The following is a 57671-nucleotide window of genomic DNA, read 5'->3' as shown; positions in this document are numbered from 1 at the left end:
TGGCAGACCTGGACACCTTGGACACCCTGCCCAAAAATGAGATCATCTCGGGTATGGCCGAAGTCATCAAATGCGGCTTCATCGCCGACCCCGCCATCCTGGACCTCGTTGAAAAGGACCCGGAGGCCGTGGCGGACCCCCGGTCGGCCGTTCTCCGCGAACTGATCGAGCGGGCCATTGCCGTCAAGGCCAACGTGGTTTCCGAAGACCTCAAGGAATCGGGCCTGCGCGAAATCCTGAACTACGGCCACACGCTGGGCCACGCCATCGAACTGGTGGAACGCTACTCCTGGCGCCACGGAGCGGCCGTGTCCGTGGGCATGATGTTCGCGGCCGAGCTGGCCCGCAGCGTGGGCCGCCTTAGCGATACCGACGCCGACCGGCACCGCAGCATCCTGGAGAGCCTGGGCCTTCCGGTCACCTACCGGAAGGACCGGTGGCAGGGCCTGCTGGACGGAATGCGCAGGGACAAAAAGTCCCGCGGCGACCTCCTGCGCTTCGTTGTCCTTGACGGCGTGGCCAAGCCGGGCATCCTGGATGTCCCGGACACATCGCTGCTGTTCGCCGCCTACCAGGAAATTGCTTCCTGATGCACGGCGATAGGGAAGGCACCGCCGACTGGCCGGAAGCCGGGTTCCCCGGGATCCGCATCAACCCGGAATCCCTGCTGCCGGAGATCGTGAACGAGGACACCTGCCGGGAGGCGCTTGCGGTGTCCACCGATCCCGCGGACCACATTTTTGTGCTGCTGGTGGAGGGCCACGCCGCCGAGGCTGCTGAACTGCTGGCCGAAGCCCGCTTCAAGGACCCCGAGTCCTTCAGGCTCCGGGCCTTCGAGGCCGAAGTGCTCCGGGTATCCAACCGCCTGGACCGGGCCGTGGAACTCTTCCGGCAGCTGCTCGCCGAAGTCCAGGGAACACCCCGCGAGGCGCTGGTCCTGCAGTTCCTGGGCAAGACCCAATACAGCGCCGGACAGACCTCCGCAGCCGTTGAATCTTTCGCACGCGCACTGGATCTGGGCGTGGCCGAGTCCGCGGACGCTGCCCTGATCTACTCTTCCACGGTGGCCCTGCAGCGCGCACGGGACGTACTCGATTTGGCCTGCTGACACCGTACAGCGCACCCACTCCGGGTACCCGACAGGGGGCACCCCCGAATTACCGGTAGAATGGTCTTTGGATTTTTTCGAACCCCGATTTTTGACAAATACGTGCTGGCACGCCGCCTGGCCTGCCTGCCCGGCATACAGCGTCTGAGAAGGCGACCAGACAGAGAAACCAGAGGATACCAGTGGCAACCACTAACGACATCAAGAACGGAACGGTCCTGAAGCTTGAGGGCCAGCTCTGGAACATTATTGAATTCCAGCACGTCAAGCCGGGCAAGGGTGGCGCCTTCGTACGCACCAAGATGCGCAACGTGATGTCCGGCAAGGTCGTGGACAAGACGTTCAACGCCGGACTCAAGATCGAAACCGCCACCGTGGACCGCCGCGACTACCAGTACCTGTACCAGGACGGCGCGGACTTCGTGTTCATGGACACCTCCGACTACGACCAGATCACCGTTTCCGGTGCAACGGTGGGCGACGCCACCAACTTCATGCTCGAGAACCAGATGGTCAACATCGCCATCCACGAGGGCAACCCGCTGTACATCGAACTGCCGCCCAGCGTCGTCCTCGAAATCACCTACACCGAGCCGGGCCTGCAGGGCGACCGCTCCTCCGCCGGCACCAAGCCCGCAACCCTGGAAACCGGCTACGAAATCCAGGTCCCGCTGTTCATCGAGAACAACACCAAGGTCAAGGTGGACACCCGCGACGGCAGCTACCTCGGCCGGGTCACCGAGTAGTGAGCGCCCGCGGTAAAGCCCGTAACAGGGCCCTGGATGTTCTCTTCGAAGCTGAGCAGCGCTCGGTTTCGGCCTTCGACGTGCTCCGGGCGCGCCGGGAGAAGACCGACCAGATCATCAACCCGTACACCCTGGAAATTGTCGAAGGTGTGCTGTCCCAGCAGGTCGCCATCGACGAGTTCCTCGAAACGTACTCTCAGGGCTGGAGCCTTGAGCGGATGCCGTCAGTTGACCGCATCATCCTCCGCATCGGCACCTGGGAACTCCTGTACAACGACGACGTCCCGGACGGCGTAGCGGTAAGTGAAGCCGTGGCCCTTGCCAAGACACTGTCCACCGACGAATCGCCGCAGTTCATCAACGGCCTCCTGGGCCGCCTGCAGCAGCTGAAGCCCTCGCTGCTCGCCTGACCGCGGCAGCGCAGGAAGGACCGGCCCTGTAAAGGGGCCGGTCCTTCTGTGGTTAAGGGAGTTCCTGCGGCGCCAAGGCTTCTGCCGGGCTTGGGAGATTAGTGCGCGACGGCGGCCCGCAGGGCCAGGATGCGCTGCAGCTGCTGCCGCTCCTCAGCCTGGTGCAACTGCACGTCCCTGCCGCTGAGGATGCGCTGCCGCGTGTTGGCCAGCTGCGTCGCGGCCCTGACGAATTCCTTCATCTGCCGCTTCCTGCCATAGCTGCCGGCCCAGTTCAGCGCGGTCCGCCTGCCGCCCAGCGTCGCGAGCAGTTCCACCTCGGCGGGAGTGAACCAGCCGGCGGCGGAGTATTCGAGCAGCCGCTGGCGGGTCAACCGCTTCTCCGCGACCCGCAGAATAATGATGCCGCCCACGGCGAGGACGAAGATGGGAACCTGGACAACGATGTAGTCCAGCAGGAACCCCTGGCCCATGCTGTTCCAGCGGTTGTGCAGGAACATGGCCGGCAGCAGCCCCAGGATGAAGGCCGCCACCGCCGCGCCGGTACCTCCCCGTCTGGCCGCGAAGCCCATGATCAGCCCGGTGGTGCCGGTGAAGATCGCGTGGGCGAAGGGTGACATCACCCCTCGGAGGAAGAAAACCTGGGCGAAGTCGCCGGCCGGATCCGCGGACTCCGCGATGGCCCGGCCGAAGTAGAGGATGTTCTCGGTGAAGGCGAAGCCGCCGGCGATGGTGAACGCGAACACCACCCCGTCAACCGGACCGTCAAAGTGCCGCCTCGCCAACAGCAGCAGGAGCAGCAACCCCAGGGATTTGGCGAATTCCTCCACGATCGGCGCCTGGACCGTGGCCATAAAGGTCTGCAGGTCCGCCTCATCGGAAAACCGGAAACCCAGGACAAAAAACGGCTGGATCAGAAGGGTGGCGGCGATCGATACCGCGGCGCCCCACGTGAAGGCGAAGAAGAGGAGCCGCTTGGGCTCCGGTTCCCATTTGTCAATCAGGTAGACCGCCAGCAGGACCACGGACAGGGGGACCAATGAAGCCAGGAAACCTATCAGGAAACCCGCTGTTCCCGTGTTCGACAACAGGAACGGCACCACCAGGAACAGGCTGAGGAAGGCCAGGGTGCTGCCGCCGATGGTCAGCGCCACCAGGCTCCCGCTGCGGGCCCGGCCGGCGCGCACCGTGGGCCCCTGCGGCGGCACGAGGCCATCCACCGGCCGGCCCTGGTGCCCCGGAGCGGAACGGTAGTTCGCCGCGTCCACATGCCCCATCCAGCTGGGGTTCGCTTCCCGCGGGAGCGGGGCGCCCGCTCCCCGGAACGGATCTTCGGGCGGCCCGGACGCAGGGTAGCGGGGATGCATCGACATACCGGCTAGCCTAGGCGGCTTCCGGCGGCGGACAAAAGGACACGGCGGCAACGGAATGCGGCTGCCGCGGCCCGGGGCAGTGTGACCATCACCGCGTCCATCCGGGAACGGTCCCGGCATGGCCGTGTGGTAATTTTGAAACGCACATGATCCTTTTTTAATTCCGTCCTGTGAGGCGGGGAAAGGGGAGACGAGCGTTGACTTCTGTCACCAGCGCACCGGTTCCAGCCAGGGTTGTCCTCAGCCAGGCGGACATTGACCGGGCCCTCACTCGTATCGCCCATGAGATCCTCGAGGCCAACAAAGGCTCCCAGGACCTCGTCCTGCTCGGCATTCCGCGCCGCGGTTATCCGCTGGCCGCCCGGCTTGCCGAAAAGATCGCCGCCGCTGATCCCGGCGTGGACGCCGCGGCCATCGTCGGCCAACTTGACGTCACCATGTTCCGCGACGACCTCTCGCACCAAGGCACCCGCCCGCCGTACCCCACCAAGCTGCCCCGCACGGGCATCGACAACAAAGTGGTGGTCCTCATCGACGACGTCCTGTACTCGGGCCGCACCATCCGCGCCGCCCTGGATGCCCTCGTGGACCTGGGCCGGCCCCGCATCGTCAGGCTCGCCGTGCTGATCGACCGCGGCCACCGCGAGCTTCCCATCCGGGCCGACCATGTAGGCAAGAACCTGCCCACCTCCTCGGCGGAGAAAGTCCGCGTCCGGCTCGAGGAAACCGACACCGCCCCCGGCGGCACCCCCGTCAACGAAGTAGTGATCGAGGGCCGCTCGTGAAACACCTCCTCTCCACAGAAGACCTCAGCCTGGCCAACGCCATCCGCATCCTCGACACCGCCGAGGAAATGGCCGCCGTCGGAGACCGCGAGGTGAAGAAACTGCCTGCACTGCGCGGCCGCACCGTGGTGAACCTCTTCTTCGAGGACTCCACCCGCACGCGCATCTCCTTCGAAGCCGCTGCAAAGCGGCTGTCCGCGGACGTCATCAACTTCGCCGCGAAGGGCTCCTCGGTCTCCAAGGGGGAGTCCCTCAAGGACACAGCCCAGACACTGTCCGCCATGGGCGCGGACGCCGTCGTGATCCGGCACTGGGCCTCGGGGGCACCACACCGGCTCGCCGCGACCGACTGGATCGACGCCAGTGTCATCAATGCCGGCGACGGCACCCACGAACACCCCACCCAGGCGCTGCTGGACGCCTTCACCATGCGCCGGCACTGGGCCCGCCTGGCCGGCACCGGCTCCGAAGGCGCAGACCTCAAAGGGATGCGGGTGGCCATCGCCGGTGACGTCCTGCACTCCCGCGTGGCCCGCTCCAACGTCTGGCTGCTGCGCACCCTCGGGGCGGAAGTCACCCTGGTGGCGCCGCCCACCCTGCTGCCGATCGGCGTCGAAAAGTGGCCCTGCAGCGTCAGCTACAACATGGACCAGACGCTTGAGCAGGGCGTGGACGCCGTAATGATGCTCCGCGTACAGGGTGAACGCATGAACGCGTCCTTCTTCCCCAGCACCCGCGAATACTCGCGCCGGTGGGGCTTCGATGACAACCGGCTGCGTGCCCTGGATGCGCTGGGCATGAAGGACACCATCATCATGCATCCGGGGCCCATGAACCGGGGCCTGGAGATCTCTGCTGCCGCCGCCGATTCCCCCCGCTCCACCGTCCTGGCCCAGGTCCGCAACGGCGTGTCCGTGCGGATGGCCGCCCTGTACCTGCTGCTTTCCGGGGACACCCGCGAACCAGCCGCCCCCGCCCTGGCGTACGCCGGCACCCCATCCACCAAGGAGAGCAACTGATGGCAGGCAACACCGGAACCTATCTGATCCGCGGCGCCTCAATCCTGGGCGGCGGCCCGGCGGACCTCCTGATCCGCGACGGCGTCATCGCCGAAACCGGCAAGGACCTGACCGCCGACGGGGCCACCCTCATCGACGCCGCCGGCCTCGTGGCGCTGCCCGGCATGGTGGACGTCCACACCCACCTCCGCGAACCGGGCCGCGAGGACGCCGAAACCGTAGAGACCGGCACCCGGGCCGCCGCCCTGGGCGGGTACACCGCCGTCCACGCCATGGCCAACAGCACCCCCGTAGCCGATACCGCCGGAGTGGTGGAGCAGGTCTACAGCCTGGGACAGGCAGCCGGCTGGGTGGACGTGCGCCCGGTGGGCGCGGTCACCGTGGGCCTGGCCGGCGGGCAGCTCGCGGAACTCGGCGCCATGGCCGATTCCCGTGCCCGGGTCCGGATGTTCTCCGACGACGGCATCTGCGTCCACGATCCCGTCCTCATGCGCCGTGCACTGGAGTACGTCAAGGCGTTCGACGGCGTGGTGGCCCAGCACGCGCAGGAACCGCGCCTCACCGCCGGCGCCCAGATGAACGAGGGCGAGGTGTCCGCTGTCCTGGGGCTCACCGGCTGGCCGGCCGTGGCCGAGGAAAGCATCATCGCCCGCGACGTCCTCCTGGCCCAGCATGTTGGCTCCCGCCTGCACGTCTGCCACGTCTCCACCGCGGGCTCGGTGGAAATCATCCGCTGGGCCAAGCAGCGCGGCATCAACGTCACGGCGGAGGTCACCCCGCACCACCTGCTGCTGACCGATGACCTGGTCCGGAGCTACGACCCCGTGTACAAGGTCAACCCGCCGCTGCGCACCGACGCCGACGTCCAGGCCCTCCGCGCCGGCCTCGCCGACGGAACCATCGACGTCGTCGGGACCGACCACGCACCGCACCCCAGCGAGCACAAGGAATGCGAGTGGGCGCAGGCCGCCATGGGCATGACCGGGCTGGAAACGGCGTTGTCCGTGGTGCAGCACACCATGATCGAAACCGGCCTCATCACCTGGGCCGACTTCGCCCGGGTGACTTCATCAGCTGCGGCCAGGATCGGCCGCCTCGAGGACCAAGGCCGGCCGCTCGAAGCAGGGGAGCCAGCGAACGTCATCCTGGTGGACCCCGCCGCGCGCTGGACCGTCGAGCCGGCAAAGATGGCCACCATGGGGCGGAACTCGCCGTTCAAGGGAATGGAACTGCCAGGCAAGGTGGTGGCCACGTTCTTCAAGGGACACCCCACCGTCCTGGACGGCTCGCTCAACACGCCCTACCCGCACTCGGCCTCCGTGGGCGCCGCCTGATGGACACCCGGCTGCTCTCGCTGGTCCTCACTCTGGCGCTCATCGCCGTCGCCTTTGTCCTTATCGGCCTGGGCTGGCGGAACCGCCTTCGGCGCCAGGCCGACGTCGAACAGTTGCCTTTGGTGCCCGACGCGCCGGGGGAGCCGCTCGCCGGCGCCCAGGGACAGTACGTCGCGTCCACCACCGGCGGTGACTGGCTGGACCGGATCGCCGTGCACGGGCTGGGCATCCGGACCAATGCCACCCTGGAGGTCTACCCGCACGGTGTCCTCTTTGACCGGGCCGGAGCGCCGGCGCTGTACATTCCGGCGGCAACCCTTACCGGGGTTCGGCTGGACAGCGGTATGGCCGGCAAGTTCGTGGAAAAGGACGGCCTCCTGGTCCTCGCATGGACGCACGGCAGCCACGAGCTGGATACCGGCTTCCGGCCCCGACGCGCAGAGGACAGGAACGTGCTTTTCGCAGCACTTCAGGAATTGATTTCTTCGGCCCCCGCGGCTGATGCCACTAGTGGAAAGTAAGCAAGTGACAACAAACACCGCAGTATCCGCCCCAGTTTCCGCTCCTGCAGCAGCTCCCGCTGCGCTGGTCCTCGAAGACGGCCGCATCTTCCGCGGCAGCAGCTACGGCGCCACCGGGACCGCCCTGGGCGAGGCCGTCTTCGCCACCGGCATGACCGGCTACCAGGAAACCATCACGGACCCCTCCTACGCCCGCCAGCTGGTGGTGCAGACCGCGCCGCACATCGGCAACACCGGCGTCAACAATGACGACGCCGAGTCCCGCCGCATCTGGGTGGCCGGCTACATCGTGCGCGACGCCGCCCGCCGCCCGTCCAACTGGCGGTCCGAGCGTTCGCTGGACGAGGAACTCGTGGCACAGGGCATCGTGGGAATTCAGGGCGTGGACACCCGAGCCATCACCCGTCACCTGCGCGAACACAAAACCATGCGCGCCGGTATTTTCTCAGGTGTTGCCGCCCAGGCCACGGACAAGGAACTGGTCGACGCCGTGCTGGCCAGCGCACCCATGGAAGGCGCCCGGCTGGCTGAGGAAGTCAGCGTTGACGAGGCTTACGTCGTCGAGCCGAAGGACCACGGCTGGGACGGCGACCCCCGGTTCAGCATCGCCGCGATCGACCTTGGCATCAAGGCCATGACCCCCGTCCGGTTCGCCGAGCGCGGTGTCCGCGTCCACGTGCTGCCCGCCACCGCCACCCTCGCGGACGTCAAGGCCGTCAACCCGGACGGCTTCTTTATGTCCAACGGCCCCGGCGACCCCGCCACCGCCGACGTCCAGGTCAAGCTCCTCCGTTCCGTCCTGGACGAGAAGCTGCCCTACTTCGGCATCTGCTTCGGCAACCAGATCCTGGGCCGGGCCCTCGGCTTTGGCACCTACAAGCTGCGCTACGGCCACCGCGGGATCAACCAGCCCGTGATGGACCGCCGCACCGGCAAGGTGGAAATCACCTCGCAGAACCACGGCTTCGCCGTGGATGCACCGCTCGACGGCGCCACCCAGGCTCCGGAGGCACGGTACGGCCGCGTCGAGGTCAGCCACGTCAGCCTCAACGACGACGTCGTGGAAGGCCTCGCCTGCCTGGACATTCCCGCCTTCTCCGTCCAGTACCACCCGGAAGCCGCGGCCGGACCGCACGACGCGGCCTACCTGTTTGACCGCTTCATCGACCTGATGGAAGGGACCCGGGACGGGAAGACCGCCAACGAGTCCAAGGATCCCGTGGACTCGGCACACCCCGCCGGCGCTGACCACAAGAACGACAACAAGACTGAGGACAAGAAGTAATGCCGAAACGTACCGATCTCAAGAGCGTCCTCGTCATTGGTTCCGGCCCGATCGTCATCGGCCAGGCCGCCGAATTCGACTACTCCGGCACGCAGGCCCTGCGCGTCCTCAAGGAGGAAGGCCTGCGCGTCATCCTCGTGAACTCGAACCCGGCCACCATCATGACCGATCCGGAGTTCGCCGACGCCACGTACGTCGAACCCATCACCCCTGAGGTGGTGGAGAAGATCATCGCCAAGGAACGCCCGGACGCCGTGCTGCCCACCCTGGGCGGCCAGACTGCCCTGAACACGGCCATCGCCCTGGACAAGAACGGTGTGCTGGAGAAGTACAACGTAGAGCTCATCGGCGCCAACATCGCCGCCATCGAACTCGGCGAGGACCGTGAGAAGTTCAAGGGCGTTGTAGAACGCTGCGGCGCCGAGTCCGCCCGCAGCCACATCATCCACACCATGGACGAGGCCCTCAAAGCCGCCGACGACCTCGGCTACCCCATGGTGGTCCGCCCGTCCTTCACCATGGGCGGCCTCGGCTCGGGCCTCGCCTACAACGAGGACGACCTCCGCCGCATCGTGGGCCAGGGCCTGCAGTACAGCCCCACCAGCGAGGTGCTGCTCGAAGAGAGCATCCTCGGCTGGAAGGAATACGAGCTCGAGATGATGCGCGACAAAAACGACAACGTCGTGGTGGTTTGCTCCATCGAGAACTTCGACCCCGTAGGCGTCCACACCGGCGACTCCATCACGGTGGCACCGGCCCTCACCCTCACGGACCGCGAATACCAGCGGCTGCGCGACATCTCCATCGCCGTCATCCGTGAAGTGGGCGTGGACACCGGCGGCTGCAACATCCAGTTCGCCATCGACCCCGCCACAGGCCGCGTCGTGGTCATCGAAATGAACCCGCGCGTGTCCCGTTCCTCGGCGCTGGCGTCCAAGGCCACAGGCTTCGCCATCGCCAAGATCGCCACCAAGCTCTCCCTGGGCTACACCCTGGACGAGATCCCCAACGACATCACGCAGAAGACCCCGGCGTCCTTCGAACCCACCCTCGACTACGTAGTGGTCAAGGTGCCGCGCTTCGCGTTCGAGAAGTTCCCGGCAGCGGACAACACCCTCACCACCACCATGAAGTCGGTGGGAGAGGCCATGGCCATGGGCCGCAACTTCACCGAAGCCCTGCAGAAGGCGCTGCGGTCGCTGGAGCAGAAGGGCTCGCAGCTGGACTTCAGCAGCGTCCCTGAGTGGGAAGTCGCCGAGCTCATCGAAAAGGCCAAGCGCCCCACCACCGAGCGCCTGCACCAGGTCCAGCGCGCCCTCCTGGGCGGCGCCACCGTGGAGCAGCTTTTCGAGGCCACCAAGATTGACCCGTGGTTCCTGGACCAGCTCGAGCTCCTCAACGAGATCTCCCGCGAAATCCGCCAGGCCGGTGCGCTCACTGCCGACATGCTGAAGCGGGCCAAGCGGCACGGCTTCTCGGACGAGCAGATCGGCGCCCTCACGCACAACTCCGAGGCCGTGGTCCGTGGCGTCCGCCAGGCGCTGGGCATCCGCCCCGTCTACAAGACCGTGGACACCTGCGCCGCGGAATTCGCCGCTTACACCCCGTACCACTACTCGGCCTACGACGAGGAGGACGAGGTTGCGCTGCACTCCAAGCCCTCCGTCCTGATCCTCGGCTCCGGTCCCAACCGCATCGGCCAGGGCATCGAATTCGACTACTCCTGCGTCCACGCCTCAATGGCGCTGCGCAAGGCCGGCTACGAGACGGTGATGGTCAACTGCAACCCGGAGACCGTCTCCACCGACTACGACGTCTCCACCCGCCTGTACTTCGAGCCACTGACGCTGGAGGACGTGCTGGAGGTCATCGCGGCTGAAGAACGCACCGGCGGTGTCATGGGCGTGTTCGTCCAGCTCGGCGGACAGACACCGCTGAAGCTTGCGCAGCAGCTCGCCGACGCCGGCGTCCCCATCCTGGGCACTTCACCGGAAGCCATCGACCTCGCCGAGCACCGCGGCATGTTCTCCCGCGTCCTGGACAAAGCCGGCCTCGTTTCCCCGAAGAACGGCACCGCCGTCTCCTTCGAGGACGCCAAGAAGATCGCCGACGAGATCGGCTACCCGGTCCTCGTCCGTCCTTCCTACGTGCTCGGCGGCCGCGGCATGGAGATCGTCTACGACGAGCCCAACCTGTCCCGCTACATCGCCAACGCCACGGAAATCACCCCGGACCACCCGGTGCTGATCGACCGCTTCCTCGAGGACGCCGTCGAAATCGACGTCGACGCCCTTTTCGACGGCACCGACATGTACCTCGGCGGCATCATGGAGCACATCGAGGAAGCCGGCATCCACTCCGGCGACTCTGCGTGCGTCCTGCCGCCCATCACCCTGGGCACCAACGTCCTGGAGCGGGTGCGCACCGCAACCCGTGCCATCGCCGAAGGCGTGGGCGTCCGCGGCCTGATCAACATCCAGTTCGCGCTGGCCTCCGACGTGCTGTACGTCCTGGAAGCCAACCCGCGTGCGTCCCGGACCGTGCCGTTCGTCTCCAAGGCCACCGGCGTCCAGATGGCCAAGGCCGCGGCCCTGATCGGCACTGGGGTGACCATCAACCAGCTCCGCACCGCGTACAAGATGCTGCCGGAAACCGGTGACGGTTCCACCCTTCCCCTGGACGCCCCCGTGGCCGTCAAGGAAGCCGTGCTGCCGTTCAGCCGTTTCCGCACCCCCGAAGGCAAGGTGGTTGACTCCCTGCTCGGACCGGAGATGCGTTCCACCGGTGAGGTCATGGGCATCGACAAGCACTTTGACACCGCCTTCGCCAAGAGCCAGGCCGGCGCGAACAACGCCCTGCCCACCGAAGGCAAGATCTTTGTCTCCGTGGCCAACCGCGACAAGCGCTCCGTCATTATGGGCGTCAAGCGGCTCTCGGACCTGGGCTTCGAAATCGTCTCCACCGGCGGCACCGCCGATGTCCTGCGCCGCAACGGCATCCAGGCCACACCGGTGCGCAAGGTGGCCGAGGGCAGCAGCGCTGAAGGCGAAGGCACCATCGCCGACCTCGTCATCGCCGGCGAGATCGACATGGTCTTCAACACACCGTCCGGCGGGGAAGCACGCAGCGACGGCTACGAACTGCGTGCCGCCGCGACGTCCATCGGGATTCCCTGCATCACTACGGTGGCGGAGTTCAACGCCGCCGTGCAGGCGATCGAGGCCATGCGGACTTACGAATGGTCCGTCACCAGCCTGCAGGAGCACGCCGCGGCCCTGGCCGAGTCCCAGAAGGCGGCCCTGCAGCATGCCTGAGCAGGTATCGGCCGCCGCCGGCCGGGAGTCTTTCGGCTCCCGGCTCGGCGCCGCCATGGCCGCCCGCGGCCCGCTGTGCGTAGGCATTGACCCGCACCCGTCCCTGCTGTCCGTCTGGGGCCTGAAGGACGACGTCGACAGCCTCCGCACGTTTTCCCTGACCGTCCTGGACGCGGTGGCTTCCCTCGCTGCCGCGGTCAAGCCGCAGGTGGCGCTGTATGAGCGCCACGGGTCCGCCGGCATGGCTGTCCTGGAGGAAGTCCTGGCCGTTGCCCGGGATGAGTCAGTCCTGACCATCGCCGACGCCAAGCGCGGGGACATCGGATCCACCATGGCGGCCTACGCCGATGCCTGGCTCCGGGACGGTTCGCCGCTGGCCGCGGACTCGGTAACCCTGAGCCCCTACCTCGGCTTCGAATCTCTGCGTCCTGCCCTGGACCTTGCGGCCGAAACCGGGCGCGGTGTTTTTGTCCTCGCCCTGACCTCCAACCCCGAAGGCCCGTCGGTCCAGCACGTCGGGGGAGCCGATTCAGTGGCGCGCCGGATCGCCCTGGCCGCGGGCGGGGAAAACCGGCGCTATCCCGGTGACCTGGGTTCCGTTGGCCTTGTTGTCGGCGCTACCGTCGGGACCGCCCTTTCGGACCTCGACGTGGACCTCGCCGCCATGCGCGGCCCTATCCTGGCACCGGGCCTGGGAGCACAGGGGGCCACCCCGGCCCACCTCCGCGCCACCTTCGGCAACGCCTATGCGCAGGTCCTGGGAACTTCCAGCCGGGACATCCTCGCGGCCGGCCCCCAACGGCAGGGCCTGCAGGACGCCGCCCGGCGGACCCTCGACGGGTTGCGCGGAGAATAGGAAACGGCCTGCGGACCGCCGGCCGTTCCCGCGCATCCATTGATTCAAGCTGCACCAAAGGGTAGTTTCAGGACATGTCCAAGGGCGGCCGCCCCTGGACGTGTCCACCCAGATCCGGGGGTGTCAACTAATGGTGCTGCGACCCTTATCCGCGTCCGAACGGACTGATGCCCTGAACAAGGCAGCGGCAGCCAGGGCAACCCGGGCCGCGGCCAAGGAAAGCCTGAAGAACGGCAAGAGCTCCGCGGCCCAAATCATCAACTCGGCCATGGCTGATGAAGCCATGGCGCGGATGAAGGTTTCGGAGCTGTTGGAGTCCCTGCCGGGTATCGGCAAGGTGCGGGCCGCCGCGATCATGAAGCAGCTGGGCATTGCGGCTTCCCGCAGGCTCCGTGGCCTCGGCGTCCACCAGCGCCGGGCGCTGGTAGATTTTATAGACGAGAATTAGGCGGGCCCCCGGGCCGCCTTCCAATGAACTCCGGCCCAAAAGGAATACGTGAGCAATAAACCTGGACTGACAGTCCTCGCTGGTCCGACGGCTGTTGGCAAAGGCACGGTGTCCACTTTCATCCGGGACAACTACCCGGAGGTCTGGCTGTCCGTATCAGCCACTACCCGGGCAGCCCGGCCGGGTGAAATCGATGGCGTGCATTACTTCTTCAAGTCCAAGGAGGAGTTCGAGCGGCTCGTTGCCGATGGCGAACTCCTCGAATGGGCAGTTGTCCACGGGCAGAATACATACGGGACCCTGAAGAGCACCGTGAACCAGGCCATCGCCGAAGGACGCTCGGTGCTTCTTGAGATTGACCTGCAGGGTGCCCGCCAGGTCAAGGCCGCGGTGCCGGACGCCCAGTTCGTCTTCCTCGCGCCCCCGAGCTGGGACGAAATGGTCCGCCGGCTGGTGGGCCGGGGCACCGAAACCCCGGAGGAACAGCAGCGACGCCTGGAAACCGCTAAACTGGAGCTTGCTGCTGAACCGGAGTTCGACCATACCGTCATCAATGACGACGTTCGCCGGGCGGCGGACGAGCTTGTTTCACTCATGGGGCTGACCCCGCATCCGCACGGAGCGCGGGAAGCGTCAGCCCGCTAGGAATTTGGAGAATTCGTGTCCACGAACCTTGAAGGCATCATCAACCCGCCCATCGACTCGCTGCTTGAGGCAGCCGATTCCAAGTACGGCCTGGTGATCTTCGGTGCCAAGCGTGCTCGTCAGATCAACGCCTACTACGCCCAGCTGCACGAGGGCCTCTTCGAGTACGTCGGCCCGCTGGTTGACACCAAGCTGAACGAAAAGTCGCTCTCGATCGCCCTGCGCGAGATCAACGAAGGCAAGCTGGTATCCACGCCGATCGAAGCCGCGGAGTAACACTGCCGCCTGACGTGCTGTTGACGGAGGTCACGTGCGCATAGTCCTCGGAGTCGGGGGAGGGATCGCCGCCTATAAGGTGGCATCGCTCCTCCGGCTTTTTACTGAAGCCGGCCATCACGTCACGGTGATCCCCACGGAGGCCGCCACCCGTTTTGTTGGCACCGCCACGTGGGAGGCGCTGTCCGGAAACCCGGTCAGCAACAGCGTTTTCGACGACGTCCACCAGGTCAACCACGTCCGCCTGGGCCACGAAGCGGACCTGGTGGTCATTGCTCCGGCGACGGCCGACCTCCTGGCGAAGGCAGCCACCGGCCAGGCCGGCGACCTCCTCACGAACACCCTGCTGATGGCCCACGGCCCGGTGCTGTTCGCCCCTGCCATGCACACCGAGATGTGGCAGCATGCGGCCACCCGCGCCAACGTGGAAACCCTGCGCGGCCGCGGTGTGGCGGTCCTTGAACCGGCAACCGGCCGGTTGACGGGGGCTGACTCCGGCCCGGGCAGGCTGCCTGAGCCCGAAGTGATCTTCGACGCCGCCATGGCGCTGGTCCAGGGGCAATCCGACTACCAGCTGCCGCTGGCCGGCAAGACAGTTACTATCAGCGCCGGCGGAACCCGGGAACCCCTGGATCCTGTCCGGTTCCTTGGCAACCGGTCCTCCGGCAAGCAGGGTGTGGCGCTGGCCGTCGCCGCCAGGAATGCCGGGGCAACAGTTCGGCTGCTCGCTGCCCACATGGAGGTTCCTGCGCCGGCAGGTGTGGAAGTGGTGCCGGTGGAGACCGCCCTGCAGCTCCGCGAGGCTGCCCTGGCAACCGCCGCAGATTCCGACGTCGTGATCATGTCAGCCGCAGTGGCTGACTTCCGCCCGGCAGAGGTCTCGAACACCAAAATCAAGAAGCGCGACGACACCGCCGATCCCGTGATTACGCTGGTCCGCAACCCTGACATCCTGCACGAACTCGTGGAGCGCCGGAACAGCTCCGGAGCCGGGGGAGCGCAGCAGCTGATCGTTGGGTTCGCCGCTGAAACAGGGGACAGCGACGGGGACGTGCTGGCCTACGCGGAGGCAAAGCTCCAGCGCAAGGGCTGTGACCTGCTGGTGGTCAACCATGTAGGGGCTGACAAAGTCTTCGGCCAGGACACCAACTCCGTGGTCATCCTGGCGCGCTCCGGCTCCGAACCACAGGAGGCGTCAGGGACCAAGACCGAGGTTTCAGCCGCCATCATCAGCCGGATCGGCTTCGAACTGAACCACGTTTCGCCCCGCGCCTGAGTGTTTCTGGCCACGTCCGCTTAGCACGGGGACATCTCCTGCGGGGAGTACGGATTCCAACAAGTAAGGTAGTTGAGTGACTTTACCGCTGCACCTTCCCCAGTCCCATGGGGCCACGCCCTCCGCGCTCCGGCTCTTCACCTCCGAGTCGGTCACCGAAGGCCATCCGGACAAGATCTGCGACCAGATCAGCGACGCCATCCTGGACGCGCTGCTGGCCGCCGACCCGGAATCCCGGGTAGCCGTGGAGACCATGGCCACCACCGGCCTGGTCCACGTCGCCGGTGAGGTCACCACCGACGCCTACGTCGAGATCCCGCAGATCGTCCGCGAGACCATCCTGGGCATCGGCTACGACTCCTCCGCCAACGGATTCGACGGCGCCCGCTGCGGTGTCTCAGTGTCCATCGGCCAGCAGTCCAATGACATCGCCGGGGGAGTCTTCAATTCCCTGGAAGCCCGCGAGGGACGCCAGGAGGACGACTACGACCTCCAGGGCGCCGGCGACCAAGGCCTGATGTTCGGCTACGCCAGCGACGAAACGCCCTCCTACATGCCGCTGCCCATCTGGCTGGCGCACCGCCTGTCCGAGCGGCTGACTGAGGTCCGCAAGTCAGGCGAACTGGCCTACCTCCGCCCGGACGGCAAGACCCAGGTGACGGTTGGGTACGACAAGGACCGGCCCGTTTCTGTTGAGACAGTTGTTATTTCCAGCCAGCATGCCGAAGGTGCAAGCCTGGAGCAGCTCCGGGCCGATCTGGCGTCCGTGGTCATCGAGCCTGTGCTGGCGGGCGCCAACCTGGACATCTCACGCGCCCGCAACATCTTGAACCCTGCCGGCGAATTTGTGATCGGCGGACCAGTGGGCGATGCCGGCCTCACCGGCCGGAAGATCATTGTTGACACTTACGGCGGCATGGCCCGCCACGGAGGCGGCGCGTTCTCGGGCAAAGACCCGTCCAAGGTGGACCGCTCCGCTGCCTACGCCATGCGGTGGGTGGCCAAGAACGTTGTGGCCGCCGGTCTGGCCAAGCGCGCCGAAATCCAGATCGCCTACGCCATCGGACAGGCCAGGCCGGTGGGAACCTACGTTGAAACCTTCGGCACCGAAACGGTGGACCCGGCACGCATCAGCGCCGCCATCGCGGAGATTTTCGACCTTCGCCCGCGGGCCATCATCGACGCCCTGGACCTGAAGCGGCCCATCTACGCCAAGACAGCCGCGCATGGCCACTTCGGCCGCGACGATCCGGACTTCACTTGGGAACGCCTGGACCGCGTTGATGACCTGAAGGCCTTCTTCAACGCCTGATCAAACCCGGCGGGCCGTGCCCGCGGCCCTGCCGCGGGCACGGATGTCTGTGCCTGGTGGTTTTCTGGCTCTGTCCACTTGGGTGATGCTGAACGGAGGTAGCCGCAGTGGTTGCTGACGGGTCGGCCAAACCATCACTGGACCTGCAGGCCGGCGTCCAGCCATCCCTGCTGCAGGGCTTCCCGGACCGTAAACAGCACGCCGGACCGCGGTTCGCGGACCACCTGCCGGTGGCCCGAGTCCTGGTGGAGTCCTCCCTGCCCCACTTGGACCGGCCGTTTGACTACGGTGTTCCGTCCGCGCTCGACAAAGACGCCCGTCCCGGAGCCAGGGTCAAGGTCAAGTTCAACGGTCAGGATCTCAGTGGCTTCATTACGGAGCGGGTGGCCGAGTCCGACGCCGGCCACACCCTCTTGCCGCTGGCGAAGGTGGTTTCCCCGGTTCCCGTCCTGACACCGGACATCCGCGACCTCGCTACTGCCGTCGCCGCCCGGTATGCCGGCACGGTGAGCGATGTCCTCCGCGTCGCCGTCCCACCCCGGGTAGCCCGGTTGGAAAAGGATTACCCCGCCGGTGTCGATGCCGCTGCACCCATGGAAGACGGTGCCGCTGGAACCGCCGCGCCATCCGTGACAGGAGTCCAGTCCGGTGCTTGGGGCGACTACCGCAACGGGCCCGCCTTCCTGCGCCACCTGGCAGAAGGCGGCTCGCCGAGGGCTGTCCTCAACCCGCTCCGGGCGTACGGACCCGCTGCATGGCCCCACGTGCTGGCCCAGGCGGTTGCTGCTGCCTGCGCTTCAGGCCGTGGAGCCCTGGTGGTAGTGCCGGACAACCGTGATCTGGACCGGCTCGAGGAGGCAGTCAAGAAAGTGCTGCCGGATCAGGCCGTGGCCCGCCTGACGGCAGAGGACGGACCAACGCCCCGCTACCAGAACTTTTTGCGCCTCCTTGCGGGCACAGCGCGCGTGGCCATCGGCACCAGGAGTGCTGCCTATGCCCCGGTCAAGGATCTGGGGCTCGTTGTCTGCTGGGACGACGGCGACGACCTCCTGATTGAGCAGCGCGCACCCTACGCGCACGCCCGCGAGGTGCTGCTCCTGCGCGCCGAGCAGGCGGGCGCAGCGTGCCTTCTGGCCGGCCACACCCGCAGTACCGAAGTTCACCGGCTGGTGGAGACGGGCTGGGCGCTTTCGGTCGAGGCCGGCCGCAACGTGGTCCGCGGCATCGTCCCGCGTGTGGTGAACACGGCCGACAGCTTCGAACAAGAGCGGGATCCGCTGGCCAGGATTGCCCGCCTCCCGGCCGCCGCCTGGCGCGCTGCCAAAGAGGGGCTCGAACGGGGCCCGGTCCTGGTCCAGGTGGCACGCGCAGGCTACGTGCCCTCGCTGGTGTGTGAAACGTGCCGCGAACCTGCCCGCTGCGGAGCCTGCCAGGGTCCGCTGGCGCTGCCCGGCGGAGGGTCGGTGCTTCCGCAGTGCCGGTGGTGTTCCACCCCGGCCCTGGAATGGGGTTGTTCCCTTTGCGGGGGCCGGAAGCTCCGCAAGGGCGCCACCGGGGTGATGCGTACGGCCGAAGAACTGGGGCGTGGTTTCCCGGGAAAAACAGTGGTCACCTCCTCCGGCGACCAGGTCAAGGCCAGTGTGGGCCCGGGAAAGTCGCTGGTAGTGGCCACCGTGGGGGCCGAACCCGTAGCCGAGGGCGGCTACGCAACGGCACTGCTCTTGGACGGCGACTCCCTGCTTCGGCGGGAAAACCTCCGGGCCGGTGAGGACACAGTGCGCCGGTGGTTCAACGCCGCCGCCTTGGTGCGGCCGGCGTCGGATGGCGGGCTCGTTGTTGTTACGGCATCGGAGAGCTCTGCCGTGGGTGCCCTGCTCCGCTGGGATCCGGCAGGTTACGCCGGGCGGGAGCTGTCCTTGCGGGTGGAACTGCAACTGCCTCCCGCGGTGCGGATTGCCTCGGTCACCGGCCCCCGGGCCGCCGTCGAACACTTCACGGCCGCTGTGGCAGCCCAGCTGCACCCGGCCGGAATCAGCCTGCGCACCGCCGGCCCGGCCCCGGTGGTCCTGAACGGACCGCCCTCAACGCGCCGGTCGGGGGACGATGTCCGCACACTCCTGTTTTTCCCGTACGCCCAGGCAGCAGCTGTGACGCGGGTCCTGCGTGCAACCCGGGCCGCCACGGCCGCAAAACGGAGCGCGGAACCCTTCCAGCTTCGGCTTGACGGCGTGGACGTCCTTTAGGCTGTGCTACTTCCTGCCCCGGCGTCGGGCGACGATGTCGTGGGCCACGTCCACCAGCTGGCGGGCGGACTCGTCCCACGTGAACTCCCCGGCACGGGCGAGGGAACGCCGTGAAGCTTCCTCCCAGCGGGCCTGGTCCTGCAAGCTCATCACGGCACCGGCGAACTGCTCCGGCGAGGCGGGATCAACGTAGCTGGCAGCGTCACCGCCCACTTCCCGGAAAATAGGAATGTCACTGGCAATCACCGGTGTGCCCAGGGCCATCGCCTCCACGAGCGGCAGGCCGTAACCCTCTGCCCGGGAGAGGCTCACCAAGGCAGTGGCGGTGGACAGGAGCTTGGTGTACTCCTCGTCCGTCACCCCGTTGTGGAACTCCACCCGGGCCCCGGACGGGACGAGCCTCTCCAGCTCGGCGCGCCGCTGCGGAGTGATCCGGCTGAGCAGGTGCAGCGTGAAGCCGGGAAGCGACGCCATGCCCGCCACCATGGTTTCCACGTTCTTGTAGGGCATAAAAGACCCCATGTAGACGATGGACGGCTCGGCCCCGGCTTCCGGTAGGCGCGGTTCCGCGGCCGGCTGGGGGGCGTTGCCGATGATCCTGACCGGACGCCGGGTCAGCCGGTACTTGGCCATCAGGGCCTCGGTGGTCCTGCTGACCGTTGCCACCGTGTCCGCCCGGTCCAGGAGGAGCCGCTGCGGCCAGAACGCCTTGTGGTACAGCCGCCACAGCAGCCGGACCGGGGCCGGCAGGAAACCCGGCGGCGCCGGGTGCTCGTAGTAGATCAGGTCATGCAGGGTCAGGACCAGCCCGTATTTCCGGCCCCAGGTGCCCATCGTCTGCATCGGGCAAACCACCACGTCAGCACCCAGCGGGTTCACCTTGCGGGCAACAAACAGTTCTGCCGGGGACAGGGGGCTGTTGATCAGCGTGTAGGGCACGTCCGGCAGCAGGGCGAGCTGCCGGGGGTCCGAAACCAGCATGGAAACATCGGCGATCTTCGCGGTGGCTTCGATCAGGCTCGCTCCGTAGCGGCTGATGCCGTCGTGGTGGTCGGTCCTGGTGAATCGTGCATCAATGACTATCTTCACGCGGGATGGTCCTTAAGGAAGCTGCGGATGTAGCGGGCGGCGGGCTCAGGCGTCTCGTAGTGGATCAGGTGGCCAACGCCGGGAATGACCTCGAGTTCGCCGTCGGGCAGCAGTGCGAGAAGCCGGTGCTGGTCCGGCAGGGTGGCGATTTCGTCCTTCTCGCCGGCCACCAGCAGTACCGGAAGGCGCAACTGTCCGGCCACTTCGGCTACGTGGTTGCTGACCGAGGCGGTAAACGATTCGAGCAAGCTGTCCCTGTTGGCGAACGCGCTGAAGTAGGCGTGGTGCTGGCCGTGGATAAAGCGGCGCAGTTCCCGGTCCGTCGTTTTGGCCATGGCTTCGCTCATCACGCGGACAATCAGCGGACTCCTCAGCAGGGCCTGCCCCAGGGAGCGGGGGAGGCGGGCGGCCAGCTTGTAGTACAGCACCGCCAGCCTGGTCATGATGCCTTTGGGACCCTCAAGTGCCGGCGCGGCAATGGGGTTGACCAGGATCAGGGGATGCACTGCGTCCGGATGGGCGGCCACAAAGTGCGCCGTGATGATGGAGCCGAATGAGTGGCCCAGAAGCACGGTGTCCGGTTCCAGCCGCAGGGCGGCCATGAATTCCGTGATGAACGCCCCGTAGCCGGCCACAGTGTGGCCGCCGGGCCCGAATGCCTGCGAGCTGCCGAAACCTGGCAGGTCCGGCATGATGAGGCGCATGTCGGGGAGCTGGTCAGCCACCCGCAGGAGTCCGTGGTGGTCGCCGCGGAACCCGTGGATCACCAGGATGGTCCGTGTCTCGGGTGTTTCCTGAACGGGCTCATAGGTCCAGTACGCCACTTTCCCGCCGGAGAGCTGCACGGAAGAGGCACGGGTGCGTCCGGCGAGGTCCGGGCTGAAGAAGGCGGGCGCGGTGGACGGCCCGGAGTGTGTTGTTTTCATGCAGGTCCTAGTTGACGTTGTCCGGGTGGGAGCCGGTGCGCTGGCCCCGGTCCAGCGCGGCGAGTGCTTCCATGTCCCGGGCAGAAAGCTCAAAGCTGAAGATGTCCAGGTTTTCCCGGATGCGTGCCTCGGAGCTGGCTTTCGGAATGGCGATGTTGCCCAGCTGGATGTGCCAACGAAGGATCACCTGCGCGGGTGTCCTGCGGTGTTCGGTGGCGCAGGCCTGCACCACGGGGTCGGCAAGCACCTGTCCGCGCCCCAGCGGGCTCCACGCTTCGGTCCGGATATTCACGTCTTCGTGGATTTTCCTCAGCTCGTGCTGCTGCAGCCAAGGGTGGAGTTCGATCTGGTTGACGGCCGGTGTGACTTCCGCCGTCTGCAGCAGCCGGTCAAGGTGGGCCGGCAGGAAGTTGCTGACCCCGATGGCGCGGACTTTGCCCTCCCGGTAGAGCGTTTCCAGGGCCCGGTAGGTTTCCTGGAACAGTCCACGCCGGGGGCAGGGCCAGTGGATGAGGTACATGTCCACGTAGTCGAGGCCGAGGTTGACCATGGAGTCGTCGAACGCACGGAGGGTTGCGTCGTAGCCGTGGTGGTCGTTCCACACCTTGGTGGTGATAAACAGGTCTTCCCTGGCAAGGGCCGGGAAAAGTTCCCCGGAACCGCCGGTGCCGGCCTGGGTTCCCAGCTGCGTGCTGATGCCGCGGGCAACACCGGTCTCGTTGCCGTACATGGCGGCGGTGTCGAAGTGTCGGTAGCCGGCGTCGAGGGCCATGGCCACCAGCCCGGCCGTGTCCGCTGGCGGCACCTTGTACAGGCCGAAGCCCAGCTGGTCGATCAGCACGCCATTGTTCAGGCCAAGCCGCGGTGGGGTCCTCATAATGTCGACTCTACCTACTCGCCGTCGCCATGCCTTCCAGGCCCACCAGGCGCCGCGCGGTCGCTTCGTCGAGGATGAGGTCTGTTGCGAGGCGGGCCGCGAGGGCACCTTTGAGGCCATTGATCTTGGAGACCCCCGAAACCACGCAGATCCTGCGCCGGACCTGCCGGAGTTCGGACAGGGCCGGACCGGTTGACCGCTCGTTCAGCAAAATGCCGTCCGAGGAACCGTCCGCCCGGAAGAAGACGGTGGCCACGTCGCCCACCACGTCCGAGTGGGCGAGGATGTTCAGGTCGTTCTCGTCCAGGTAGCCGCCGGCGTACACATGGCTGGGATAGTCCGCGTCAACCGAGCCCACCCCGAAGATCGCGATGCTCATCTTGGCCTGCAGGGCGAGGACGCGTTGCACGCTGCGTTCATTCCACATCGCAGTCTTTGTGGACGCGTGGTCAAAGAAGGCAGGAACCGGGAACTGTTCCACCCGTGCCCCGTAGGCGCTGCCGAAGCGGCGCATGATGTCGCTTGCGTAGGTGATGCCGGTGGTGTGCATGTTTCCGGCGCCGTTGAGCTGCACGATGACGCTGTCGTGCGTGATCTTCCTGGTCAGGTGCCGGCTGACGGCACTCAGCGTGGAGCCCCAGGCCACCCCGATAATCGCATTGGAATCCACCAGGGGGCCGATGGTCCGGGCGGCCTGCATGGCCACGCGGTCCAGTGTTTCGGCCTCGTTGAGGGTTTCCACCACCGGGACGACGTGGACGTCGACGCCGTAGCGGCGGCGGATGAGGCCCTCAAGCTCCGGACCCGTATCGAGCGGGTTGCGGATCTGTACCTGGACCAGGCCCGAATCCCGGGCCGAGGACAACAGCCTCGAAACGGTGGAACGCGAGGTGCGCAGTTCGCGGGCGATGGCGTCCATCGTGAGGTCCTGCAGGTAATACATTTGTGCAGCCCGCAGGGCGTCAGCGTGCCGTGAAGGGTCCACGAAAACTCCGTTCTGCACGTTTGTGCATAGTGCTTGACTCCATTTTCCATTAGTCAAAACAATAGATGAGAACGGCGGCGCACTTGAAGGTGCCCGCGACATACAAAGCCCAAGGGAGTTGTTTTGGGACCCAAGGATTCATCTGTCCGCCCCGCCTCGCCGAAGCCTCACGCAGAGCGTTCATCAGTCCACAACCTGAGGCGGCGACCCCACGCAAAAGTGCTGGTGGTAGGCGGCGGAATCAACGGCGTCGGAACCTTCCGGGACCTCGCCCTGCAGGGGGTGGACGTGGCACTCGTGGAGCGCGGAGACTACTGCCAGGGCGCCAGCGGCGCGTCCTCGCACATGATCCACGGCGGCATCCGCTACCTCGAGAACGGCGAATTCCGGCTGGTCCGGGAATCAGTTGTGGAGCGCAACCGGCTGCTCCGGATTGCACCGCATTACGTGAAGCCGCTGCAGACCACCATCCCCATCTTCAGCACCTTTTCCGGTATCCTTGCCGCTCCGCTGCGGTTCCTGACCCACAAACAGCAGGGCAAGCCAACAGAACGCGGTGCCTTCCTCATCAAGGTTGGCCTCAGCCTCTACGACGCTTTTTCCCGCGACGGCGGCAGCGTGCCCCGGCACCAGTTCAGGGGCAGGAAACGCGCCTTGGCTGAACTGCCCCGTCTGCGCCCGGACATCAAATACACGGCCACCTACTTTGACGCCTCGGTGCACAATCCGGAGCGGCTCACCCTCGACGTGCTTCAGGACGGCGAGAAAGCGGGCCAGGCAGCCGGGACCGCCAATACCCAGGGCAACACGGCCCGCGCCAGCAACTACCTCTCTCTCAAGTCTTTGACCGGACAGCCTAACCGCGGCACCGGCAAGGGCAGCACTGTCCGCTTGCGCGATGAGCTCACCGGTGAGGAATTCGACTTCACGGCCGATGTCATCGTCAACACCACCGGCGCCTGGGTGGATCTCACCAACGAGGCCATGGGAGCCGCCTCCACCTTTATGGGCGGCACCAAGGGCTCACACATCGTGCTTGACCATCCGGCCCTGCTTAGCGCCTGCAACGGGCGCGAGATCTTTTTCGAGCACACCGACGGGCGGATCGTGCTTATCTACCCGATGGGCGACCGGGTCCTGGTGGGGACCACTGACGTGGACGCAGACATGGGCCAGGACGCCGTCTGCACGGATGAGGAAATCGATTATTTCTTCGAACTGATCGGCCACGTCTTCCCGGACATCCCGGTCAGCCGGGAACAGATCGTCTATACCTTCTCCGGCGTCCGGCCTTTGCCCCGGCATGACGCGACGCAGCCCGGCTTCGTTTCCCGGGACTACCGGATTGAGCGCCGCGGACCGGGCAGTATCGGGTCCGGCGCCGGCGCGGTCGTGCTGAGCCTGGTAGGCGGAAAGTGGACCACCTTCCGCGCCCTGGCCGAGCACCTGACCAACGATGTCCTCGCGGAGCTCGGCGTGCAGCGCAAGGTGTCCACCGCCCAGCTGGCCATCGGCGGCGGCGCAGGCTTCCCCGCCGATGAGGCCGGCGTGCAGAAGTGGATCAAGCAGCACATGGCTGCCGGCCGGGACGCGGACCGGACCGCCGGGCTGCTGACCCGCTATGGAACGCGTGCGGAGGCCGTGATGGCGTACCTGGATGCCGGACCCGACCACCTCCTGCGCTCCACCCGCGAACTCAGTGCCCGGGAACTGGAATTCATGGCAGCCCACGAACAGATCGGACACCTGGCGGACGTGCTCATCCGCCGGACGTCCCTGGCCTTCCGCGGCTTGGTGACCGGTGAGCTGCTCAACGAAATGGCCGAGGTGCTCGCGGTACCCCTGGGCTGGGACGCTGCGGCCCGGGCCGCCGAGATCCGGCACGCGCAGGACGTGCTGCAGCGGTTCCACCGCGTGGAAACCCACAGCCTGGTCGCCTAGGGCCCGGCTGGCGGCCGGGGCGGCAACCCGTCCCGGCAAACGGTCCTTCAACCCGCGAAGGACTGACAACAGAAAATAAGGAGAGTCAAGGATGTCTCTTGGAATTGTTTTCCTTTCCGAAGTATTCGGAACGGCGATGCTCACCCTGCTGGGTTGCGGCGTCGTGGCCAACGTGGCCCTGCGGGGCACGAAAGGCAACAGCGGCGGATTCCTGATGGTCACATGGGGATGGGGTGTCGCTGTTTTCGCGGGTGTCTTTGTGGCCGCGAAATCGGGGGCACACCTTAACCCCGCCGTGACACTTGGGCTCCTGGTGAACGGGAAGGCGGAGTATGCTCCGGATGTTCCCGTTGATTTCGCCTCCACACTGACCTACTTCGGTGGCGAAATGCTCGGAGCGTTCCTCGGTGCTGTGGTCTGCTGGCTGGCCTACAAGCAGCATTTCGACGTCGAAGAAGAGGTTGCCAGCAAACTCGCCGTCTTCTCCACCGGCCCGGCCATCCGGAACAGCACCTGGAACCTGGTGACCGAGATCATTGGCACCTTCGTTCTGGTGTTCGTGATCCTGACCCTCGGCGGCACCCCGTCCGGCCTCGGCCCGCTCGCTGTGGCGCTGCTCGTCGTCGGCATCGGCGTCTCCCTCGGCGGTCCCACCGGTTACGCCATCAACCCGGCCCGTGACCTCGGCCCCCGCATCGCCCACGCCCTGCTCCCCATTAGGGGCAAGGGCTCCAGCGACTGGGGCTACTCATGGATCCCCGTTGTGGGCCCGCTTGTCGGCGGTGCCCTGGGCGGGCTTGTCGCCAAGCTGGTTCCGATCATCATCACCGCAGCTGCCTGACCAATCTCCCAGCCAGTGAGCCACGCCGGCCACTGACCCAACCCAAGACAAGGACGTCACCATGAACCAGTTCGTTATCGCTATTGACCAGGGAACCACGAGCACCCGCGCCATCATTTTCGACCACAGCGGCAAGATTGTTTCCTCGGGGCAGATGGAACACGAGCAGATCTTCCCGCAGGCCGGGTGGGTGGAGCACAAGCCCGCCGAAATCTGGAACAACACCCGCGAGGTCATCGCCTCCGCCCTCTCCAAGGCGAACCTGACACGGCACGATATCGCCGCCGTCGGAATCACCAACCAGCGCGAAACCGCCGTGGTGTGGGACAAGACCACTGGCGAGGCCGTCTACAACGCCATCGTCTGGCAGGACACCCGCACCCAGGACATCGTGGATGAGCTGGCCAAAGATGGCGGCGCGGACCGCTTCAAGCAGAAGGTGGGCCTGCCGCTGGCCACCTACTTCTCCGGCACCAAAATCAAGTGGATCCTGGACAACGTGGACGGCGCCCGCGCTAAAGCCGAGGCCGGGAACCTCGTGTTCGGCAACACGGACGCCTGGGTCCTGTGGAACCTCACCGGCGGGGTGGACGGCGGCGTCCACGTCACCGATGTGACCAATGCGTCGCGCACCCTGTTCATGGACCTGGACACGCTGCAGTGGGACGAGGAAATCCTGAAAATCTTCGGTGTTCCCCGCAGCATGATGCCGGACATCAAGTCCTCCTCCGAGGTCTACGGCACCGTGCACACCTCGCAGCTGCTGCGCGAAGTCCCCGTGGCCGGGATCCTCGGCGACCAGCAGGCGGCAACCTTCGGCCAGGCCGCGTTCCAGACCGGCGAGGCGAAGAACACGTACGGCACCGGCTGCTTCCTCATCTTCAACACCGGCGAGGAAATCGTCCACTCGAAGAACGGGCTGCTGACCACCGTGGGCTACAAACTCGGTGACGCCGCGCCGCACTACGCGCTGGAAGGCTCCATCGCCGTCACCGGATCGCTGATCCAGTGGCTGCGCGACAACCTCGGCCTCATCAGCAGCGCCCCCGAGGTCGAGACCCTGGCCGCGGCAGTCAAGGACAACGGCGGCGTGTACATCGTCCCGGCGTTCTCCGGACTCTTCGCGCCGTACTGGCGTTCGGACGCACGCGGTGCGATCGTGGGCCTGACGCGGTTCGTCAACAAGAACCACATCGCCCGGGCCGCCCTGGAGGCCACCGCCTTCCAGACCCGCGAGGTGCTTGACGCCGTCAACGCGGACTCCGGCGTTCCGCTCTCCGAGTTGAAGGTCGACGGCGGCATGGTGGCCAACGACGCCCTCATGCAGTTCCAGGCGGACATCCTGGGCGTCCCTGTCATCCGGCCCAAGGTGGTTGAGACCACGGCACTCGGTGCGGCCTATGCAGCCGGGCTCGCCGTGGGCTTCTGGAAGGACCTCGGCGAACTGTCGGCCAACTGGTCCGAAGACAAGCGCTGGGAACCACAAATGGACCAGGCCGAACAGGAGCGCCAGCTGCGGCTCTGGAAGAAGGCCGTCACCAAGTCCATGGACTGGGTCGACGAGGACGTGAAGTAACCGGCAATTCAGCTGTTCGTGGTGCGGCGGGGCCCCGTCTCACCACGCAAGGAAGGCGGCCCCTGCCCCGCCCGTCCCCTGCTGCTCCCTCCGCTCGCAAGCTCGCGGCGGGGCCCTCGCAGCAGGGGGCCCATCGCGGTGCCCACAACACCCGGGCGAGGGGCCGCATTCCTTGCTTTCGCCGTCGTCACCCTTCATCGTCGTGCAGAGGGTCCCGCTGCTGCTTCAGCCGCTCGTGGCGACTGACGTTTAGGGGGACGTGCGGGTGCGCTAAAGTGGTTTTATGCGTGCGATCCTTCTGCTTAGCTAGCCGCCCGGCGTCCGGAACAACGGAAAGCCGTGCGGCAGCCCCTCCCTGGCGAGGGGCTTTTGTGTGTCCGGGCATAATTCCGGGCCGGCAGCAGGAGGATCAGGCCGTTATGGCAGCACCGATGCCGTAACAGAACAGAAGAGGGCAGCAGTGGGCGTTCAGCCGGAGACAGAGACCGGAACATCAGCAACAGTGCAGGCAGAGGTGCCCGACGAGGGCACTTACAGCTTTGCGGCCATCGAGGCCAAGTGGCCGCAGGTGTGGGAAGACCTCAAGGTTTTCACCCCTGTCGACGACGGGTCCCGGGAGCGGCGCTACGTGCTGGACATGTTCCCCTACCCGTCCGGCGACCTCCACATGGGCCACGCCGAAGCGTTCGCCATGGGCGACGTCGTGGCCCGCTACCTGCGCCAGCAGGGCTTTGACGTGCTGCACCCGATCGGCTGGGATTCCTTCGGCCTGCCTGCGGAAAACGCCGCCATCAAGCGCAACGCCCACCCCAGCGAGTGGACCTACGCCAACATCGATACCCAGGCGGCGTCCTTCAAGCGCTACGCCATCTCCGTCGACTGGTCCCGCCGCCTGCACACCTCGGACCCCGAGTACTACCGCTGGACCCAGTGGCTGTTCAAGCGCTTCTACGAGCGCGGCCTGGCCTACCGGAAGGACTCCCCGGTCAACTGGTGCCCCAAGGACCAGACCGTGCTCGCCAACGAACAGGTAGTCAATGGCGCCTGCGAGCGGTGCGGCACCACGGTCACCAAGAAGTCCCTCAACCAGTGGTACTTCAAGATCACCGACTATGCCGACCGGCTGCTCGATGACATGGACGAGCTCCGCGGCCACTGGCCCGAGCGTGTCCTGGCCATGCAGAAGAACTGGATTGGACGGTCCGAGGGTGCGCACGTCAACTTCGTGATCGAAGCCGACGGCGGCAAGCCCGCCAAAGAGGTCACGGTCTTCACCACCCGCCCCGACACCCTGTACGGCGCGACATTCTTCGTAGTGGCTGCGGACGCGCCGCTCGCCGCCGAGCTGGTCACGGAGGAGCACGCCGCTGCCCTGGACGACTACCGCGAACGGGTCAAGGCCCTTACGGAAATCGAACGGCAGTCCACTGAACGGGAAAAGACCGGCGTCTTCACCGGCCGGTACGCCATCAACCCGCTGAACGGGGAGAAACTGCCCGTCTGGGCGGCCGACTACGTCCTGGCCGACTACGGCACGGGCGCGATCATGGCTGTGCCTGCCCACGATCAGCGCGACCTCGACTTCGCCCGCACCTTCGGCCTGCCCGTCCGGGTGGTCCTGGACACCGGTGAGGAAGATCCAGTTGTGTCCGGCAGCGCCACCGCGGGAGAGGGCACACTGATCAACTCCGGCGAACTGGACGGCCTGCCGAAGGCAGAGGCCATTCCGGCAGCGATCGCCATCCTGGAACGCCAGGGGACCGGCGAGAAGTTCGTCAACTTCCGGCTGCGTGACTGGCTGCTGAGCCGCCAGCGCTTCTGGGGCACCCCCATTCCGATCATCCACTGCCCGGCCTGCGGCGAGGTGCCCGTTCCCGACGAGCAGCTGCCGGTCACGCTGCCCGCCGACCTGCGCGGTGAGGACCTCGCGCCGAAGGGCACCTCGCCGCTGGCCGCTGCCGAAGCGTGGGTCAACGTGGAATGCCCGTCCTGCCACGGCCCGGCCAAGCGCGACACCGACACCATGGACACCTTCGTTGACTCGTCCTGGTACTTCCTGCGTTTCGTCTCACCGCACTACACGGAGGGTCCGTTCGACCCGGAGAAAATCAACGACTGGATGCCCGTGGGCCAGTACGTGGGCGGCGTGGAGCACGCCATCCTGCATCTGCTCTATGCCCGGTTCTTCACCAAGGTCATCCACGACCTCGGCATGATCGACGCCGACGAGCCGTTCAGAGCCCTCCTCAACCAGGGACAGGTCCTCAACGGCGGCAAGGCCATGAGCAAGTCGCTGGGCAACGGCGTGGACCTGGGCGAGCAGCTGGACAAGTACGGCGTGGACGCCGTACGGCTCACCATGATCTTCGCGTCCCCGCCCGAGGACGACGTCGACTGGGCCGATGTTTCACCGTCCGGATCGGCGAAGTTCCTGGCCCGTGCCTGGCGCCTCGCCCAGGACGTGGCCAGCGCACCCGGCGTGGACGTCACTACCGGTGACCGCGCCCTGCGGTCAGTCACGCACCGGACCATCGCGGACGCCGCCGAACTGCTGGACGCCAACAAGTTCAACGTGGTGGTGGCCAAGCTGATGGAGCTGGTCAATGCCACCCGCAAGGCCATCGATTCCGGTGCCGGCGGCGCCGATCCGGCAGTCCGGGAGGCGGCGGAAGCTGTCGCCGTGATCCTGAGTCTCTTCGCTCCCTACACCGCCGAGGACATGTGGAGTGTCCTGGGACACCCAGCGTCGGTGGCCAACGCCGGCTGGCCGGCCTACGACGCTTCGCTCCTGGTGCAGGACACCGTCACCGCCGTGGTGCAGGTCCAAGGGAAGGTGCGGGACAGGCTTGAGGTTTCCCCGGATGTCTCCGAGGACCAGCTGCGGGAACTGGCGCTGGCCTCGGACAACGTCCAGCGCGCCCTCGATGGCCGGAGCATCCGCACGGTCATCGTCCGCGCCCCTAAACTGGTCAACATCGTCCCGGCGTAGCCGGACCGGGCCGCCGGAAATTTTCCGGCGGCCTGCTTGATTCCAGGAGGCCCCTTGCCCGACCGCGACGCCCCTGCCTGGCCCTGGTTCCGGGCACGCGTGGCAGCCCTGCGCGCCCGGCAGGACGCCGCACGGCGGGGCAGCGACGCAGCGCTGCCGGTCGCCGTCGTCCGTACCGCCGTGGTGACTGATTCCGCCTCCGCTTTGCCGGCGGACTGGTCGGCAGGGCTCTGCGGCGACGGCCGCCTGACCGTCATTCCCATGCCCGTGATGGTAGGCGAGGAAATCTACGGCGAGGGCGAGGACGATATTTCGGAAACCATCGCGCTGGCCCTTGCCAGCGGGACGTCCGTGAAGACCTCCCGGCCATCGCCCGGACAGTTCGAACAGGCCTACCTGGCCGCCCAGCGCCGGGGCTACGACTCAGTGGTCTCCGTGCATATCTCCGGCGGCCTGTCGGGTACCGCGGACGCGGCACGCCTTGCGGCTGGCCGGGTGGGTATCCCCGTAACAGTGGTGGACTCGGCAACTGTGGGCATGGCCCTCGGGATGGCCGTCCAGGAAGGCGTCCGCGCCGCGGCGGAAGGCGCCGACGCCGGGGCTGTGGCCGCTGCGGCCGCGGAACAGGCGGCCGGCACCAAGGTCTATTTCTACGTTCCCAGCCTGGAGCAGCTCCGCCGCGGCGGACGGATCGGTGCGGCAGCCTCGCTGTGGGGCACCATGCTGGCCATCAAACCCATCCTGGCGGTCGACGGAGGCAGGATCGTGCCGCTGGAAAAGGTTCGGTCCGCTGCCAAAGCAGTCGCCCGGCTTGAGGAAATCGTCGCCGCCGACGCTGCTGCCCGCCCGGACGGTGTGCGCTTGGCCGTCCACCACTTTGGAAACCCTGCGGAGGCACAGGGCCTCGCCGCACGGCTGGCAGCTGCCCTGCCGCAGTGCGCTCCCGCCCAGATCAGTTCCCTCCCCGCCGTGCTCGCGGCGCATGCGGGGCTGGGCGTCCTGGCTGTCATTGTGGGCAACGGCGGCAATGCGGCCGATGACACCTCCGCTGCCTCCGGATAGCCGCGCCCTTTCCACATAGCAAGGCCCGGCGCTGTTGCCGGGCTGCACCCGGTCCCTAGCGTTGGCTGTATGTCACGCCGGGATGCTGGAACAGCAGGTCAGCAGGCGCGCCACGCAAGGAACCGGCTGCAGGCCGCCTTGGGCAGCAATCCCCGGGGACTCCTGTTTGAGGAGGACGGCCAGCCTGCCTTCGAATACAACGGTGCAGGCGGAACTGACGGCAGCGACGGCACTGGGCACGGCGCACACGCCGCGGCGGAGCCTCGGGACGTTGGCCCCGCCCTCCGCTGGCGCCTTGGCCTGCGGCTTGCAGTGCTCCTGGGGATGCTTGCCGTAGCTGCCGGTGCCTGGTTTTGGTGGCAGGCAGCGTCCGGACAGCCCGAGATCCTCCCGCTGGGCGGCGGCAGCCCCGAGACCAGCGCCGTCGCGGCTGAGGCGGACGCATCGGGCGAAGACGATGGAGGTGGCAGCCGTGCCGCTGCTGCCGCAGGCCCGCAGGAGAGCACCCCGGCCGGCACCGTGGTGGTCCACGTGGCCGGTGCAGTGCTGGGGCCGGGGGTGGTTCAGTTGCCGGCGGGGAGCCGGGTGCATGATGCCGTCGCCGCGGCAGGCGGGGCCAGTCCCGGCGCTGACCTGGACCGCCTTAACCTGGCGGCCCCGGTGACGGACGGCCAAAAGATCCAGGTCCCGCGGCCGGGCGAGCCGCTGCCGGACAACACGGGCGGCGCCGGGGCGCAGGATACGGGAGGTTCCCCGGACAACAATGCGGCAGGCTCGAAGGTCAACCTGAATACTGCGGGGGTGGAGGAACTGGATGGCCTGCCGAAGGTGGGACCCGTGCTGGCACAGCGCATCGTGGACTGGCGCAGGGAACACGGGCCCTTCACGGCTGTGGAGGAACTCGATGCCATTGACGGCGTGGGACCGAAAATGCTTGAGTCCCTGCTCCCGCTGGTGACCGTATGAGGCAGGCGCAGTGGCCGGGTGGAGGGAAGCAGGCGATAGGAAAAGCGGCATGGGTGCAGCGCCATGGTTAGCCGGTCATCAGGAATAAGGACCAGCCCCTGGAGCCGCTACGTGGACTCGGCCGTCAGGGGCAAGGCAGCAGCCGGTGAGGAAGGGGGCCACCCTGCAGCAGGGGAGAGTCCGGACACCGAACGGAACCTCGCGCCGGGACGCACCACAGCAGGAGGCCGGCGTTTGCGTATCCCGCCGCACCGCCGCGTCCCCGGTGACCGTTTGGCGACATACTGGCATGCCCAATACGCGCGTTTCATGGCCGGCAACAGGAAGGCGGCCCAGGCGTCAGGCCCGGAGGGAGACGAAGCACCGCGCCGGCGCACGGATGTCCGGCTCGCGCTGCCGGCGGCCCTGGTCTGGGCCGCCTCGGCAGCAGGGCTCTGGCTGGATCCGATGGCCTTGGCAGGCCTCTGCAGTGTGTTGCTGGTGCTTGCGGCCGCGCTGCTGCACAGGACGTGGCGGACCCGCAGGCGCTCAGCCACCGCGTGCCGGCAGAAGCCGGCCCGACGGAGTTTCCTGGCTACTGCCGCCGTTGCCCTGCTGCTGGCGGCCGTCGCGGCAGCGCATTCGGCGGTGGCCTCCACCCAGCGGCATGAAGGTCCGCTGGCGGCTGCGGTCTCATCCGGCAAGTCGGTGGTGGCCGTGGTGGAAGTGGCAGGAACGCCGCGTGCCCTCAATCCGCCGAACCAGGCAGGCACCCCCTCACGCTGGTCGATCGCTGTGTGGACCCGGGACGTCAGCACCGGAGGCGTCCTGTTGCGCACGCGGGCCCAACTGCTGGTAACCGGCGGCGGTGCCTGGGGGACGGTTGTGCCGGGGCAGCTGGTCCGCGCCACCGGGAAGCTCAGGCCGGCCGATCCCGGGAGGGAGGAAGCGGGCATGCTGGCTGCGTCCTCAGGGCCGGGGAGGCCCACCGCGTCTCCGTTCCTGCAGGAATCAGCGAAGAAGCTGAGGGAACGGTTTGTCTCAGCCGCCTCGTTCCTGGCTCCAGATCCGCGGGGCCTGTTGCCCGGAATGGTTACCGGGGACACCAGCTCCTTGGACGAAGGCCTGGAGACTGCAATGAAAAGCGTGGGCATGACCCACCTGACCGCCGTCAGCGGGGCCAACTGCAGCCTGGTGCTCGGAGCCCTGCTGCTGGCCTGCCGGCGGTTCCGCCTGCCGCGCGTCCCTGCGGCGGGGCTCGCCGTCGCGGGCCTTGGCTTGTTCGTCCTGCTGGTAGGCCCGGACGCCAGCGTCCTGCGGGCAGCCGTGATGGGGGCCGTGGCGGTATTTTCCCTGGCTGGTGGCCGGACCGGGCGGGGGCTGAGCTTCCTGAGCCTTGCCGTGACCGGCCTGCTGCTGGCGGACCCTGGACTGGGGTCGAGCTTCGGCTTCCTCCTGTCGGTCCTTGCAACGCTGGGCATTATCATCCTTGGCCGCAGGATCATGGCATGGATCCCGGCACTGATCCCGCGCTGGGCAGCAGCGGCGGTTGCTGTTCCCTTGTCCGCTCAGTTGCTGTGCGGGCCGGTGACTGTGGTGCTTCAGCCGCAGTTTTCAACGTACTCGCTGCTGGCAAACGTCGTGGCCTCGCCGCTGGTGGCGCCCGTGACGCTGCTGGGAACAGCTGCTGTTCCCCTGGTGGTACTGGCGCCGTGGGCCGGGACTGCGCTGGTGGCGGTGGCGGGCACCTTCAGCGCAGGGGTTGCGGCGACCGCGCGATGGACGGCGCAGCTCCCCGGCGCAGCCCTGCCGTGGCCGGAAGGCGTCCCCGGGCTGCTGAGCATGCTCCTCCTGTCCGTGCTGACATTCGGCGCTGTTGGGGCGGTTGCCCGTCCCCGCCGGCTCCTCCGCGTGGTGTTTGCTGCCCACGCGCGTACCATTGGCCTGATCGAACTGCTGGAACGATGCGCAGCCTGGACGCGGCGGTATCTGCACCGCGGGCAGACGGCCCGGCCACCAGGGGGACTGCGGCGGCGGTGCAGTGCCGGCTTGGACCGGGCCGCCGGACATGGCAGGCTGGGATACTCCACAAAATTTCCGGAAGGAAGCCCCGATGGCCGCTGCGCAGAAGCGTGCACCCCGTTCCCCGGCGTCGAACGGCCCCACCTGGCGGGACGTAACCCCCGCCGGCGTGGTCCTGGTGAGCGGCCCGGAAGAGTACTTGGGGATCAGGGCGATGGACCGCATCCGGGCCCAGGTGCGGGCAGCCTCCCCTGATGTGGTAGTCAGCCGGATCAATGCCTCCTCCTATGAGGCCGGGACCCTGCTGATGCAGGTCAGCCCGTCCCTTTTCGGCGAAAACAAGCTCATCGAGGTGGAGGCCGTGGAAGCGATGAATGACGCTTTCCTTGCCGACGGGCTTTCCTACCTTGGCCACCCGGAGCCCGATGCCGTCCTGGTGCTGCGCCACGGCGGGGGAGTCCGGGGCAAGAAACTGCTGGACGCCGTCAAGAAGGGCGGCTGGCCCGTTGTGGACTGCCAGCCGCTGAAGAAGGACGCGGACAAAGTGGCCTTCGTGGTGGCGGAGTTCAAAGCCGGCGGGCGGCGGATCGAGCCGGACGCGGTCCAGGCCCTGGTCAACGCCGTCGGGGCAAATCTCTCCGAGCTGGCTGCAGCCTGCAGCCAGCTCATCGCCGACGCCGGCACTACTGTCACCACAGAGATCGTGGACCGGTACTACGGCGGCCGGATCGAGGCTACTGCCTTCAAAGTGGCGGATGCCGCCATGGCAGGAAACGGTCCGCTGGCCTTGTCCACCCTTCGCCATGCGCTGGCCACGGGAGCAGATCCGGTTCCGCTGGTCGCCGCCCTGGCCGCCAAACTCCGGACCGTGGCACGCGTTGCCGGCGCGTCCGGTTCCGCCGCCCAGATTGCGGCGGAACTCGGGATGCAGCCCTGGTTGGTTGAACAGGCTCAGCGCGACGTCCGGCGGTGGACGCCGGAGGGCCTGGTGCGCTCCATCCAGGCCACCGCCGAGGCTGACGCCCAGGTTAAAGGACTCGCAAGGGACCCTGTTTACGCGGTGGAACATGCGGTGAGGATTATCGCGACGTCGGTACAGGGCAGGTAGCCCGCGCCACCCCGGACGCCCCGTCACCTCCCCGTCGATTGGGGGACAGGGGAGGTAACCGCGTTGCCGACACTGCGGATAAACACGCTGACGTTAAAGATATGTGGCCGGTACCAAACGGTACCGGCCACAACCATCAGTTCAACAGAACTGGAAACCTTACAGTGCGTTGACCTTCTTGGAGATCGCCGACTTACGGTTCGCTGCGTTGTTCTTGTGCAGAACACCCTTGCTAACAGCCTTGTCCAGCTTGCGGCTGGCAGCAACCAGGGCAGCAGCAGCTGCATCCTTGTCCGTGGACTCAACGGCAGTGTTGACGGCGCGGATGGCCGTCTTCAGCTCGGACTTGACTGCGTTGTTGCGCAGGCGTGCCTTCTCGTTGGTGAGGATGCGCTTCTTCTGGGACTTGATATTCGCCACGTGTGAACTCTCTTTTTAATGCGGAAATGGTCTAGAGGGCTTTCAGATTGGCCATTGACTGAGCGGCGTGGGGATACCTATGGCGGCCAACCATCAGTGGCCGTCGACCTGCACGGACACACAGCTACAAAGAATAGCAGGTCAGGCGTGGGGCTGGCCATTTGGCGGACCTAGTTCCAGCCGTGTCGCCGGCGAAGTCCTGCCGCCACCATGTCAAAACGTTCCCGGTCCAGTACGGCGCCTTCCCTGCGGATGCCATCCGGCCGCAGTTGCAGTATGCGGTCCAGCCTCGCCTCACTCGGCCGGCCCTGCCGGTCCCATCCTCCCGGACCCAGGTCCACGTAGTCCTTTGAGGCCGCCGACCCCGGCACGCGGTCCTTGCTGGTCAGCATCAGTCCCAGCAGGTAGCCCCCGCTTTTGCCCACCACGAGGACCGGCCGGTCCTTGCCGCGGGTGAAGTCCTCCTCGTAGGGGACCCAGGCCCACACCACTTCACCCGGGTCCGGCTCTCCGTCCGGTTGCGGTGCGTAGCGGACCGCAACGCGGCCCTGGAAATCGCCCGGGTACCTGCTGTCCGGGCGATGTCCGCCCTGGACCTGCACGGGGGTGGGGCGGGTCCGGCCAGGGCTGCCGCCCGGCGCGGGGCGGTCACTGCGTGCCGCTGTGCCGGTACCCGCCTTCGCCAGGACCCGCAGGCCGGCCTTGACGGCGTTTGCCAGGGAATGGAGGTTCAGTGCCATCCGGTAACCCTATCCCCGGCCCCCACCCGGCGGCGGAACGTCAACCGGCGCGGGAAATGCGGTGACCGGGCCCCGGACGTGGGACACTGGAGGTTCCAAGATGTGCGGCTGACCGCAGGGGCCCTCCGGTGTGCCCCGCGGAACCGCGTGAATGCCAACAGTAAGGACCCTGCGTGTCTCCCATGGCCCGCACCGCCCCGGTGCCCGCCGCGACAGATCCGGCCATAATTCGGAACTTCTGCATCATCGCGCACATTGACCACGGCAAGTCCACCCTGGCTGACCGCATGCTGCAGCTGACCGGCGTCGTGCAGCCCCGCGACATGAAGGCCCAGTACCTGGACCGCATGGACATCGAACGTGAGCGCGGCATCACCATCAAATCCCAGGCTGTCCGTATGCCCTGGGAACTCGACGGCACCAGCTACGCACTGAACATGATCGACACCCCCGGCCACGTGGACTTCACCTACGAGGTGTCCCGCTCGCTCGCGGCCTGCGAAGGAGCCATCCTCCTGGTCGACGCTGCCCAGGGCATTGAGGCCCAGACCCTCGCCAACCTGTACCTGGCGATGGAAAACAACCTCACCATCATTCCGGTCCTGAACAAGATCGACCTCCCGGCGGCGCAGCCCGAGAAGTACGCGGCGGAACTGGCCAGCCTGATCGGCGGCGACCCGGAGGACGTTCTCCGCGTCTCGGGGAAGACCGGCATGGGCGTTGAGGCCTTGCTGGACAAGATCGTCCGCGACCTGCCCGCTCCGGTGGGTGACCCGAACGCACCGGCCCGCGCCATGATCTTCGACTCCGTCTATGACACCTACCGCGGCGTGGTCACCTACGTCCGGGTGGTTGACGGCATGCTGCACCCGCGCGAACGCATCCAGATGATGTCCACCCGTGCCACCCACGAGCTCCTGGAAATCGGGGTGAGCTCCCCGGAGCCCACACCTTCCAAGGGCCTGGGCGTCGGCGAGGTGGGCTACCTCATCACGGGCGTGAAGGATGTCCGGCTGTCCAAGGTGGGTGATACGGTCACCAACCTTGCCAAGCCGGCCGCTGATTCACTCCCCGGCTATGCCGATGCCAAACCCATGGTCTTCTCCGGGCTGTATCCGCTGGACGGCACGGACTACCCGGTGCTGCGCGATGCCCTCGAGAAACTGATGCTCAACGACGCCGCCCTGGTCTACGAGCCCGAAACTTCCGCGGCCCTCGGCTTCGGGTTCCGCGTGGGCTTCCTCGGGCTGCTCCATCTGGAGATCACCCGCGAGCGGCTCGAACGCGAATACAACCTGGACCTCATCTCCACCGCGCCCAACGTGGAGTATGAAGTAACGCTGGAGGACAAAAAAGTGGTCCACGTGACCAACCCCAGCGAGTACCCCTCGGGCAAAATCTCCGAGGTCCGGGAACCGATGGTGTCGGCAACCATCCTGGCGCCCAACGAATTCGTCGGCGCCATCATGGAGCTGTGCCAGAGCCGCCGCGGTGTGATGGGCGGCATGGACTACCTGTCCGAGGACCGGGTGGAAATCCGGTACCGCCTCCCGCTGGCAGAGATCGTGTTCGACTTCTTCGACATCCTCAAGTCCAAGACCCGCGGCTACGGCTCGCTGGACTGGAAGGCCGACGGCGAGCAGGTGGCAGACCTGGTGAAGGTGGACATCATGCTCCAGGGCGAGCAGGTGGATGCCTTCTCCGCCATCACCCACCGTGACAAGGCCTACTCCTACGGCGTCATGATGACCACCAAGCTGCGTGAGCTCATCCCGCGCCAGCAGTTCGAGGTGCCCATCCAGGCGGCCATCGGCTCCCGGATCATTGCCCGCGAAAGCATCCGAGCCATCCGCAAGGACGTCCTGGCCAAGTGCTACGGCGGCGACATTTCCCGCAAGCGCAAACTGCTCGAGAAGCAGAAGGAAGGCAAGAAGCGCATGAAGATGGTGGGCCGCGTCGAGGTCCCGCAGGAAGCCTTCATCGCCGCGCTCACCACCGACGAGTCCAAGGACAAGGCCAAAAAGTAGTGGACACCGCGTCCGGCAACACCGGAGGCACCAGCAATGCCTAGTACCCTTCCCCTCGGCGACCCGGCGCCGTCGGACGGTCTGCTGCCTGCCCAGGCAGCAGACGGTGCGGCGGGCCGTGCGTTCGGGCTGTACGTCCATATTCCGTTCTGCGCCGTGCGCTGCGGCTACTGCGACTTCAACACCTACACCGCCACGGAACTGGGCGGCGGAGCATCCCAGGACGCATATGCCAACACGGCCGCGTCAGAGGTGGCCATGGCAGCGAGGGTCCTCTCGGCGTCGGGCCTTCCGCAGCGGAAGCTGGGCACGGTGTTCTTCGGCGGAGGAACGCCCACGCTGCTGCCCGCCACGGACCTTGCCCTGATCCTTCGCCGGGCCATCGACCAGTGGGGCATCGAAGACGGCGCCGAGGTCACCACGGAAGCCAACCCCGATTCCGTCACGCCGGAATCCCTCGCCATCCTGAAGGAGGCGGGATTCACCAGGGTCTCCTTCGGCATGCAGTCCGCCGTCCCGCATGTCCTCAAGGTCCTGGACCGGACGCACACGCCCAGCAGGGTGCCGCAGGTGGTCCAGTGGGCACGGGAAGCGGGGCTCGCTGTCAGCCTGGACCTGATCTACGGTACGCCGGGGGAGTCCATCGCCGACTGGCGCCACTCGCTGGAAACCGCGCTGTCCTACGAACCAGACCACATCAGCGCCTACGCGCTGATTATTGAGGACGGCACCAAACTCGCGGCCCAGATCCGCCGTGGCGAGGTTCCAGAAATTGACGACGACGACCACGCCGACAAGTACGAGCTCGCCGATGAACTGATCACCGCAGCCGGCCTGAGCTGGTACGAAGTCAGCAACTGGGCGCGCACACCGGGGCAGGCCTGCCGCCACAACCTTGCCTACTGGCGAGGCGATGACTGGTGGGGGATAGGACCCGGCGCGCACTCCCACGTGGGCGGCGTCCGCTGGTGGAACGTCAAACACCCCACGGCCTACGCAGGCCGCCTCGCCCAGGGACTCTCTCCCGCTGCCGGCAGGGAAACCCTGGACCCGGAAACCAGGAACGTGGAACGAGTAATGCTTGAGGCCCGGCTGCAGTCCGGGCTGGCGGTGTCCGCGCTTGGCGCGGACGGCCGGCATGAGGTGGCCGGCCTGATCGCGGACGGGCTCGTGGAGCCTGCGGCGGCCTTCCGGGGCCGGCTGGTCCTCACCCTCAAAGGCAGGCTGCTGGCCGACGCCGTGGTCCGCAGGGTCCTGCCGGACTGACTCCGGGCCGCCACCTCACGCCTGCAGGGGCGGACCGCCGAGGGGCGTGACCGTCCGGGTGCTGCTGTCCCACAGCCTGGCACCGGCGCACCATCCTTCCGCCCGCGCGTCCACTGACTCCATGGCGCGGCCGAGCAGGTGCCCGGGGACCCTGCGGGCGAGGGTGACGTGCGGGGTCCACGCATCGGGCCTGGTGTTGGCAAAAGCGCCAGTGCATTGGTGATGCACTTCCGCGTGGAGTTCCCGCAGCGGCTTGGACGGCACCACCAGCCGGGCCAGCACAAACGTGCCCTGAGGGGACGGAAAGAGCACCACGCCGGAGAACTGGACCTCGAGGGGCAGCCTGCCGCACGGGTCCTGCACGCCGGCGTCACATGACAGGTCGTTGCCTGCGGCCAAGGTGATGTGGGGCCGGTTGCTCGGAGCAGTATGCGAGGCAAGGCTGGGCAGGCCGGCGTCGGCGAGCCTGGCCCAGTCGGCACGGACCAGGGCATCGAGAGGGGCGTTGAAGATTAACTCGATGCTGCGCATGCAGCCATCGCGTTACTTGATCCAGCGGAGGTTGAACTGGTAACGGTGTGGCTGGCCGCGGTTGACGTGGATGCCGGCCGCCACGGAGAAGCAGGTGAGGGCGATCCAGATCAGGGTGGCAATCACGGCGAAGATGTTGCCCACCACAGGCACGAAGACCAGGATATTGGCGACGACGGCGGCGATGGTGGGAGGAAGGCTGAAGTTCAGCGCCTCCTTGGACTCCTGTGCCGTGAAGGGTCCGCGGTCGCGGAAGATCAGGTAGATCAGGAGTGCAGGAACGCAGCCGAGGATCCCGCCGAAATGGGCGAGCGTGGCCCACTGCCTGTCTTCGCTGGCCGTCAGGGGCAACGCATTCGCCGGGACGCCATGGTACTCCGAACGGCCCTGGCCGCCCTGGCTGTCCCTGTGATCACGTGCGTTTTCTGCCACAGTCTGTTCCTTCGAAAGTGCAATGCTGCCGACTAAGAATGCCAATATCTGCTGCGGCACCGCCACCGCAGATACCGCAGTACCAAGGATACTTGGTGCAGGCGTCACTGCCTGCCCTTTCCGTCCGTACCCCGGGGATGCCTCTCAGCTCAGGGGACCGTAAGGAAGTCGATGACTTCCTCCACCCTGCCCAGGAGCGAGGCCTCCAGATCGGCGTAGGTGCGCACGGCGCCCAGCAGTTTCTGCCACCCCAGCCCGATGTCTTCCTTGGTGGCGTGCGGCCAGCCGAAAGCTGCCAGGATGCCGGTCTTCCAGTCCTGCCCGCGGGGTACTTCGGGCCACTTCCGGATTCCCAGGACGGCAGGACGGATTGCCTGCCAGACGTCAACGTAGGGGTGGCCGACAATCAGCACGTTTCCCGCGGCGCCCGGCGAGGCCATCACGGCGTCAGCGATCCGCGACTCCTTGGAGTTGGGCACCAGATGGTCCACCAGCACGCCGAGGCGCCGCCCGGGGCCGGGCCTGAAATCGGCCACGGCCGCCGTCAGGTCATCAATGCCGTGCAAAGGTTCGACGACGATGCCCTCCACGCGGAGGTCGTCTCCCCAGACCTTTTCCACCAGTTCGGCGTCGTGCTTTCCTTCCACCCAGATGCGGCTCGCCTTGGCCACTTGTGCCCGCTGCCCCGCCACGCGGACCGAGCCCGAGGCTGTCCTGCCGGCCGCCGGGCCGCCCGGGGCCTGCTTGGGCGCCGGGGGCATCAGGCGGATGGCCTGGCCCTCGAGCAGGAAACCGAAGCCCAGCCGGAAGGACCGGGACTTGCCGCGGCGGTCCTCCAGCGCCACCACATGCATGCCGCCCGACTTTTCCACCCTGGTCACCGCGCCCACCCATCCGGACTGGACCTCCTCCAGCACCATGCCGCGCTCCACCGGCACTTCAGGCAGTTGCGCCCGTGCAGGCACGGTCAGGTCCTGGGCTCCCCAGTTCTGGTATTGCATGGATGTACTCCGCTTCGTGCTGGATCCTGGCCCGGAATTTCGCCCGGAGCGGTACCAATGCTAACAACGGCGCGAGTCATAATAGACTGTTAGCACTTAGGCATGCCGAGTGCTAACCCCCGTGAGTTACGGTACGGGCGGAACGGCTGCCCTGATCCCTGGATGGAGGTGGATAGTGAGCGAGCCCCGCAAGCTGGAAGTACTGCGGGCCATCGTGGAGGACTACGTCCACTCCCGCGAGCCCGTGGGCTCCAAGGCCCTGGTGGAACGGCACCATCTTGGTGTCTCCAGCGCCACCATTCGCAATGACATGGCCGCGCTTGAGGACGAAGGGCTGATCACGGCCCCGCACACCAGCGCAGGCCGCATCCCCACGGACAAGGGGTACAGGCTCTTCGTCGACCAGATATCCGCGGTGAAGCCCCTCTCGCAGGCCGAGCGCCGGGCCATCCAGTCGCTGCTGGAAGGCGCTGACGACCTCGACGACGTCCTGGAGCGGACCGTCCGGCTGCTGTCCCAACTGACAAACCAGGTGGCGGTGGTCCAGTATCCGCATCTGAACCGCGCACTGGTCCGGCACATCGAATTTGTCCTCCTCGCACCGCGGAAGGTGCTGGTGGTGCTGATCGCCAACAGCGGCAAGGTGGAGCAGCGGGTCATCGACGCCGGGCAGGACCTCGGTGACGACGGCCTCGCGACGCTGCGCACGCACTTCCTGGCATCCCTCGGCGGAACAGCGCTTGCGCAGCTGGAGCAGTCGCTGCCGGCAGTAGTGTCCGGTGTCGCACCCGCGCAGCGGCACGCTGCCCACGCGTTGGCGCAAGGATTGGAAGCCCTGGCCCACGGCAGCCGGGAGGACCGCATGGTGATGGCCGGGACAGCCAACCTGGCCCGGTCCAACGTCGACTTTCCGCTCAGCATCGGCCCGGTGCTGGAGGCACTGGAGGAACAGGTGGTGATGCTGCGGCTGCTGAGCGAGATGGCGCAGGACCACCGCGGGGTAGCCGTCAGCATCGGACGCGAGAACCCGTACGACGGCCTGGCGGAGGCCTCGGTGGTGGCCACCGGTTATGGCCCGGACAGCGCCGCGAAAATCGGCATCCTCGGCCCCACACGGATGGACTATCCCACCACAATGGCCGCCGTCAGGGCCGTTGCCCGGTACCTGTCACGCATTCTGGGGCCCTGACCCGTCCAGCGCCCCCGCACGAACAGTAGTGCCCGCAGCACAACTGCAGGCAAAACGACAAGGAAGAGATACGAACTTTGAGCAGCCACTACGAAGTCCTTGGAGTCTCACCGGATGCTACCGGGGAAGAGATCAAGAAGGCTTACCGCAAGCTGGCCCGCACCCTTCACCCGGACGTCAATCCCGGTGAGGACGTCGCAGACCGCTTCAAGGCCGTGACCCACGCCTACGAAGTTCTCTCCGATCCACAGAAGCGCCGGGTGTATGACACCACCGGCAACGAGAACGGCACGGACAACGGCTTTGGCGGCGGGGCATACGCAGGCCAGGGCTTCGCATTCCAGGACATCTTCGATACCTTCTTCGGCGCCGGCGGTTCGTCCGGCCCCGCATCCCGGGTCCGGCGCGGCCAGGACGCGCTGATCAGCGTCAGGATCGAACTCCGTGACGCCGTGTTCGGCGTCAACAAGAAGCTCGAAGTGGACACCGCGGTGGTCTGTCCCACCTGCGAAGGCTCCTGCTGCCGGCCCGGCACCCACCCCGAGCGCTGCGACATCTGCGGCGGCAGCGGCCAGGTCCAGCGGGCTGTACGCTCCATCCTTGGCCAAGTGATGACCGCCGCCCCCTGCGGTACCTGCGAAGGCTTCGGAACGGTCATCAAGGACCCCTGCAACGAGTGCAGCGGGCAGGGCCGGATCCGCAGCAGGCGTTCGTTGACCATCAAGGTCCCCGCCGGCGTTGCCACCGGCACACGCATCCAGCTCTCGGGCCAGGGTGAGGCAGGCCCCGCCGGTGGGCCCGCCGGTGACCTGTATGTCGAAATCCGCGTCAACAACGATGCCACCTATGTCCGGGAAGGCGACGACCTGCACGCCACCCTGAACATCCCGATGACCGCAGCTGCCCTTGGCACCGACGTCAGCCTCGAGACCTTCGACGGCCCCCAGGAGATCGATGTGAAGGCCGGGACGCAGTCCGGCGAGATCATCACCTTGCGTGGGCTCGGCGTGACACACCTGCGCGGTTACGGCCGCGGAGACCTGAAGGTCCACCTGCAGGTGGAGACGCCGGCCAAGCTGGACGCGGCCCAGGAGGACCTGCTGCGGCAGTTGGCCAAGCTCCGCGGCGAGCAGATCACGGAGGGCAAGCTCGCGGCCAGCGGCGGGATGTTCGCCAAGCTCCGGGACCGGCTCGGTAACCTGTAGCGGTGAGCAACCCCGTCTTTTTCACGGCGCCCGGATCCCTCGACCAGATGGCACCGGAAGGGCTCTTTGTCCTTGACGGGCCTGAGGCCCGGCACGCGGTAGCCGTCAAACGCCTGTCTCCGGGCGAGCCTGTGGATATCGTTGACGGGGCCGGCACCCGGATGAGCGGCAAAGTCCTCGCAGCCTCGCCCGCGCGGCTCGACGTCGAATGCACTTCCGTCGTGGTGGAGCACCGGCCGGACGTCCGGTTGGTGCTGGTTCAGGCCCTCGCCAAGGGCGACCGGGATGAGCTCGCCATCGAAACCGCCACCGAACTGGGGATCGACGCCGTCGTCCCCTGGCAGTCCGAACGGTCCATCGTGCGCTGGAAGGGCGAGCGGGCGGCGAAGGCCCACGCAAAGTGGCAGTCCGTTGTCACCGCGGCCGCCAAACAGGCGCGCCGCGCCTGGATCCCGGAGGTGCGTGCCGCCGTCGACACCGCGGGGCTCGCCGCCGCTGTGGAGGCCGCCGACCTCGCCGTTGTCCTGCACGAGGACGCCGCGCGCCCCCTGCGGGTGGTCCTGGACTCCTGGCTTTCCACGCACCCTGCGGAAGGTACCCGCGAAGTGCTGCTGATCGTCGGACCTGAGGGAGGCATCAGCCAGCGTGAGGTGACCAAGCTGTGCGGGCAGGGAGCTGTGACCGCCCTGCTGGGACACCATGTGCTGCGCTCATCAACTGCCGGCCCGGCCGCCGTCGTACTCGCCAGCGACATGCTGGGCCGCTGGGCGGCGCCGGCAGTCTAGGCGACGTGCCGGACCACGCTGCCGCAGCCATCCCGCCGCAGCCAGGCTAGCGGACCTTGAACCCCCGGGTGTCCTCGCTGCCGTTCTGCGGGCCCTCGGGGTTGGAGAGTTGCGCCACCCGAAGTTCATAGTCGCCGGCGGGCAGAGTCAGGGCAAGCGTAAAAACGCCGGCCTGCGCCTGGTCCGCCTCGGCGGTTGTCTCACCGGTCAGGAAAGGCACCTTGTTCCCGTTCTCTGACTTCAGGATCTGCCAGCGGAGCTTTCCGCCCGGGGCCGTGCTCCGGCCGGTGATCTTGACGCTGCCGTCCGCCACCTCAACGTTTTCCTGCGGGTCGATGATCCACACCGGTGCCACCAGTCCTCCCGAGCGCGCCATCAGGGACCCCAGCTGGATGTGGTTGAACGCGACGTAGTCCGTGTGCCCGTCCACCAGGATGCGGACGCGGATCTGCTGCCCGGAGTCGATCAGCCCGGAACTGGCCGCCGCCGCGGTGGCCGTGTAAACCAGCTGCTGGACAGCCCGGGCTGCCATGTCGGCGTCGAGGTTGCTGTTGAACGCATCCTCCGACACATCGACAGTGATGACGTCCTTGCCGGAAATCGACGTGGCCAGCTGCCGGGGATTCTGCCAGGGAGTAAAAAAATCCGGGTCCAGGGGTTTTTCGGACATCATGGCGCGCAGGGCCCGGGTCACAGGGTTTTCCTGCTCCGGAACGTCCCTGAACTCGCGGTAGAGGAAGACGTTGCTGTCGCTGCGGCCGATCCAGTAGACCGGTGCCTTGTTGGAGGACTGGGTGGTTTCCAGGGGTGCGCTGGTGGACGGCGCGCCGGACACGCTGCCCGTGGCGCCCGGACTCGAGGTAACAACACCCGTGGGGGCGGGATCAGGTTCGGCGATGCAGCCGGCAAGGACAGGGACCGCGGCGAGGAGCCCGGCAAGAACCATTGAACGGGCGCCGTTCAATGCTCTCCCGGCCCGGCGGGGCGCTGCGGTTTCCGGCAAAATGCTTGCCTGTCCTTTCCTGGTTGGATAGGCCGATCCCCTGTCAGCCCGGTGCCGTCGTCGGCACCCTGGATTTCCAGCATTGCACAGCCCCGGGAGGTAAAAGCCTTTCGGACGGGCCCGGCGGCGCAACTGCAACGGGAACGATATGAGGCCGATATGAAGTTGATACCTAATGACGGAAACAGGCCGGGAAACTGCCGCCTCCTGTTCGCTTGCGGCGTCGGCTGCCCGCCCCGGCATCAGGCCCGGAATCGGGCCGGTGCTGCCCGCTGGCGTAAGATGGAAGGTACCGCTGAGACGCAACGGGAACAGCCGCCGCGGATCAGCCAGCAGCTACTCTTTCGACATCGAGGGGATCACGGGCCCACGGGCCAACACCATGACTGAATCAGCCAACGGAAAGCGCCGGCTTGTCACCGGCGACGGCGCAGCGGGGGAGTTTCCCCACACACTCCCCGGCGTCCGCACCGAAGTAGTCCTCTTCGACAACTCCGACCAGATGGTTCAATCCCTCGGCAGCCATGATGAAGCGCTGCGGTTTATTGAGGAGCAGTTCCCCGATGTGAATTTCCACGTCCGGGGGAACGAGCTTTCCATCAGCGGACCGGCCACGGACGTGCCGCGCATCATGCGGCTCCTGCACGAGGTACGCGGACTGGTGGCGCGCGGCACGGTCATCAGCCCGGCAGTCCTGCAGCAGCTCGTGGCCCTGCTCCGTACCCAGTCCCTGCAGAACCCGGTGGACGTGCTGACCCACGACATCCTGTCCAGCCGCGGTAAAACGATCCGCCCCAAGACCCTGAACCAGAAGAACTACGTCGATGCCATCGATGACAACACGGTGATCTTCGGGATCGGGCCTGCCGGTACCGGCAAGACCTACCTTGCCATGGCCAAGGCTGTCCAGGCGCTGCAGCAAAAGGAGGTCAGCCGGATCATCCTGACCCGCCCGGCAGTCGAAGCGGGGGAGCGCCTTGGCTTCCTGCCCGGCACCCTGAGCGACAAAATCGATCCCTACTTGCGGCCGCTGTACGACGCCCTGCACGACATGATGGACCCGGAGTCCATTCCCCGGCTTATGGCAGCCGGCACCATCGAAGTGGCGCCGCTGGCCTACATGCGCGGACGCACGCTCAACGATGCCTTCATCATCCTGGACGAGGCACAGAACACCACGCCGGAGCAGATGAAGATGTTCCTCACCAGGCTTGGCTTCGGATCCAAGATGGTGGTGACCGGAGACGTCACCCAGGTGGACCTGCCGTTCGGCACACGCTCCGGCCTGCGGATCGTCGAGGAAATCCTGCAGGGCATACAGGGCGTGAACTTCTCCGTCCTGGACGCCGCAGACGTCGTCCGGCACCGCCTGGTGGGCGACATCGTCAATGCCTACAGCATCTGGGACGATGCCCAGCGGAACAGGGTCAAGCATTCGGCAAGCCGGGAAAAACGGGGGGAACACGCGTGAGCATCGAGGTCAACAACGAGTCCGGCGTCCAGGTGGATGAATCCCGGCTCGTGGCCTTGTCCAGGTACATCTTTGAGCAGCTGTACATCCATCCGCAGGCGGAACTTTCCATCCTCCTGGTGGACGAACCGGCCATGGAGAAGCTCCACATTGAACTGATGGACGAGCCCGGTGCCACTGACGTCCTGTCGGTGCCCATGGACGAACTGACCCCGGGAACTCCGGACCGGCCCACACCGCAGGGCATGCTCGGGGACATCGCCGTGTGCCCGCAGGTGGCCACGGTGCAGGCCAAAAACGCCGGTCACTCGCTGCAGGACGAAATGCTTCTGCTGACCACGCACGGCATCCTTCACCTGCTGGGCTACGACCATGCGGAACCTGAAGAGAAAGCCGAGATGTTCGGGCTTCAGCGAGAGCTCCTGTCCGGCTTCACCGGCAAAGAAGCGCCCGCCGAGACCACCCAGTGACACCATTGCTCCTTGTCGCGATGGCGCTGGCTTTCCTTGGCATCGCGGCGGTACTGACCGCGGCCGAAGCCGCCTTCAATTTCCTTCCGCGCCACGACGCGGAGGAAGCACTCCTGAAGAGCCGCGGCACCGCCATGCGGCGGATCCTGGCCCAACCCGTTGCCCACATCCGGGCCCTCCGGTTCTGGCGCATCTGGTTCGAGACGGCCTCGGCTGTCGCGGTCGCCGTCCTGCTCTACAGCCTGCTGGACAACATCTGGCTGGCAGGCCTTGCCGCCACAGGCATCATGGCCTTGCTGGGATTCGTTATTGTGGGCGTCTCACCGCGCCAGCTTGGCAGGCTGCATTCAGCCGGCGTGGTGCGGTTCACAGCACCGATGATCCGTTTCCTCACTTGGGTCCTGGGGCCCATTCCGGGCTGGCTGGTGGCGTTGGGAAGCGCGGCCGCCCCGGGCGCTCCCAGCGGTGACGAGGCATTCTTCAGTGAGCAGGAGTTCCGCGAACTGGTGGACCGCGCCAGTGAATCCGACATGATCGAGGACACCGAGGCTGAGATGATCCAGTCCGTCTTCGACTTCGGCGACACCCTGGTGCGGGCCGTGATGGTGCCCCGGACAGACATCCTCAGCATCGACGCCGGCTCCAGCCTCCGCCGGGCAATGTCCCTCTTCCTCCGATCGGGATATTCCAGGATCCCCGTGATCGGCGAAGACACGGACCACATCCTGGGCATTGTTTACCTCAAGGACGTCGCGGCTGTGCTCCACGAGCTGGGACCCGATGAGGAACCGCCCCTGGTGGACGCCCTGGTCCGGGAGGTCCGCTACGTCCCCGAATCAAAGCCGGTCAGCGACCTGCTGCGGGAGCTGCAGAAGGAATCCACGCATGTGGCCATCGTAGTTGATGAATACGGCGGTACTGCCGGGCTCGTCACCCTTGAGGACCTGATTGAGGAAATCGTCGGCGAAATCGTTGACGAGTACGACACCGAAAGCGCCGAAGCCGTGGAACTGGGCGACGGCTCCTACCGTGTCAGCGCCCGGATGAGCATCGACGACCTCGGCGAACTCTTCGACATTGAACTCGACGACGACGAGGTGGACACTGTGGGCGGATTGCTGGCCAAGGCGTTGGGCCGCGTTCCCATCGTGGGCAGCCATGTGCAGGTGGACGGGGTTTCCCTGCGGGCCGACCGGCTCGAAGGCCGCCGGAACCGCGTCAGCCACATCATTGCGGCGCCGGTTCCAAAAGTAGACACTGACCTTGAAGACCTCTTCCAAGAGGCCGAAGCAACCCAGCAGGGAGTCCCACGTGAGCAAGAAAAATAAGGCCGCCGGCGAAGAGGACTTCGGCGGTTTCCACGCCGGATTCTCAGTCCTCGTGGGCCGTCCGAACGCCGGCAAATCCACGCTGACCAACGCGCTGGTAGGCAAGAAGGTGGCCATCACCTCCGCCAAGCCGCAAACTACGCGCCACACCATCCGCGGCATCGTCCACCGCGATGACGCACAGCTGATCCTCGTGGACACACCAGGCCTGCACCGTCCCCGCACCCTCCTCGGTAAGCGCCTGAACGATCTCGTGGCCGACACCCTGGCGGAAGTGGACGCCATTGGCTTCTGCCTGCCGGCCAACGAAAAGATCGGCCCGGGCGACAAATTCATCGCGGCCCAGCTTGCCGCCGTCGGCCGGAAGCCCATCATCGCCATCGTGACCAAAGCCGACCTGGTGGACCGGCAGGCCCTGACGGAACAGCTTCTGGCCGTGGCTGCGCTGGGACGCGAAGTGCTCGGGGAAGACGGCTGGAAGGACATCGTTCCGGTCTCCGCCACGGACGGCTTCCAGGTGGAAACCGTCGCCGATGTACTCATCAGCCACATGCCGCCGTCGCCCCCGCTCTACCCGGACGGGGAACTGACCGACGAGCCGGAAGCGGTGATGGTGGCCGAGCTCATCCGCGAAGCGGCACTGGAAGGCGTCCGCGACGAACTGCCGCACTCCCTTGCGGTAGTTGTGGAAGAGATCATTCCCCGGGAGGACCGCCCGGACGACAACCCCCTTCTGGACGTGCGGGTGAACCTCTACGTGGAGCGCCCCTCGCAGAAGGCCATCATTATTGGCAAGGGCGGCAGCCGGCTGCGCGAAGTGGGCACCAACGCACGCAAGGGCATTGAGGCGCTCCTGGGGACGCGCATCTATCTCGACCTGCATGTGAAGGTTGCCAAGGACTGGCAGCGGGACCCGAAACAGCTGGTCAAGCTGGGCTTCTAGGCCCTTCAGCCGGCGCCGCCCAGCGGCCACCCGGCAATTTCCCAGACTGGACCACTAAAATGGACCGGATTCAGAATTTAGAGGAAGGTTCATTACGTGGGGCGAGGCCGCGAAGAGCGCGAAAACGGTGCTGACGTGTCAGCCAGGGGACCGAGGTCCAGGCACGCGGAAGACAGCAGCGTTGGAGCCGCGCGCCACCTGGGCCCCGAGCGGGGAATGCCGGTGTGGCTGAAAATCGTCACGGGCATTGTGTCGCTCGCGCTGGTGGGCGCCCTTGCGTTCGCCGGGTTCTGGTTCATCAAGCTGCAGAGCAACATTTCCAAGGCGCCACTGAACGCGGGCGGAGGCGCCGGGGCTCCCGTGAGTGACGCAACCGGGCGGATGCAGATCCTGATCCTGGGCTCGGACACCCGTGACGGCCTGAACGGCGAATACGGCACGGAAGATGATTCGAAGGGTTACGGCAAGTCCGACGTCATGATGCTGATGGACATTTCCGAGGACAACAAGCGCGTCAGCGTCATAAGTTTTCCCCGGGACCTGCTGGTCGACATCCCGGAATGCAAGGACGCGAAGACCAAGCAGACCTTCCCGGCCCGCAGCGGTGTGATGATCAATGAAGCCATGGGCGAGGCGGGCATCGGCTGCGCCGTGGATACCGTCAACCAGCTGACCGGCCTCAAAGTGGATCACTTCATGATGGCGGACTTCAATGCGGTAAAGGAACTTTCCAACGCCGTGGGCGGTGTGGATGTCTGCATCAGCGACGCCGTCTACGACCCCGATTCGCGGCTGCGGCTGCCCAAGGGAACCTCCGCTGTGCAGGGCGAAATGGCACTGGCCTTCCTGCGGACCCGCCATGCATTTGCCGACGGCGGCGACCTGGGCCGCATCAAGGCCCAGCAGGGATTCCTTTCCTCGCTCACCAGGAAAATCAAGGATGAAGGGACCCTGTCCGATCCCGGCAAGATGCTGAAGATCGCAGACGTCGTGACCCAGAACCTCACCGTCGACGAGGGACTGGCGTCGGTCCCCACCCTGCTGACCATCGGCAACCGGCTCAAGGATATCGACATCAGCAAAGTCGCGTTCGTGGCGGTTCCCACCACGCCGGCGCTGGCGGACCCCAACCGGCTGGAGATCGCAGAACCGGCAGGCTCCCAGCTGTTCTCCGCCCTGCAGCAGGACATCGATCTGACCGACCCGACAGCACCCACAACCCCCGCACCCTCCGAGACGGCCGCCCCGCCCACGGCAACACCGACAGAGACGGCCACCCCGCTGCCGCCCTATGACAAGGCGCTCCAGCCTGTCACGGTGGCAAACGGCACCGGCGTTGCCGGCCGCTCCCAGGAAATCGTCCAGGCCCTGATCTCCGGCGGATTCACCCAGACGGGACGGTTCGAAGCCACCCCGGTATCCCAGTCCGTGGTCTACTACGGGACGGGTTTCGAAGATGTGGCCATTGACGTTGCGGCACAGCTGGGAATCCCCGCAGCCCAGATCCTGCCGGCTCCCCGCGTATCGGGCGTCCAGGTCTACCTTGGCACCGACTTCACCAGCGGGGGCACCTACGGCGCGGACGTGGCGCTGCCGGAGGACATCGTCAACCAGACTGCCGGGGACACGCTTTGCCAGCAGGCCAACCCCTTGCTGATCGTTAACTAACTGGCCGGACCGGGCCACGCCCCGGATGCCGGCAGCGAAAAACCCGGGGCCCGCCATGGCGGGCCCCGGGTTTTGGTCTTCTACCAGATGTTCACACGCTCCCCGGGAGCCATCCACATGCCGTCCTGCTCAGTGACGTCGAACGCCTCGTGGAAGGCATCGAGGTTCTTCGCTATGGCGTTGGTGCGGAACTCATTGGGGGAGTGGGGGTCCGTTGCCAGCCGGCGGATCGCTTCCTCGCTGCGGATCACCTGGCGCCAGCCCGCAGCCCAGGACGCAAAAAAGCGCTGCTGCCCCGTGAGGCCGTCCAGGACCTCGGGCTCCTTGCCGTCCAGGCTGATGAGGTAAGCCTTGTAGGCAATGGCCAGGCCGGCAAGATCGCCGATGTTTTCGCCCAGCGTGAGCCGGCCGTTGACGTTGTGCCCCGGCGCGGCGTAGGGCGACAGCACTTCGTACTGCGCCACGAGCTTGGCCGTGAGCTGCTCGAAGGCTTTCCGGTCCTCGTCAGTCCACCAGTTCCGAAGGGCCCCGCCGCCGTCGAACTGCGACCCCTGGTCATCAAAGCCGTGGCCGATTTCGTGGCCGATCACTGCGCCAATCCCGCCGTAGTTCACGGCGTCGTCAGCGTCGGCGGTGAAGAACGGAGGCTGCAGGATCGCGGCAGGGAACACAATCTCGTTCATCATCGGGTGGTAGTAGGCATTGACGGTCTGCGGGGTCATGAGCCATTTGTTGCGGTCCACCGGCTTGCCTACCTCGTCAAGGTGCCGGTCGACGTCGGCGTTGTGGGCCCGTTCCACGTTGCCGAGGAGGTCTTCGGGGTCGATCTCCACTGCCGAGTAGTCGATCCACTCCTCCGGATAGCCGATCTTCGCCCGGAACCCCTCCAGCTTCCGCAGGGCTTCGGCTTTGGTGGCCTCGCCCATCCAGCCCACAGCGGTGATGCTCTGCCGGTAGGCCTCAATCAGGTTGGCAACGAGCGTCTGCATGCGCGCTTTGTGGGTTTCGGGGAAATGCCGGGCCACATAGATCTGCCCCACGGCCTCTCCGAGCCCGCCCTCCACCACACCCACACCGCGCTTCCAGCGGTCCTTGTTCCTCGGCGTGCCGCTGATGGTGGTGCCGTAGAACGCAAAGTTGGCGTCGACGAAGGCCGATGACAGGTAGGGGGCAGCCGCGCTGACCACCCGCATGGCCAGCCACTCCTGCCAGTCAGCCAGGGGCTCGGACTCGAGGAGCCCGGCGGCGCCCTCGAAGAACGGCGGGGTGCTCACCACAATCTCCTGCCGCTTGGCCTGGTCGATACCGGCGGCTTCGAACCACGTGGACAGCAGCGGGAACAGGGCCGATGCTTCGCCAGCCGTCTTAAGGTTGTAGGTCTTTTGCGGATCCCTCAGCGTGACGTTGTCCCAGTGGTGGCCCGCCAGTTTGGTTTCCAGGGCCACCACCCGGCTGGCCGCCGCGCCTGCATCCGCAACCCCGGCCAGTTCGAGCATGGTCTGCACATGCGCTTCATACGCGGTGACCATCGGCGCGAACTTTTCTTCCCGGTAGTAGGACTCGTCAGGCAGCCCCAGGCCGCCTTGTCCCGTATAGAGGAGCACCCGGTCCGGGTTACCCGCATCCGGTGCCGGGTATATGTAGAAGAGCCCGCCAACATCAGCCCGGAACAGCCGGCCCGCCAGGGAAATGACCTCAGCCACGGAAGTGGTGCTGAAAACGTCGGCAAGGCGCTGGCGGATGGGATCCATGCCCTTGGCCTCCACTGCCGCTTCGTCCATGAAGCTGCTGTACAGCCCGCCGACCTTCCGCTCGATGCCGCTGGCGGCCGCGCCCTTCGCAGCCGCCTCCTCGATGATGTCCCGGACCGCGATTTCCGAACCGTCGCGCAGGGCGGTGAAGGTGCCTTCAAGGGGGCGGTCATCGGGAATTTCGGTGGTCTTGAGCCATGCCCCGTTCACGTGCTGGTAGAGGTCATCCTGTGGCCGGACGGTGTTATCAAAAGTGGACAGGTCGATCCCCGAAATGGGCACGGAAGCTCCTTTTCACGAACAGCCCCACCGCGTAAATACCGGGCGGCGTCTGCATGGTGGACGTAACGGACGGTAGTGCCCTTTCATCTTACGCACCCGTGCTACCCTCAAATGGTGCGTGCAAAGCTTCTTCTTCTTAGCTGCCGCGGCGAGGCCTCAGACGCGATCTAGCGCAAGGCCCACCCTCGCTGCGGAGTTTGTGTTGCCCGGCCACCCTTTCAAAGATGAACCACAGAAAAGGCCCCGATAGTAATGCGAAACGCACAGAAGACCTCCGGAATGCCCGCCCACCGCTACACGCCGTTCCAGGATCTGATCAAAGTCGAACTGCCGGACCGCACCTGGCCGGACAAGATCATCACCAAGGCCCCGCGCTGGTGCGCAGTCGACCTGCGCGACGGCAACCAGGCCCTGATCGATCCGATGAGTCCGGCCCGCAAGATGAAGATGTTCGACCTGCTGGTCCGGATGGGCTACAAGGAGATCGAGGTCGGCTTTCCCTCCGCCTCCCAGACGGACTTCGACTTCGTCCGCCAGCTCATTGAAGGCAACCACATCCCGGATGATGTCACCATCCAGGTCCTGACGCAGGCCCGCGAGCACCTGATCGAGCGGACATACGAATCCCTGGTGGGAGCCAAGCAGGCGATCGTCCACCTCTACAACTCCACCTCCGTGCTGCAGCGCCGCGTGGTGTTCAACCAGGACGAGGACGGAATCCTGGACATCGCCCTCCAGGGTGCACGCCTGTGCAAGAAGTACGAAGAGACCCTCGCAGACACGCAGGTGACCTACGAGTACTCCCCGGAGTCCTTCACCGGCACCGAGCTGGAGTACGCCGTCCGGGTCTGCAACGCCGTCGCCGATGTTTTCGAAGCCTCCGCGGACCGCCAGGTCATCATCAACCTGCCTGCCACAGTCGAAATGGCCACCCCCAACGTCTACGCCGATTCCATCGAATGGATGAGCCGCCACCTGCACCCGAGGGAAGGCATCATCCTTTCCCTGCACCCGCACAACGACCGCGGTACCGGCGTTGCCGCCGCGGAGCTGGGCTACATGGCCGGAGCTGACCGCATTGAAGGCTGCCTCTTCGGCAACGGCGAGCGGACCGGCAACGTGGACCTGGTTACCCTCGGCCTGAACCTCTTTGTCCAGGGCATCGACCCCATGATCGACTTCTCGAACATCGATGACGTCCGGCGCACCGTGGAGTACTGCAACCAATTGCCCGTTCCGGAGCGGTCACCTTACGGCGGCGACCTCGTCTTCACGGCGTTTTCGGGATCCCACCAGGACGCCATCAAGAAGGGTTTCGAGGCACTGGAACGCGATGCCGCTGCCGCCGGCAGGGATGTCGCCGACTTCACCTGGCAGGTCCCGTACCTGCCCGTTGACCCCAAGGACCTGGGCCGCAGCTACGAAGCCGTCATCAGGGTCAACTCCCAGTCGGGCAAGGGCGGCGTTGCCTACCTGCTCAAGAACGAGCACAGCCTGGACCTGCCCCGCCGTGCCCAGATTGAATTCTCCGGCGTCATCCAGAAGCGCACGGACACCGTGGGCGGCGAGGTCAGCGGCGCCCAGCTCTGGCAGATCTTCCAGGACGAGTACCTGCCCTCCGGCAAGGCGGACGGACAATGGGGCCGCTACTCCCTGGGCGGGGTCAAGACGGAAACAGATAACGACGGCGGCATGACGCTTCACGCATCACTCACCGTAGATGGAATTCAGGCGCAGCGCACCGGTACCGGCAATGGTCCCATCGCCGCCCTGCTGAGCATCCTGCGTGAAGACGGCGTGGATGTCCGCGTGCTGGACTACAGCGAGCACGCGCTCTCCGAGGGCGGCAGCGCCATGGCTGCCGCCTACGTCGAATGCGCTGTAGGCGAGCGGGTGCTCTGGGGTGTGGGCATCGACGCCAACACCAGCATGTCGTCCCTCAAAGCCGTGATCTCTGCCGTCAACCGGGCCATCCGGGACGCCCAGGCCTGACGTACGGATAGTGTGCCGCCGGGACGCCCCGGCGGCACACTATCGTTGCGGCCCGGCATCCCGGCGTCGCAGCGGGCCCGGCAAAGTGGCGCCGGACCCGCCGTCCCGGCAGGCGGGAGCCGCAGGCGCACCCGGGGAAGCCGCAAAGGATGGGAAGATAAAGGCGTGGCCCAACACTCTTTCGCCTCCCGCGCGTACCGGGACGACGCCGTCGTCCTCCGTACGCACAAGCTGGGCGAGGCGGACCGCATCATTACCCTCCTGACGAAACACCACGGCCAGGTCCGGGCTGTGGCCAAAGGCGTCCGGCGGACCACCAGCCGGTTCGGGGCCCGCCTTGAGCCCTTTATGGTGGCGGACCTGCAGCTTGTGTCCGGGAAAACGCTGGACATCGTCACCCAGGCGGTGGCCAAAGGCGCGTACGGCGGCAGCATCGCCGCGGACTACGGCCGCTACACCGTTGCCGCCGCCATGACGGAGACCGCCGAGAAACTCACCGATGTCGACGGGGAATCGGGAACCGCACAGTACAACCTGCTGGTGGGGGCGCTTGCCTCGCTCAGCCGGGACGAACACGCCGCAGGCCTGATCCTGGACTCCTACCTGCTCCGGGCCCTTGCCACCGGCGGGTGGGCGCCAAGTTTCACCGGCTGTGCCCGCTGCGGACTGCCCGGCCCGCACACGGCTTTCTCGGCGCCCCTCGGCGGGATGGTCTGCGCCGGATGCAGGCCACCCGGCTCGCCGGCACCCGCAGCGGAAACGGTGGTGCTGCTGGCCGCGCTGCTGACCGGAGACTGGCCCACGGCAGACGCCTCGCTGCCTGCCCACCGCAAGGAAGCCGCCGGCCTGGTGGCCGCTTACCTGCAGTGGCATCTTGAACGAGTACTGAAATCCCTCAAACATGTGGAGCGCAGCTGACAGTGGCCCTGGGAAAAAAGAACAACGCACCCCGTCAACGGACGCACCCCGTGGTGGCCCCCTACCCCCATCCCTCCGGGGCAGTAGCCCCAGCCATTCCCGCGGAATTCATTCCCCGCCATGTGGCCATCGTGATGGACGGCAACGGGCGCTGGGCCAACCAGCGGGGACTGCCCAGGATCGAAGGGCACAAAGCCGGTGAGCCGGCGCTCCTGGACGTGATGGCCGGGGCCATCGAACTGGGTATCGAATACGTGAGCGTCTACGCCTTCTCCACCGAGAACTGGCGGCGGTCCCCGGAAGAGGTCCGCTTCCTCATGGGATTTAACAAAGACGTGCTACGGCGGCAGCGGAACCAGCTCGACGAATGGGGCGTGCGGGTCCGCTGGTCCGGCCGCCGGCCGCGGTTGTGGGGCTCGGTAATCCGCGAACTTGAAGAGGCCGAGCAGTTTACGGCAGGTAACAGCACCTGCACGTTGACCATGTGTGTTAATTACGGCGGCCGGGCAGAGATCACCGATGCCGTCTCCGCCATAGCCGCGGACGTGGCGGCAGGCAGGCTCAAGCCCGGTGCAATCACAGAACGGACCATCCAGAAATACCTGGACGAACCGGACCTGCCGGACGTAGACCTTTTCCTGCGCAGCTCGGGGGAGCAGCGGCTGTCCAACTTCCTGCTCTGGCAGTCCGCCTACGCCGAGTTCGTGTTTATGGACACGCTGTGGCCCGATGTGGACCGCCGGACCCTCTGGGCTGCCGTGGAAGAGTACGCCCGGCGGGACCGCCGGTACGGTGGCGCGGTTGACGCGGCGCGCCCTTCGGGGGATTCCACGCCGTAGGGGCTTTCCGCCACAGGTCTGGACCCCAGCCCTGTCCGCCTCCTTATGCCGTGCCGCCATAAGCACGGAGCCAGCGGGCAAGCCTCGCGTAAGCGTCG

51 protein-coding genes (2 of these 51 running past the window's edge) are annotated in these 57671 nt (G+C 66.4%); 38 read left to right on the top strand and 13 right to left on the bottom strand.

Annotated elements, in window-relative coordinates; translation table 11 throughout:
* The 4 genes from aroB to nusB all read left to right on the top strand — a co-directional run.
* Window positions 1–590 carry the 3' portion of a 3-dehydroquinate synthase gene (gene aroB, locus BACI348_RS11405; RefSeq protein WP_159825922.1) on the top strand. 502 nt of this gene lie to the left of the window's left edge, so the window shows 590 of its 1092 coding nt (coding positions 503–1092); its start codon lies beyond the left edge, outside the window; it ends in the stop codon at window positions 588–590.
* Window positions 590–1108, top strand: coding sequence for a tetratricopeptide repeat protein (locus BACI348_RS11400; protein WP_159825920.1), 519 nt, complete (start codon window positions 590–592; stop codon window positions 1106–1108). Before aroB ends, BACI348_RS11400 begins: the two co-directional genes overlap by 1 nt.
* Window positions 1109–1290: 182 nt before the next feature.
* Window positions 1291–1854, top strand: coding sequence for an elongation factor P (gene efp / locus BACI348_RS11395; protein ID WP_066276200.1), 564 nt, complete (start codon window positions 1291–1293; stop codon window positions 1852–1854).
* Window positions 1854–2264 carry a transcription antitermination factor NusB gene (gene nusB, locus BACI348_RS11390; protein WP_142059321.1) on the top strand — a complete coding sequence of 137 codons (411 nt, stop codon included), beginning with the start codon at window positions 1854–1856 and terminating at the stop codon, window positions 2262–2264. The genes efp and nusB overlap by 1 nt, the downstream gene beginning before the upstream one ends.
* Window positions 2265–2362: 98 nt before the next feature.
* Here nusB and BACI348_RS11385 read toward each other — a convergent pair whose 3' ends face one another.
* Entirely contained in the window at window positions 2363–3637 is a 1275-nt protein-coding gene (locus tag BACI348_RS11385; protein ID WP_159825918.1) for a PrsW family intramembrane metalloprotease, read from the bottom strand.
* Window positions 3638–3834: 197 nt separating this feature from the next.
* Between BACI348_RS11385 and pyrR the strand changes: the two genes are divergently transcribed.
* From pyrR to BACI348_RS11320, 13 genes are all read left to right on the top strand, one after another.
* Window positions 3835–4422 carry a bifunctional pyr operon transcriptional regulator/uracil phosphoribosyltransferase PyrR gene (gene pyrR / locus BACI348_RS11380; RefSeq protein ID WP_159825916.1) on the top strand — a complete coding sequence of 196 codons (588 nt, stop codon included), beginning with the start codon at window positions 3835–3837 and terminating at the stop codon, window positions 4420–4422.
* Window positions 4419–5441 carry an aspartate carbamoyltransferase catalytic subunit gene (locus BACI348_RS11375; protein WP_159825914.1) on the top strand — a complete coding sequence of 341 codons (1023 nt, stop codon included), beginning with the start codon at window positions 4419–4421 and terminating at the stop codon, window positions 5439–5441. Before pyrR ends, BACI348_RS11375 begins: the two co-directional genes overlap by 4 nt.
* Complete coding sequence (locus BACI348_RS11370) at window positions 5441–6775, top strand: dihydroorotase (RefSeq protein WP_159825912.1); 1335 nt, start codon at window positions 5441–5443, stop codon at window positions 6773–6775. The genes BACI348_RS11375 and BACI348_RS11370 overlap by 1 nt, the downstream gene beginning before the upstream one ends.
* On the top strand, window positions 6775–7296 hold the full coding sequence (locus tag BACI348_RS11365) for a PH-like domain-containing protein (protein WP_159825910.1): 522 nt from the start codon (window positions 6775–6777) through the stop codon (window positions 7294–7296). The genes BACI348_RS11370 and BACI348_RS11365 overlap by 1 nt, the downstream gene beginning before the upstream one ends.
* Window positions 7277–8581, top strand: a complete 1305-nt coding sequence (gene carA / locus BACI348_RS11360) for a glutamine-hydrolyzing carbamoyl-phosphate synthase small subunit (RefSeq protein ID WP_159825908.1) — start codon at window positions 7277–7279, stop codon at window positions 8579–8581. The genes BACI348_RS11365 and carA overlap by 20 nt, the downstream gene beginning before the upstream one ends.
* Window positions 8581–11895 (top strand): carbamoyl-phosphate synthase large subunit, encoded by a 3315-nt coding sequence (carB, locus tag BACI348_RS11355; protein ID WP_159825898.1) that lies wholly within the window; start codon window positions 8581–8583, stop codon window positions 11893–11895. Before carA ends, carB begins: the two co-directional genes overlap by 1 nt.
* Window positions 11888–12751 carry an orotidine-5'-phosphate decarboxylase gene (pyrF, locus tag BACI348_RS11350; RefSeq protein WP_159825886.1) on the top strand — a complete coding sequence of 288 codons (864 nt, stop codon included), beginning with the start codon at window positions 11888–11890 and terminating at the stop codon, window positions 12749–12751. The genes carB and pyrF overlap by 8 nt, the downstream gene beginning before the upstream one ends.
* A gap of 130 nt (window positions 12752–12881) precedes the next feature.
* Window positions 12882–13199: an integration host factor, actinobacterial type gene (gene mihF, locus BACI348_RS11345; RefSeq protein WP_159825884.1), complete on the top strand. Its 318-nt coding sequence runs from the start codon at window positions 12882–12884 to the stop codon at window positions 13197–13199.
* Between the two features lie 48 nt (window positions 13200–13247).
* Entirely contained in the window at window positions 13248–13844 is a 597-nt protein-coding gene (gene gmk, locus BACI348_RS11340) for a guanylate kinase (protein ID WP_159825882.1), read from the top strand.
* 15 nt (window positions 13845–13859) lie between these two features.
* Entirely contained in the window at window positions 13860–14120 is a 261-nt protein-coding gene (gene rpoZ / locus BACI348_RS11335) for a DNA-directed RNA polymerase subunit omega (protein ID WP_003800778.1), read from the top strand.
* 34 nt (window positions 14121–14154) lie between these two features.
* Window positions 14155–15396: a bifunctional phosphopantothenoylcysteine decarboxylase/phosphopantothenate--cysteine ligase CoaBC gene (gene coaBC / locus BACI348_RS11330; RefSeq protein ID WP_159825861.1), complete on the top strand. Its 1242-nt coding sequence runs from the start codon at window positions 14155–14157 to the stop codon at window positions 15394–15396.
* 76 nt (window positions 15397–15472) lie between these two features.
* Window positions 15473–16708, top strand: a complete 1236-nt coding sequence (gene metK / locus BACI348_RS11325) for a methionine adenosyltransferase (RefSeq protein WP_159825859.1) — start codon at window positions 15473–15475, stop codon at window positions 16706–16708.
* A gap of 107 nt (window positions 16709–16815) precedes the next feature.
* A complete protein-coding gene (locus tag BACI348_RS11320) occupies window positions 16816–18951 on the top strand; it encodes a primosomal protein N' (RefSeq protein WP_236557531.1) in 2136 nt (711 codons plus the stop codon).
* 6 nt (window positions 18952–18957) lie between these two features.
* Here the strand turns inward: BACI348_RS11320 and BACI348_RS11315 are convergent, their stop codons facing one another.
* Genes BACI348_RS11315 through BACI348_RS11300 form a run of 4 tightly spaced genes read right to left on the bottom strand, consistent with a single transcriptional unit; the run spans window position 18958 to window position 22786 of the window.
* Window positions 18958–20040 (bottom strand): glycosyltransferase family 4 protein, encoded by a 1083-nt coding sequence (locus BACI348_RS11315; RefSeq protein WP_159825857.1) that lies wholly within the window; start codon window positions 20038–20040, stop codon window positions 18958–18960.
* Window positions 20037–20966 carry an alpha/beta fold hydrolase gene (locus BACI348_RS11310; protein WP_159825855.1) on the bottom strand — a complete coding sequence of 310 codons (930 nt, stop codon included), beginning with the start codon at window positions 20964–20966 and terminating at the stop codon, window positions 20037–20039. The genes BACI348_RS11315 and BACI348_RS11310 overlap by 4 nt, the downstream gene beginning before the upstream one ends.
* Before the next feature lie 7 nt (window positions 20967–20973).
* The gene (locus tag BACI348_RS11305) at window positions 20974–21843 is read right to left on the bottom strand and encodes an aldo/keto reductase (RefSeq protein WP_159825853.1); all 870 of its coding nucleotides are present in this window, start codon (window positions 21841–21843) and stop codon (window positions 20974–20976) included.
* Window positions 21844–21853: 10 nt separating this feature from the next.
* Entirely contained in the window at window positions 21854–22786 is a 933-nt protein-coding gene (locus BACI348_RS11300; protein ID WP_442858527.1) for a sugar-binding transcriptional regulator, read from the bottom strand.
* Window positions 22787–22951: 165 nt separating this feature from the next.
* On the opposite strand from BACI348_RS11300, the gene BACI348_RS11295 reads away from it, so the two are divergent.
* The 8 genes from BACI348_RS11295 (at window position 22952) to holA (ending at window position 35312) form a co-directional block, all read left to right on the top strand.
* Window positions 22952–24769 (top strand): glycerol-3-phosphate dehydrogenase/oxidase, encoded by a 1818-nt coding sequence (locus tag BACI348_RS11295; protein WP_159825849.1) that lies wholly within the window; start codon window positions 22952–22954, stop codon window positions 24767–24769.
* A gap of 91 nt (window positions 24770–24860) precedes the next feature.
* A complete protein-coding gene (locus BACI348_RS11290) occupies window positions 24861–25610 on the top strand; it encodes an MIP/aquaporin family protein (RefSeq protein WP_159825847.1) in 750 nt (249 codons plus the stop codon).
* Window positions 25611–25671: 61 nt separating this feature from the next.
* Entirely contained in the window at window positions 25672–27186 is a 1515-nt protein-coding gene (gene glpK / locus BACI348_RS11285; RefSeq protein ID WP_159825845.1) for a glycerol kinase GlpK, read from the top strand.
* Window positions 27187–27646: 460 nt separating this feature from the next.
* The gene (gene leuS / locus BACI348_RS11280) at window positions 27647–30175 is read left to right on the top strand and encodes a leucine--tRNA ligase (RefSeq protein WP_159825843.1); all 2529 of its coding nucleotides are present in this window, start codon (window positions 27647–27649) and stop codon (window positions 30173–30175) included.
* Window positions 30176–30229: 54 nt separating this feature from the next.
* The gene (locus tag BACI348_RS11275; protein ID WP_159825841.1) at window positions 30230–31237 is read left to right on the top strand and encodes a DegV family protein; all 1008 of its coding nucleotides are present in this window, start codon (window positions 30230–30232) and stop codon (window positions 31235–31237) included.
* A gap of 69 nt (window positions 31238–31306) precedes the next feature.
* Window positions 31307–32203, top strand: coding sequence for a ComEA family DNA-binding protein (locus BACI348_RS11270; RefSeq protein WP_159825839.1), 897 nt, complete (start codon window positions 31307–31309; stop codon window positions 32201–32203).
* A gap of 309 nt (window positions 32204–32512) precedes the next feature.
* A complete protein-coding gene (locus tag BACI348_RS11265; protein ID WP_236557530.1) occupies window positions 32513–34459 on the top strand; it encodes a ComEC/Rec2 family competence protein in 1947 nt (648 codons plus the stop codon).
* Window positions 34419–35312, top strand: a complete 894-nt coding sequence (gene holA, locus BACI348_RS11260; RefSeq protein ID WP_236557529.1) for a DNA polymerase III subunit delta — start codon at window positions 34419–34421, stop codon at window positions 35310–35312. The genes BACI348_RS11265 and holA overlap by 41 nt, the downstream gene beginning before the upstream one ends.
* Window positions 35313–35471: 159 nt before the next feature.
* On the opposite strand, the gene rpsT is transcribed toward holA, so the two are convergent.
* The gene (rpsT, locus tag BACI348_RS11255) at window positions 35472–35732 is read right to left on the bottom strand and encodes a 30S ribosomal protein S20 (RefSeq protein WP_011692086.1); all 261 of its coding nucleotides are present in this window, start codon (window positions 35730–35732) and stop codon (window positions 35472–35474) included.
* Between the two features lie 170 nt (window positions 35733–35902).
* Complete coding sequence (locus tag BACI348_RS11250; protein ID WP_159825835.1) at window positions 35903–36472, bottom strand: type II toxin-antitoxin system PemK/MazF family toxin; 570 nt, start codon at window positions 36470–36472, stop codon at window positions 35903–35905.
* Between the two features lie 173 nt (window positions 36473–36645).
* Between BACI348_RS11250 and lepA the strand changes: the two genes are divergently transcribed.
* Together lepA and hemW are read left to right on the top strand one after the other, a co-directional pair.
* Entirely contained in the window at window positions 36646–38499 is a 1854-nt protein-coding gene (lepA, locus tag BACI348_RS11245) for a translation elongation factor 4 (protein ID WP_159825833.1), read from the top strand.
* A gap of 36 nt (window positions 38500–38535) precedes the next feature.
* Window positions 38536–39765 (top strand): radical SAM family heme chaperone HemW, encoded by a 1230-nt coding sequence (gene hemW, locus BACI348_RS11240; protein WP_159825831.1) that lies wholly within the window; start codon window positions 38536–38538, stop codon window positions 39763–39765.
* A 15-nt stretch (window positions 39766–39780) separates the two neighbouring features.
* On the opposite strand, the gene BACI348_RS11235 is transcribed toward hemW, so the two are convergent.
* From BACI348_RS11235 to BACI348_RS11225, 3 genes are all read right to left on the bottom strand, one after another.
* Complete coding sequence (locus BACI348_RS11235) at window positions 39781–40296, bottom strand: 2'-5' RNA ligase family protein (RefSeq protein ID WP_159825829.1); 516 nt, start codon at window positions 40294–40296, stop codon at window positions 39781–39783.
* A 12-nt stretch (window positions 40297–40308) separates the two neighbouring features.
* Entirely contained in the window at window positions 40309–40728 is a 420-nt protein-coding gene (locus BACI348_RS11230; protein ID WP_159825827.1) for a DUF4870 domain-containing protein, read from the bottom strand.
* Window positions 40729–40877: 149 nt separating this feature from the next.
* Window positions 40878–41729, bottom strand: coding sequence for a DUF3097 domain-containing protein (locus BACI348_RS11225; protein WP_159825825.1), 852 nt, complete (start codon window positions 41727–41729; stop codon window positions 40878–40880).
* 175 nt (window positions 41730–41904) lie between these two features.
* On the opposite strand from BACI348_RS11225, the gene hrcA reads away from it, so the two are divergent.
* The 3 genes from hrcA to BACI348_RS11210 all read left to right on the top strand — a co-directional run bounded on the left by hrcA (window position 41905) and on the right by BACI348_RS11210 (window position 44908).
* Window positions 41905–42918 (top strand): heat-inducible transcriptional repressor HrcA, encoded by a 1014-nt coding sequence (gene hrcA / locus BACI348_RS11220; protein ID WP_159825823.1) that lies wholly within the window; start codon window positions 41905–41907, stop codon window positions 42916–42918.
* A 77-nt stretch (window positions 42919–42995) separates the two neighbouring features.
* The gene (dnaJ, locus tag BACI348_RS11215; RefSeq protein ID WP_159825821.1) at window positions 42996–44123 is read left to right on the top strand and encodes a molecular chaperone DnaJ; all 1128 of its coding nucleotides are present in this window, start codon (window positions 42996–42998) and stop codon (window positions 44121–44123) included.
* Window positions 44124–44125: 2 nt separating this feature from the next.
* A complete protein-coding gene (locus tag BACI348_RS11210) occupies window positions 44126–44908 on the top strand; it encodes a 16S rRNA (uracil(1498)-N(3))-methyltransferase (protein ID WP_159825819.1) in 783 nt (260 codons plus the stop codon).
* Window positions 44909–44954: 46 nt separating this feature from the next.
* On the opposite strand, the gene BACI348_RS11205 is transcribed toward BACI348_RS11210, so the two are convergent.
* Window positions 44955–45854 carry a GerMN domain-containing protein gene (locus BACI348_RS11205; RefSeq protein ID WP_159825817.1) on the bottom strand — a complete coding sequence of 300 codons (900 nt, stop codon included), beginning with the start codon at window positions 45852–45854 and terminating at the stop codon, window positions 44955–44957.
* Window positions 45855–46293: 439 nt separating this feature from the next.
* Between BACI348_RS11205 and BACI348_RS11200 the strand changes: the two genes are divergently transcribed.
* The 5 genes from BACI348_RS11200 to BACI348_RS11180 all read left to right on the top strand — a co-directional run bounded on the left by BACI348_RS11200 (window position 46294) and on the right by BACI348_RS11180 (window position 51791).
* On the top strand, window positions 46294–47382 hold the full coding sequence (locus BACI348_RS11200) for a PhoH family protein (protein WP_159825815.1): 1089 nt from the start codon (window positions 46294–46296) through the stop codon (window positions 47380–47382).
* A complete protein-coding gene (gene ybeY / locus BACI348_RS11195; protein WP_159825813.1) occupies window positions 47379–47852 on the top strand; it encodes an rRNA maturation RNase YbeY in 474 nt (157 codons plus the stop codon). Before BACI348_RS11200 ends, ybeY begins: the two co-directional genes overlap by 4 nt.
* Window positions 47849–49180, top strand: a complete 1332-nt coding sequence (locus BACI348_RS11190; RefSeq protein ID WP_159825811.1) for a hemolysin family protein — start codon at window positions 47849–47851, stop codon at window positions 49178–49180. The genes ybeY and BACI348_RS11190 overlap by 4 nt, the downstream gene beginning before the upstream one ends.
* Window positions 49164–50123 (top strand): GTPase Era, encoded by a 960-nt coding sequence (gene era / locus BACI348_RS11185; RefSeq protein ID WP_159825809.1) that lies wholly within the window; start codon window positions 49164–49166, stop codon window positions 50121–50123. The genes BACI348_RS11190 and era overlap by 17 nt, the downstream gene beginning before the upstream one ends.
* Window positions 50124–50219: 96 nt before the next feature.
* Window positions 50220–51791: an LCP family protein gene (locus tag BACI348_RS11180; RefSeq protein WP_159825807.1), complete on the top strand. Its 1572-nt coding sequence runs from the start codon at window positions 50220–50222 to the stop codon at window positions 51789–51791.
* An 80-nt stretch (window positions 51792–51871) separates the two neighbouring features.
* Here the strand turns inward: BACI348_RS11180 and BACI348_RS11175 are convergent, their stop codons facing one another.
* Window positions 51872–53824, bottom strand: coding sequence for a M13 family metallopeptidase (locus tag BACI348_RS11175; RefSeq protein WP_159825805.1), 1953 nt, complete (start codon window positions 53822–53824; stop codon window positions 51872–51874).
* A gap of 252 nt (window positions 53825–54076) precedes the next feature.
* On the opposite strand from BACI348_RS11175, the gene leuA reads away from it, so the two are divergent.
* From leuA to BACI348_RS11160, 3 genes are all read left to right on the top strand, one after another.
* Window positions 54077–55816: a 2-isopropylmalate synthase gene (gene leuA / locus BACI348_RS11170; RefSeq protein ID WP_159825803.1), complete on the top strand. Its 1740-nt coding sequence runs from the start codon at window positions 54077–54079 to the stop codon at window positions 55814–55816.
* Between the two features lie 165 nt (window positions 55817–55981).
* Window positions 55982–56734, top strand: a complete 753-nt coding sequence (gene recO, locus BACI348_RS11165) for a DNA repair protein RecO (RefSeq protein WP_159825801.1) — start codon at window positions 55982–55984, stop codon at window positions 56732–56734.
* Window positions 56735–56736: 2 nt separating this feature from the next.
* The gene (locus tag BACI348_RS11160) at window positions 56737–57573 is read left to right on the top strand and encodes an isoprenyl transferase (RefSeq protein WP_159825799.1); all 837 of its coding nucleotides are present in this window, start codon (window positions 56737–56739) and stop codon (window positions 57571–57573) included.
* Window positions 57574–57616: 43 nt separating this feature from the next.
* Here BACI348_RS11160 and BACI348_RS11155 read toward each other — a convergent pair whose 3' ends face one another.
* On the bottom strand, window positions 57617–57671 hold the 3' portion of the coding sequence (locus tag BACI348_RS11155; RefSeq protein WP_159825797.1) for an alpha/beta hydrolase. 929 nt of this gene lie beyond the right edge of the window; the window shows 55 of its 984 coding nt (coding positions 930–984); its start codon lies off the right edge, out of view; the stop codon is at window positions 57617–57619.

The sequence above is a fragment of the Arthrobacter sp. 9AX genome (assembly GCF_902506095.1).
Lineage (GTDB): Bacteria > Actinomycetota > Actinomycetes > Actinomycetales > Micrococcaceae > Arthrobacter.
This window is presented reverse-complemented; position numbering and strand designations above follow the sequence as displayed.

Coding starts and splice junctions, on each gene's coding strand:
- glpK (WP_159825845.1), top strand. CDS start 25,672: ATGAACCAGTTCGTTATCGCTATTGACCAGGGAACCACGAGCACCCGC.
- hemW (WP_159825831.1), top strand. CDS start 38,536: ATGCCTAGTACCCTTCCCCTCGGCGACCCGGCGCCGTCGGACGGTCTG.
- BACI348_RS11305 (WP_159825853.1), bottom strand. CDS start 21,843: ATGAGGACCCCACCGCGGCTTGGCCTGAACAATGGCGTGCTGATCGAC.
- BACI348_RS11200 (WP_159825815.1), top strand. CDS start 46,294: ATGACTGAATCAGCCAACGGAAAGCGCCGGCTTGTCACCGGCGACGGC.
- mihF (WP_159825884.1), top strand. CDS start 12,882: ATGGTGCTGCGACCCTTATCCGCGTCCGAACGGACTGATGCCCTGAAC.
- BACI348_RS11205 (WP_159825817.1), bottom strand. CDS start 45,854: ATGGTTCTTGCCGGGCTCCTCGCCGCGGTCCCTGTCCTTGCCGGCTGC.
- BACI348_RS11370 (WP_159825912.1), top strand. CDS start 5,441: ATGGCAGGCAACACCGGAACCTATCTGATCCGCGGCGCCTCAATCCTG.
- pyrF (WP_159825886.1), top strand. CDS start 11,888: ATGCCTGAGCAGGTATCGGCCGCCGCCGGCCGGGAGTCTTTCGGCTCC.
- BACI348_RS11235 (WP_159825829.1), bottom strand. CDS start 40,296: ATGCGCAGCATCGAGTTAATCTTCAACGCCCCTCTCGATGCCCTGGTC.
- BACI348_RS11225 (WP_159825825.1), bottom strand. CDS start 41,729: ATGCAATACCAGAACTGGGGAGCCCAGGACCTGACCGTGCCTGCACGG.
- leuA (WP_159825803.1), top strand. CDS start 54,077: ATGCGAAACGCACAGAAGACCTCCGGAATGCCCGCCCACCGCTACACG.
- BACI348_RS11385 (WP_159825918.1), bottom strand. CDS start 3,637: ATGTCGATGCATCCCCGCTACCCTGCGTCCGGGCCGCCCGAAGATCCG.
- BACI348_RS11270 (WP_159825839.1), top strand. CDS start 31,307: ATGTCACGCCGGGATGCTGGAACAGCAGGTCAGCAGGCGCGCCACGCA.
- BACI348_RS11265 (WP_236557530.1), top strand. CDS start 32,513: ATGGCCGGCAACAGGAAGGCGGCCCAGGCGTCAGGCCCGGAGGGAGAC.
- BACI348_RS11400 (WP_159825920.1), top strand. CDS start 590: ATGCACGGCGATAGGGAAGGCACCGCCGACTGGCCGGAAGCCGGGTTC.
- holA (WP_236557529.1), top strand. CDS start 34,419: ATGGACCGCATCCGGGCCCAGGTGCGGGCAGCCTCCCCTGATGTGGTA.
- BACI348_RS11365 (WP_159825910.1), top strand. CDS start 6,775: ATGGACACCCGGCTGCTCTCGCTGGTCCTCACTCTGGCGCTCATCGCC.
- carA (WP_159825908.1), top strand. CDS start 7,277: ATGCCACTAGTGGAAAGTAAGCAAGTGACAACAAACACCGCAGTATCC.
- carB (WP_159825898.1), top strand. CDS start 8,581: ATGCCGAAACGTACCGATCTCAAGAGCGTCCTCGTCATTGGTTCCGGC.
- BACI348_RS11310 (WP_159825855.1), bottom strand. CDS start 20,966: ATGAAAACAACACACTCCGGGCCGTCCACCGCGCCCGCCTTCTTCAGC.
- BACI348_RS11250 (WP_159825835.1), bottom strand. CDS start 36,472: ATGGCACTGAACCTCCATTCCCTGGCAAACGCCGTCAAGGCCGGCCTG.
- BACI348_RS11300 (WP_442858527.1), bottom strand. CDS start 22,786: ATGTATTACCTGCAGGACCTCACGATGGACGCCATCGCCCGCGAACTG.
- BACI348_RS11290 (WP_159825847.1), top strand. CDS start 24,861: ATGTCTCTTGGAATTGTTTTCCTTTCCGAAGTATTCGGAACGGCGATG.